General features: G+C 40.1%; 64 protein-coding genes and 1 riboswitch (1 of these 65 only partly in view). Of the genes, 18 read left to right on the top strand and 46 right to left on the bottom strand.

The annotated features are described in order from the left end of the window. Positions 1-108: 108 nt before the first annotated feature. The 7 genes from dapD to ACTHRG_RS00555 form a co-directional block, all read right to left on the bottom strand. Positions 109-819 carry a 2,3,4,5-tetrahydropyridine-2,6-dicarboxylate N-acetyltransferase gene (dapD, locus tag ACTHRG_RS00585; protein ID WP_048010648.1) on the bottom strand — a complete coding sequence of 237 codons (711 nt, stop codon included), beginning with the start codon at positions 817-819 and terminating at the stop codon, positions 109-111. 487 nt (positions 820-1,306) lie between these two features. Beyond that, positions 1,307-2,191, bottom strand: coding sequence for a LysR family transcriptional regulator (locus ACTHRG_RS00580; RefSeq protein ID WP_440230428.1), 885 nt, complete (start codon positions 2,189-2,191; stop codon positions 1,307-1,309). A gap of 150 nt (positions 2,192-2,341) precedes the next feature. Beyond that, the gene (locus ACTHRG_RS00575) at positions 2,342-3,841 is read right to left on the bottom strand and encodes an MDR family MFS transporter (RefSeq protein ID WP_076263220.1); all 1,500 of its coding nucleotides are present in this window, start codon (positions 3,839-3,841) and stop codon (positions 2,342-2,344) included. 125 nt (positions 3,842-3,966) lie between these two features. Further along, the gene (gene cbpB, locus ACTHRG_RS00570; protein ID WP_076263172.1) at positions 3,967-4,413 is read right to left on the bottom strand and encodes a cyclic-di-AMP-binding protein CbpB; all 447 of its coding nucleotides are present in this window, start codon (positions 4,411-4,413) and stop codon (positions 3,967-3,969) included. 71 nt (positions 4,414-4,484) lie between these two features. Next, positions 4,485-4,628 (bottom strand): hypothetical protein, encoded by a 144-nt coding sequence (locus ACTHRG_RS00565; protein WP_175609180.1) that lies wholly within the window; start codon positions 4,626-4,628, stop codon positions 4,485-4,487. A 51-nt stretch (positions 4,629-4,679) separates the two neighbouring features. Continuing rightward, positions 4,680-4,829 carry a hypothetical protein gene (locus ACTHRG_RS00560; RefSeq protein WP_175609181.1) on the bottom strand — a complete coding sequence of 50 codons (150 nt, stop codon included), beginning with the start codon at positions 4,827-4,829 and terminating at the stop codon, positions 4,680-4,682. Positions 4,830-4,908: 79 nt separating this feature from the next. Continuing rightward, the gene (locus tag ACTHRG_RS00555; RefSeq protein ID WP_035328567.1) at positions 4,909-5,145 is read right to left on the bottom strand and encodes a YkuJ family protein; all 237 of its coding nucleotides are present in this window, start codon (positions 5,143-5,145) and stop codon (positions 4,909-4,911) included. A gap of 184 nt (positions 5,146-5,329) precedes the next feature. On the opposite strand from ACTHRG_RS00555, the gene ACTHRG_RS00550 reads away from it, so the two are divergent. Further along, positions 5,330-6,280, top strand: a complete 951-nt coding sequence (locus ACTHRG_RS00550; RefSeq protein WP_076263174.1) for an MBL fold metallo-hydrolase — start codon at positions 5,330-5,332, stop codon at positions 6,278-6,280. A gap of 60 nt (positions 6,281-6,340) precedes the next feature. After that, a complete protein-coding gene (locus ACTHRG_RS00545) occupies positions 6,341-6,577 on the top strand; it encodes a glutaredoxin family protein (protein WP_076263177.1) in 237 nt (78 codons plus the stop codon). Positions 6,578-6,615: 38 nt separating this feature from the next. Here ACTHRG_RS00545 and ACTHRG_RS00540 read toward each other — a convergent pair whose 3' ends face one another. The 3 genes from ACTHRG_RS00540 to ACTHRG_RS00530 form a co-directional block, all read right to left on the bottom strand. Then, on the bottom strand, positions 6,616-7,317 hold the full coding sequence (locus ACTHRG_RS00540; protein ID WP_076263180.1) for a DUF3993 domain-containing protein: 702 nt from the start codon (positions 7,315-7,317) through the stop codon (positions 6,616-6,618). Between the two features lie 255 nt (positions 7,318-7,572). Continuing rightward, on the bottom strand, positions 7,573-7,812 hold the full coding sequence (locus ACTHRG_RS00535; RefSeq protein ID WP_076263182.1) for a hypothetical protein: 240 nt from the start codon (positions 7,810-7,812) through the stop codon (positions 7,573-7,575). A 75-nt stretch (positions 7,813-7,887) separates the two neighbouring features. Continuing rightward, positions 7,888-9,102, bottom strand: a complete 1,215-nt coding sequence (locus ACTHRG_RS00530) for an EAL domain-containing protein (RefSeq protein WP_076263184.1) — start codon at positions 9,100-9,102, stop codon at positions 7,888-7,890. 197 nt (positions 9,103-9,299) lie between these two features. Between ACTHRG_RS00530 and ACTHRG_RS00525 the strand changes: the two genes are divergently transcribed. Beyond that, a complete protein-coding gene (locus tag ACTHRG_RS00525) occupies positions 9,300-10,082 on the top strand; it encodes a C39 family peptidase (protein WP_076263186.1) in 783 nt (260 codons plus the stop codon). Positions 10,083-10,127: 45 nt separating this feature from the next. Here ACTHRG_RS00525 and fadH read toward each other — a convergent pair whose 3' ends face one another. Further along, positions 10,128-10,892 (bottom strand): 2,4-dienoyl-CoA reductase, encoded by a 765-nt coding sequence (fadH, locus tag ACTHRG_RS00520; protein WP_076263188.1) that lies wholly within the window; start codon positions 10,890-10,892, stop codon positions 10,128-10,130. A 248-nt stretch (positions 10,893-11,140) separates the two neighbouring features. Between fadH and ACTHRG_RS00515 the strand changes: the two genes are divergently transcribed. The 5 genes from ACTHRG_RS00515 (at position 11,141) to ACTHRG_RS00495 (ending at position 15,229) form a co-directional block, all read left to right on the top strand. Next, positions 11,141-12,016, top strand: a complete 876-nt coding sequence (locus ACTHRG_RS00515; protein ID WP_076263190.1) for a metallophosphoesterase — start codon at positions 11,141-11,143, stop codon at positions 12,014-12,016. A gap of 125 nt (positions 12,017-12,141) precedes the next feature. Beyond that, a complete protein-coding gene (locus ACTHRG_RS00510) occupies positions 12,142-12,639 on the top strand; it encodes a L,D-transpeptidase family protein (protein ID WP_076263222.1) in 498 nt (165 codons plus the stop codon). Positions 12,640-12,779: 140 nt separating this feature from the next. Then, the gene (locus tag ACTHRG_RS00505; protein WP_440230427.1) at positions 12,780-13,388 is read left to right on the top strand and encodes a helix-turn-helix transcriptional regulator; all 609 of its coding nucleotides are present in this window, start codon (positions 12,780-12,782) and stop codon (positions 13,386-13,388) included. Beyond that, positions 13,385-14,665 (top strand): MFS transporter, encoded by a 1,281-nt coding sequence (locus tag ACTHRG_RS00500; protein WP_440230426.1) that lies wholly within the window; start codon positions 13,385-13,387, stop codon positions 14,663-14,665. The genes ACTHRG_RS00505 and ACTHRG_RS00500 overlap by 4 nt, the downstream gene beginning before the upstream one ends. 78 nt (positions 14,666-14,743) lie before the next feature. Next, entirely contained in the window at positions 14,744-15,229 is a 486-nt protein-coding gene (locus tag ACTHRG_RS00495; protein WP_440230425.1) for a YkyB family protein, read from the top strand. Positions 15,230-15,349: 120 nt separating this feature from the next. Here ACTHRG_RS00495 and ACTHRG_RS00490 read toward each other — a convergent pair whose 3' ends face one another. The 4 genes from ACTHRG_RS00490 to ACTHRG_RS00475 form a co-directional block, all read right to left on the bottom strand. Further along, on the bottom strand, positions 15,350-16,255 hold the full coding sequence (locus ACTHRG_RS00490; RefSeq protein ID WP_076263224.1) for a chemotaxis protein: 906 nt from the start codon (positions 16,253-16,255) through the stop codon (positions 15,350-15,352). 247 nt (positions 16,256-16,502) lie between these two features. Then, positions 16,503-17,822 (bottom strand): MFS transporter, encoded by a 1,320-nt coding sequence (locus ACTHRG_RS00485; protein ID WP_335688294.1) that lies wholly within the window; start codon positions 17,820-17,822, stop codon positions 16,503-16,505. Positions 17,823-17,869: 47 nt separating this feature from the next. Beyond that, positions 17,870-18,334, bottom strand: a complete 465-nt coding sequence (locus ACTHRG_RS00480) for a DinB family protein (protein ID WP_440230424.1) — start codon at positions 18,332-18,334, stop codon at positions 17,870-17,872. Between the two features lie 109 nt (positions 18,335-18,443). Then, a complete protein-coding gene (locus ACTHRG_RS00475) occupies positions 18,444-18,974 on the bottom strand; it encodes an RDD family protein (RefSeq protein WP_076263201.1) in 531 nt (176 codons plus the stop codon). 276 nt (positions 18,975-19,250) lie between these two features. On the opposite strand from ACTHRG_RS00475, the gene ACTHRG_RS00470 reads away from it, so the two are divergent. After that, positions 19,251-19,454, top strand: a complete 204-nt coding sequence (locus ACTHRG_RS00470; RefSeq protein WP_076263203.1) for a hypothetical protein — start codon at positions 19,251-19,253, stop codon at positions 19,452-19,454. 109 nt (positions 19,455-19,563) lie between these two features. Then, positions 19,564-20,718 (top strand): aminotransferase A, encoded by a 1,155-nt coding sequence (locus ACTHRG_RS00465; RefSeq protein ID WP_440230423.1) that lies wholly within the window; start codon positions 19,564-19,566, stop codon positions 20,716-20,718. A 97-nt stretch (positions 20,719-20,815) separates the two neighbouring features. Here ACTHRG_RS00465 and ACTHRG_RS00460 read toward each other — a convergent pair whose 3' ends face one another. From ACTHRG_RS00460 to ACTHRG_RS00410, 11 genes are all read right to left on the bottom strand, one after another. Further along, positions 20,816-20,995, bottom strand: a complete 180-nt coding sequence (locus ACTHRG_RS00460; protein ID WP_048010668.1) for a hypothetical protein — start codon at positions 20,993-20,995, stop codon at positions 20,816-20,818. 74 nt (positions 20,996-21,069) lie between these two features. Further along, on the bottom strand, positions 21,070-21,948 hold the full coding sequence (locus ACTHRG_RS00455) for an NAD(P)-dependent oxidoreductase (RefSeq protein WP_440230422.1): 879 nt from the start codon (positions 21,946-21,948) through the stop codon (positions 21,070-21,072). A 173-nt stretch (positions 21,949-22,121) separates the two neighbouring features. Then, entirely contained in the window at positions 22,122-22,583 is a 462-nt protein-coding gene (locus tag ACTHRG_RS00450) for a hypothetical protein (protein ID WP_440230421.1), read from the bottom strand. Positions 22,584-23,087: 504 nt separating this feature from the next. Next, the gene (gene ptsP / locus ACTHRG_RS00445; protein ID WP_076263213.1) at positions 23,088-24,803 is read right to left on the bottom strand and encodes a phosphoenolpyruvate--protein phosphotransferase; all 1,716 of its coding nucleotides are present in this window, start codon (positions 24,801-24,803) and stop codon (positions 23,088-23,090) included. Further along, positions 24,803-25,069 carry a phosphocarrier protein HPr gene (locus tag ACTHRG_RS00440; protein WP_035328512.1) on the bottom strand — a complete coding sequence of 89 codons (267 nt, stop codon included), beginning with the start codon at positions 25,067-25,069 and terminating at the stop codon, positions 24,803-24,805. The genes ptsP and ACTHRG_RS00440 overlap by 1 nt, the downstream gene beginning before the upstream one ends. Positions 25,070-25,487: 418 nt before the next feature. Continuing rightward, the gene (locus ACTHRG_RS00435; protein ID WP_076263216.1) at positions 25,488-25,805 is read right to left on the bottom strand and encodes a hypothetical protein; all 318 of its coding nucleotides are present in this window, start codon (positions 25,803-25,805) and stop codon (positions 25,488-25,490) included. An 83-nt stretch (positions 25,806-25,888) separates the two neighbouring features. Continuing rightward, the gene (locus tag ACTHRG_RS00430; protein WP_076263218.1) at positions 25,889-26,686 is read right to left on the bottom strand and encodes an ABC transporter permease; all 798 of its coding nucleotides are present in this window, start codon (positions 26,684-26,686) and stop codon (positions 25,889-25,891) included. A gap of 410 nt (positions 26,687-27,096) precedes the next feature. Beyond that, positions 27,097-27,735, bottom strand: a complete 639-nt coding sequence (locus tag ACTHRG_RS00425; RefSeq protein ID WP_076256977.1) for an ABC transporter ATP-binding protein — start codon at positions 27,733-27,735, stop codon at positions 27,097-27,099. A 126-nt stretch (positions 27,736-27,861) separates the two neighbouring features. Then, positions 27,862-28,233 carry a cbb3-type cytochrome c oxidase subunit I gene (locus ACTHRG_RS00420; RefSeq protein ID WP_076256975.1) on the bottom strand — a complete coding sequence of 124 codons (372 nt, stop codon included), beginning with the start codon at positions 28,231-28,233 and terminating at the stop codon, positions 27,862-27,864. 151 nt (positions 28,234-28,384) lie between these two features. Further along, positions 28,385-29,128: an SDR family NAD(P)-dependent oxidoreductase gene (locus ACTHRG_RS00415; RefSeq protein ID WP_076256973.1), complete on the bottom strand. Its 744-nt coding sequence runs from the start codon at positions 29,126-29,128 to the stop codon at positions 28,385-28,387. 147 nt (positions 29,129-29,275) lie between these two features. After that, a complete protein-coding gene (locus tag ACTHRG_RS00410; protein ID WP_076256972.1) occupies positions 29,276-29,470 on the bottom strand; it encodes a hypothetical protein in 195 nt (64 codons plus the stop codon). 273 nt (positions 29,471-29,743) lie between these two features. On the opposite strand from ACTHRG_RS00410, the gene ACTHRG_RS00405 reads away from it, so the two are divergent. Beyond that, positions 29,744-29,932, top strand: a complete 189-nt coding sequence (locus tag ACTHRG_RS00405) for a YkvS family protein (RefSeq protein ID WP_009331029.1) — start codon at positions 29,744-29,746, stop codon at positions 29,930-29,932. A 142-nt stretch (positions 29,933-30,074) separates the two neighbouring features. Here ACTHRG_RS00405 and ACTHRG_RS00400 read toward each other — a convergent pair whose 3' ends face one another. Then, positions 30,075-30,185: a DUF6254 family protein gene (locus ACTHRG_RS00400; protein ID WP_019381647.1), complete on the bottom strand. Its 111-nt coding sequence runs from the start codon at positions 30,183-30,185 to the stop codon at positions 30,075-30,077. Positions 30,186-30,336: 151 nt separating this feature from the next. On the opposite strand from ACTHRG_RS00400, the gene ACTHRG_RS00395 reads away from it, so the two are divergent. Then, a complete protein-coding gene (locus ACTHRG_RS00395) occupies positions 30,337-30,948 on the top strand; it encodes a lysostaphin resistance A-like protein (RefSeq protein ID WP_440230420.1) in 612 nt (203 codons plus the stop codon). Positions 30,949-31,133: 185 nt separating this feature from the next. Next, complete coding sequence (locus ACTHRG_RS00390; RefSeq protein WP_286147867.1) at positions 31,134-31,820, top strand: hypothetical protein; 687 nt, start codon at positions 31,134-31,136, stop codon at positions 31,818-31,820. 44 nt (positions 31,821-31,864) lie between these two features. On the opposite strand, the gene ACTHRG_RS00385 is transcribed toward ACTHRG_RS00390, so the two are convergent. Continuing rightward, complete coding sequence (locus ACTHRG_RS00385; protein ID WP_440230419.1) at positions 31,865-32,923, bottom strand: YkvI family membrane protein; 1,059 nt, start codon at positions 32,921-32,923, stop codon at positions 31,865-31,867. Positions 32,924-33,119: 196 nt separating this feature from the next. On the opposite strand from ACTHRG_RS00385, the gene ACTHRG_RS00380 reads away from it, so the two are divergent. Then, positions 33,120-35,273, top strand: a complete 2,154-nt coding sequence (locus tag ACTHRG_RS00380; RefSeq protein ID WP_440230418.1) for an AAA family ATPase — start codon at positions 33,120-33,122, stop codon at positions 35,271-35,273. Between the two features lie 46 nt (positions 35,274-35,319). On the opposite strand, the gene ACTHRG_RS00375 is transcribed toward ACTHRG_RS00380, so the two are convergent. The 3 genes from ACTHRG_RS00375 to ACTHRG_RS00365 all read right to left on the bottom strand — a co-directional run bounded on the left by ACTHRG_RS00375 (position 35,320) and on the right by ACTHRG_RS00365 (position 39,292). After that, positions 35,320-37,014: a M3 family oligoendopeptidase gene (locus ACTHRG_RS00375; RefSeq protein WP_076256966.1), complete on the bottom strand. Its 1,695-nt coding sequence runs from the start codon at positions 37,012-37,014 to the stop codon at positions 35,320-35,322. Between the two features lie 137 nt (positions 37,015-37,151). Then, a complete protein-coding gene (locus ACTHRG_RS00370; RefSeq protein ID WP_076256964.1) occupies positions 37,152-37,607 on the bottom strand; it encodes a MarR family winged helix-turn-helix transcriptional regulator in 456 nt (151 codons plus the stop codon). Positions 37,608-37,708: 101 nt separating this feature from the next. Then, on the bottom strand, positions 37,709-39,292 hold the full coding sequence (locus ACTHRG_RS00365; RefSeq protein ID WP_440230417.1) for a bifunctional metallophosphatase/5'-nucleotidase: 1,584 nt from the start codon (positions 39,290-39,292) through the stop codon (positions 37,709-37,711). 130 nt (positions 39,293-39,422) lie between these two features. Here ACTHRG_RS00365 and ACTHRG_RS00360 point away from each other — a divergent pair, with 130 nt between their 5' ends. Beyond that, on the top strand, positions 39,423-40,922 hold the full coding sequence (locus tag ACTHRG_RS00360; protein WP_076256959.1) for a PAS domain-containing sensor histidine kinase: 1,500 nt from the start codon (positions 39,423-39,425) through the stop codon (positions 40,920-40,922). Between the two features lie 34 nt (positions 40,923-40,956). Here ACTHRG_RS00360 and ACTHRG_RS00355 read toward each other — a convergent pair whose 3' ends face one another. Next, positions 40,957-41,949 carry a phosphotransferase enzyme family protein gene (locus ACTHRG_RS00355; protein WP_076256957.1) on the bottom strand — a complete coding sequence of 331 codons (993 nt, stop codon included), beginning with the start codon at positions 41,947-41,949 and terminating at the stop codon, positions 40,957-40,959. A 146-nt stretch (positions 41,950-42,095) separates the two neighbouring features. On the opposite strand from ACTHRG_RS00355, the gene ACTHRG_RS00350 reads away from it, so the two are divergent. Then, positions 42,096-43,331: an MFS transporter gene (locus ACTHRG_RS00350; RefSeq protein ID WP_076256955.1), complete on the top strand. Its 1,236-nt coding sequence runs from the start codon at positions 42,096-42,098 to the stop codon at positions 43,329-43,331. A gap of 24 nt (positions 43,332-43,355) precedes the next feature. Here the strand turns inward: ACTHRG_RS00350 and ACTHRG_RS00345 are convergent, their stop codons facing one another. After that, positions 43,356-43,877 carry a hemerythrin domain-containing protein gene (locus tag ACTHRG_RS00345; RefSeq protein ID WP_083675290.1) on the bottom strand — a complete coding sequence of 174 codons (522 nt, stop codon included), beginning with the start codon at positions 43,875-43,877 and terminating at the stop codon, positions 43,356-43,358. 206 nt (positions 43,878-44,083) lie between these two features. Between ACTHRG_RS00345 and ACTHRG_RS00340 the strand changes: the two genes are divergently transcribed. Next, complete coding sequence (locus tag ACTHRG_RS00340) at positions 44,084-44,404, top strand: hypothetical protein (RefSeq protein WP_076256954.1); 321 nt, start codon at positions 44,084-44,086, stop codon at positions 44,402-44,404. 424 nt (positions 44,405-44,828) lie between these two features. On the opposite strand, the gene ACTHRG_RS00335 is transcribed toward ACTHRG_RS00340, so the two are convergent. The 10 genes from ACTHRG_RS00335 to ACTHRG_RS00290 form a co-directional block, all read right to left on the bottom strand. Beyond that, the gene (locus ACTHRG_RS00335; RefSeq protein ID WP_019381639.1) at positions 44,829-45,113 is read right to left on the bottom strand and encodes a ferredoxin family protein; all 285 of its coding nucleotides are present in this window, start codon (positions 45,111-45,113) and stop codon (positions 44,829-44,831) included. After that, complete coding sequence (locus ACTHRG_RS00330; protein ID WP_076256952.1) at positions 45,113-46,408, bottom strand: FAD-dependent oxidoreductase; 1,296 nt, start codon at positions 46,406-46,408, stop codon at positions 45,113-45,115. Before ACTHRG_RS00330 ends, ACTHRG_RS00335 begins: the two co-directional genes overlap by 1 nt. Further along, complete coding sequence (locus ACTHRG_RS00325; RefSeq protein WP_440230416.1) at positions 46,401-47,426, bottom strand: electron transfer flavoprotein subunit alpha/FixB family protein; 1,026 nt, start codon at positions 47,424-47,426, stop codon at positions 46,401-46,403. The genes ACTHRG_RS00330 and ACTHRG_RS00325 overlap by 8 nt, the downstream gene beginning before the upstream one ends. An 11-nt stretch (positions 47,427-47,437) precedes the next feature. Next, a complete protein-coding gene (locus tag ACTHRG_RS00320; RefSeq protein ID WP_440230415.1) occupies positions 47,438-48,265 on the bottom strand; it encodes an electron transfer flavoprotein subunit beta/FixA family protein in 828 nt (275 codons plus the stop codon). A 232-nt stretch (positions 48,266-48,497) separates the two neighbouring features. Next, the gene (locus ACTHRG_RS00315) at positions 48,498-48,731 is read right to left on the bottom strand and encodes an aspartyl-phosphate phosphatase Spo0E family protein (protein ID WP_076256946.1); all 234 of its coding nucleotides are present in this window, start codon (positions 48,729-48,731) and stop codon (positions 48,498-48,500) included. Positions 48,732-49,030: 299 nt separating this feature from the next. Further along, positions 49,031-49,564 carry a 1,2-dihydroxy-3-keto-5-methylthiopentene dioxygenase gene (locus ACTHRG_RS00310; protein WP_076256944.1) on the bottom strand — a complete coding sequence of 178 codons (534 nt, stop codon included), beginning with the start codon at positions 49,562-49,564 and terminating at the stop codon, positions 49,031-49,033. A 54-nt stretch (positions 49,565-49,618) separates the two neighbouring features. Next, positions 49,619-50,254 (bottom strand): methylthioribulose 1-phosphate dehydratase, encoded by a 636-nt coding sequence (locus ACTHRG_RS00305; RefSeq protein ID WP_076256942.1) that lies wholly within the window; start codon positions 50,252-50,254, stop codon positions 49,619-49,621. Next, entirely contained in the window at positions 50,251-50,913 is a 663-nt protein-coding gene (locus ACTHRG_RS00300) for a 2-hydroxy-3-keto-5-methylthiopentenyl-1-phosphate phosphatase (protein WP_076256940.1), read from the bottom strand. The genes ACTHRG_RS00305 and ACTHRG_RS00300 overlap by 4 nt, the downstream gene beginning before the upstream one ends. After that, positions 50,906-52,138: a 2,3-diketo-5-methylthiopentyl-1-phosphate enolase gene (locus ACTHRG_RS00295; protein ID WP_440230414.1), complete on the bottom strand. Its 1,233-nt coding sequence runs from the start codon at positions 52,136-52,138 to the stop codon at positions 50,906-50,908. The genes ACTHRG_RS00300 and ACTHRG_RS00295 overlap by 8 nt, the downstream gene beginning before the upstream one ends. Positions 52,139-52,223: 85 nt before the next feature. Then, positions 52,224-52,327: riboswitch (SAM riboswitch) on the bottom strand. 87 nt (positions 52,328-52,414) lie between these two features. After that, positions 52,415-53,587, bottom strand: a complete 1,173-nt coding sequence (locus ACTHRG_RS00290) for a pyridoxal phosphate-dependent aminotransferase (RefSeq protein WP_076256936.1) — start codon at positions 53,585-53,587, stop codon at positions 52,415-52,417. A gap of 145 nt (positions 53,588-53,732) precedes the next feature. On the opposite strand from ACTHRG_RS00290, the gene ACTHRG_RS00285 reads away from it, so the two are divergent. Next, positions 53,733-54,518, top strand: a complete 786-nt coding sequence (locus tag ACTHRG_RS00285) for a carbon-nitrogen family hydrolase (protein ID WP_076256934.1) — start codon at positions 53,733-53,735, stop codon at positions 54,516-54,518. Positions 54,519-54,556: 38 nt separating this feature from the next. On the opposite strand, the gene ACTHRG_RS00280 is transcribed toward ACTHRG_RS00285, so the two are convergent. The 3 genes from ACTHRG_RS00280 to ACTHRG_RS00270 all read right to left on the bottom strand — a co-directional run. Continuing rightward, positions 54,557-55,138 carry a metalloregulator ArsR/SmtB family transcription factor gene (locus ACTHRG_RS00280; protein ID WP_076256932.1) on the bottom strand — a complete coding sequence of 194 codons (582 nt, stop codon included), beginning with the start codon at positions 55,136-55,138 and terminating at the stop codon, positions 54,557-54,559. 112 nt (positions 55,139-55,250) lie between these two features. After that, positions 55,251-55,751, bottom strand: coding sequence for a methylated-DNA--[protein]-cysteine S-methyltransferase (locus ACTHRG_RS00275; RefSeq protein ID WP_076256930.1), 501 nt, complete (start codon positions 55,749-55,751; stop codon positions 55,251-55,253). Positions 55,752-55,767: 16 nt separating this feature from the next. Next, positions 55,768-56,723, bottom strand: partial view of a PAS domain-containing sensor histidine kinase gene (locus ACTHRG_RS00270; protein ID WP_286147869.1) — the 3' portion only. 859 nt of this gene lie beyond the right edge of the window; only the last 956 of its 1,815 coding nucleotides appear in the window; its start codon lies beyond the right edge, outside the window — the gene reads right to left on this strand; the stop codon is at positions 55,768-55,770.

Genomic DNA, 56,723 nt, shown 5'->3' with positions numbered 1-56,723 from the left:
TAGCTTCCCCCTTGTTAAAAATGCCCCTATATATTTCTTCACACAATAGCAATCATGAATTATCCCTTTAGAAAAAAGCGCGGATCGAGATCCACGCTTTTTAAGCTATTATAATTGGCGAAGTTCCTGCTTAATTTCTGTCTTAGACTTAGTCTTTTCATCAATCTCTTTAATCACACGAGCTGGTGTGCCTGCCACTACTGTATATGGAGGTACATCATCAATGACAATGGCACCAGCAGCGACTACAGCACCCTTGCCAACAGTTACACCTTCGAGAACCACTGCATTTGCTCCGATTACTACATCATCTTCTACAACAACAGGTTTTGCTGAAGGAGGCTCAATAACGCCTGCCAATACAGTTCCTGCTCCAATATGGCAATTCTTGCCGACTGTAGCTCTTCCGCCAAGTACAACATTCATATCGATCATTGTGCCTTCACCGATCACTGATCCGATATTTATAGAGGCACCCATCATGATTACAGCGTTATCGCCGATTTCTACCTGGTCACGGATGATGGCACCCGGCTCAATGCGCGCTTTAATATTTTTCATATCCAGCAATGGAATCGCTGAGTTTCTGCGGTCATTCTCAATTACATAATCTTCAATTTTTGACTGGTTTGCTTCAATCGCCTGGCTAATTTCAGACCATTCACCAAACACTACCCCGGTGCTGCCATTTACAAAGGACTTAGCTGAGGCTCCGAAGTCGATTCCTTCTAAATCACCTTTAATATAAACCTTTACAGGTGTGGATTTTGTGCTGTTTTGGATAAAAGAAATAATCTCATTGGCATCCATCATTTTCATAATAAAAATCCTCCTCTATGTATAACATTGCAACTAGGATTACTTTAACAAACAAAAGCGCTGAAAACAAGAAAAATAAAGTGAAACTTCAATCAGTGGGGGTTTTCCTTATCCCCCACTGATTGTTAGTCGCGTTCTAGTGTCGCTAAGATCTCCGCTAGCGCTTCGATCAATCGACACTACGAACCCGATTGGTTCAACTAAGCCTCTGCCTGCGCGTCGGCAAGTTTCACTGTATCTCACCAATCGGGCCTTTACATTATAAAGCGAGGCGACTTGCCTTGGGGTGACAAGCATAAGACGAGCAGATGGTGGGGAGTGCTTTTCTTCCCATCAGCTGATTGGCTTATGACCTCGAGCCCCTAGGAGCCGCAGCTAGATCGAGCAGTTTGCCCCCCGCTTACCCTCCTTTGATTCCTCTGAATCTTGAAGCGGGGGTCTTACTGCCCGTTAGACTGCGATAAATGAAGGAAGAAAAAATGGGGTTTCACTGTCTTTCTTCTTCAATATGCTCCTTTATCAACTCAACAAATGCCTGCACCTGCTTGAGCTGAAAGGCCGATTCGTATCCCAGAAGCCATGTATCACGCTTAATCGGCAAATTATTCTCGTCAAGCAGCGGGATCTTAAAAATATTTTTCTCTGCACCGTTCAGCGTAATGGCCGGGAGAATGGCGTACCCTATTCCATTGAAAGTCATTTGCTTGCATGTTTCAATTTGGTCAACTACTATTGTCCTTTTTGGAGAAGTTTTGAACTGCCGCAGCCACCAGTCTTGAATTTCCTGATAATAGTTTGAATCACTCTTAAATTGAATGAATGACCGGTCTGTTTCAAGAACCTGCTCCGGCCTTGTAATTTCTGTATCAACCAGATAAAGACTGTCCTTAAATAAAGGGATTTTAATCCCCTTCCAATCCGGAGTCCCTCTGATAATTCCAATATGAACCTGATCATCATAAAGAGATTTTAATATTTCACTGCTCCAGCCTGTAATCAGAGAAATTTTTGCCTGGGGATAGCGGCTGACAAACTTTTTAAGAACCTGCGGCAGCCAATTCTGTCCGACAATTGAAGCAACTGCAATTTTTAACGTTCCATGAACCTCCGAATTAAGGGCAGTAATTGACTCCCTCACTTTTTCTTCTTTGGCCAGAACTTCATTAACAAATTGAATAACAATTTCTCCTGCCGGTGTCAGAGACAATCCCTTTTGGGAGCGGAGGAATAGCTTGTTCCCCCATTCCTTTTCAATATTCACAAGGCGCTGTGAAAGCGCCGGCTGCGATACAAATAAACGCTCAGCCGCTTTCCTCATATTCATTTCCTGTGCCAGCACCGATAAAAGATGAAATTCTGTAAGTGAAGACATAAACATCTTCCCTTCATAACTTTTTCTTATAGTATATCTTAATAAATTTTGAATTTCTTTATCATCAATTTCGATAATGGTTTAGAGATAAAGTTCAAGAAGTGAAACATAAAAAATCTCTGCACGATAAATGCAGAGATTTACATGCGCCTAATCGGCGATTTCCCTTTCATGCTTTGGCAGTGCAAAGACCAATAAGAAGCTTATCACAGCAAATAACAGCACTGCATAATACACCGAATGAAGTGAAACGGTAAGGCCATTCTGCAGAATTTCCTTTATTCCCGCATCCATGCTGTTTCTTGCATCTTCATTCAATAATACATTTGCTGAATCTAACGATAAGCTGGCGTCTATGCCTTCACCATTATTCTGTATATATGATTTGATCTGACTGTTCAAAATTCCGCCCAGCAAGGCTGCTCCAATGGTGTTGCCCAGATTTCTCATAAACATATTGGCAGCAGTGGCGATGCCCCTTTGATTCCATTCCACTGTACTCTGAATGGATACAATGAAAGCTGTAGTAGTCAAGCCCATGCCTGCCCCAACCAGAAAACTCCCAGCTGCTGCCCATACGGGTCCCGCTTCAGGAGTGAGGGTAACAAACATAATACTCCCCGCTATCAAAAACACTCCGCCTATGACAGATGTACTTCTAAAACCAATTTTTAAAAGCAGCTTGCCTGCCGCTGCAGAAGCAATCGGCCATCCAATCGACATCGTGGTAAGTGTAAAGCCGGCTACTATCGGAGATCTTTCCATGACACCCTGTACAAATGCAGGCAGAAAACTGGAAATCCCTATAAGCATGACACCGGTGGTTAAGGAAGCCAAATTGGCAATTAGTATCGGCTTTTCCTTCCATATATTAAAAGGCATCATTGGTTCTGCAGCTTTTTGTTCCTGCAGGATAAATAAAATAAAGGCAATTACACTGACCGCTAAAAGGCTGATGGCTTCAATGGAATTCCATGCCCAATTTGTTCCTCCCTCCACAAGCACAAACATGAGAGATGAAATGGAAACAGTTAATAGCACAGCTCCGGCATAATCGATCTGGTGTTTTTTCCTTTCCACATTTTCATGGAGGAAAAGCCATAAGCCTGCAATAGCCATGATGCCAAGCGGAATGTTAACCCAAAAAACATATCGCCAGCTGACGAATTCAACCAGCAGTCCGCCTATTGCCGGGCCCATGATAGCTGAAATTCCCCAAACGCTTGATAAATAACCCTGCACCTGTGCCCTTTCCTCTTTTGTATAAATATCCCCGACAATGGTTGTTGCAATCGGCATTACAGCTCCGGCACCAAAACCCTGGATTAACCTGAAAATGATCAGTGCAGTCATTGATTCCGCAAAACCGCATAAAATGGAACCAATTAAAAAAATGATAATCCCGAACGTTAAAACGGGCTTCCGCCCAAATAAGTCAGAAAGCTTGCCGTAAATCAAAACAGTCACAGCATTCATTAACAAATATGCTGAAAACACCCAGCTATATAAAGCAAATCCGCCTAAATCCCCAACAATGGCAGGCATCGCGGTTGACACTATGGTTGCCTCAATGGCCCCCATAAACATGGCAAGCATTACTGAAGCCAGCACAAAAGGCTTTTTGGTCACTTTCCTCTTTCCTTGAGGCATTTTTTTATGTAAAGTTTGACTCAAGTATTTCCCCTCCATGAATAAATCCGAAAATAACGGCCATAAACCCGTCTGAATACTCATCATTGAAAATAAAGCAAGCTCCCACTGCGGGGAGCTGATTTTTATTGTTTATTTAATCGTCTGATATGTTTGTTTAGCTGATCCAATACTGTTCTGCGGGTAAGTATTCCCTCAAAATAGCCTTCCTTGTTTTCAACACAAACAAATGGATGGTCAACTAATAGTGCGATCGATTGCTGGATAGAAGATTCATCATCAAGCCTTGGAATATTTGCGTTCATAACCTCTTCAACCCTTTTTTTCTCCAGCTGCTCAAACTCAATCCGCTCGAGACCAAGAATGGAATCCATAATAATGGGTGTGCTAATTAAGCCCTGCAGCTTATATTGAGGGTCCAGTACAGGAATTGCTGTATATCCGCTTTTCGTTAGTACTAAGAGGGCATGCTCCAGGCTATTCCCAACCTGCACATGTGCTACCCGTTCAGAAGGAATCATGAAATCACTAATGTTAAATTCTAAAAATTCCTCGCTATGAAGACTGATCATCACCGAAAACTCCTCAAAAATTAGTTATGCTTCTTAATCATTTTATCACAGTCTTCGGCATTTTGCGCCTATTATCCTTTACTGGTTTGAATGTCTTTAACTTCATAGCCGCAGTCAGGACAATGAAAAATAACATTTTGATTAGATTGTGCAGTTAATACGGCATCAATTTCTTTTTCTGCCCTGCAGCTCGGACATGTTACAGTTGGCATCATTCTGCTTCACCTCAACTTAAAGAATCATATACTGCTTATTGTTCTCCATGCCTAATTTTTCGAGCCTCTATTGTCTTTTAAAATTTCTTTCATTTCTTCAAGAGTTTTCCTGATCCGTATTACTTCTCTTTTTGTATTAATTAAATCTGCAAGCAAAAGCAGAACAGTAAAAAACAGCATAATCGTGAGCAGGTAATACATTTCACACCTCTGGCAATTGGTTTATTATTAAAGCAGAAATAAGAAAAGAGGCCAAAAGGCCCCTTATGTATGTGGTGAATTATTGAATCAAATCGAAAATTTCGATTGTGATCATATCAATGTTGTCGAATTGATATCTTTTTGGCTTTTCTTTATCGTTATATACTTCCAGCTCAAATGTTTCATTTTTCGGATGAAAAGTTACCTGACATTTTCTTTCACCATTCACCTCAAAAAATCTTTGCATTGGCTCTCCGCCTGTTGCTTGTTCCTGTAAGCTCTTTAAGCGTGTTAATATACCTTGAAGCTGTGACATGCTCTCTCTCCTTTCCAAAACAAAACCCATAATTAACATTTAGGTTTCTCTTTTGGCATGTTTCTATCCTTATGAAAATAAATTCAGAATATTCAAGCTGAATGCTTTACATACCAATATTAACAGAATAAAATATTGTCAGGTGTTTGTACAAGCAAAAGCTTTATAAAGGACGTGATTTTTTTTGCCAAAACCTGAAAAATTAGCGGAAAACCTATATTTAATTGATGATTTTGACCTTTCATTGGAAAAACGTACCGGTACATATGTCTTAACAGAACAAAAGCTGACTTTGATTGAAACCTCGGCCAGCCCCTCGATCCCCTACATTTTGGAAGGACTGAATCAGCTTCACTTTACACCGGAGGAAGTTGATTATATCATACTGACACATATTCATCTCGATCATGCGGGCGGCACAGGCTTATTATTAACCCACTGTCCAAACGCAAAGGTAATAGTCCACCCGAAAGGTGCCAGGCACCTAGCAGACCCTTCACGCTTAATTACCGGTGCAAAAGCCGTTTATGGTGATCAATTTGATGGACTGTTTAATCCAATATTGCCTGTTTCAGAGGATAAGATTATCACTAAAGAACATGAAGAAGAGCTTGACATAGGCCCAAATTGCACTCTGAAATTTTATCATTCGCCCGGACACGCCAATCACCACTTCAGTATATTTCACCCTGCTTTAAATGGGATGTTTACGGGAGATACTGCTGGTGTATTTTATCCGCAGTTAAAAGAGCTTGGGATTGAATTGTATCTGCCCTCAACTTCACCAAACCAATTCAGTCCAGTCAAAATGCTCGAATCCATTGACATGTACGAAAAAATGGATCTTGAACTTATTTTCTTTGGCCATTACGGCATGAGTTCAACCCCGAAAGAAGTCTACAGGCAAATAAAGGATTGGCTTAAGATTTTCATGAACGCAGGGGAAATTGCCTTTTCTGGCGGGGGTTCTATTGATCAGCAGTCACAGGCGGCACAAGCTGTTCTCGAAGAGAAAGTTAAAACCTTTCTTAATGGTAAAGGCGTCCCATCTGACCATCCTGTATACGAGATTCTTTCTGTAGACATCGCTGTCTGCTCGATGGGATTGATTGATTACCTGCATAAAGCAAACTGATTGCCTGCTGGATCATCCTGCTTTATGATAGAGTTACAAAAGACAGAGAGGATACAAAAATTGAAAGAGATTGTTTTATATACACAGCCGGATTGTCCGCCCTGTGAAATCACAAAAATGTTTTTGAATGAGAATGGATATGCCTATACAATTAAAGACATAAAAAAAGATGCCGCTGCACATAAAGAGCTGACAAAGCAGTTTAGCTCCTTTTCTACGCCAACTGTGGTTATCGGGGACACCGTCATTAGGGGATTTGACCTGGAAAAACTTAGATCAGCTCTTGGAATGGAATAAAAAAAGAGCTTAAAAGCCCGTTAAGCTTTTAAGCTCTTTTAATTGGCTGCCAGCTGTCCGTCCAGCTCCTGTTGTTCAAACAAAGCTAATATGCCTTGGTTATCTGTTAAGAGCATGCTTCCTGACCGAAACATGACATCAAATGGATTTAACAGAAACCCGAATTGATAGGAAGGCTTCTTTTGCCAAGTTGTTTCAGGGGGTTTAAAAGAGGTTGGTTTTGCCGCTTTTTGCCCACTCTCTGCTTTGTTTATTATTTTCCCGGGAATATTTTCACCCAGGAATTTGGCGACTTTCATTTTCCCTCCTTGCTCCGTCAGCAAAATTCCCTCATAGTGGCTGTCATAACCTACAGGTCCTTCATGGTTTTCCGGAAAATATTCATACACATAAACTTTCCCATTTTCTTCAACAACTTTGGTATTATCCGAATATGTAAAAAACGGAATGTAGTATGCCGCAACATCTCCTCCAAGAGTGAAGTATTTGCCATTTTCAGAAACAAGATTTTCTTTCAGAAATTGATTTTTAGCTTCTTCAGAAAAATACGGCTCAAGCAATTCATCGACTTCATTCATGCTTCTCTCTTCCCCGCTAAGCTCAACCTGTGCTTGAAAGGCATTCTGCAGGAATTCGTATACCTCTTCTTTATTAGTATTTTTCTCGGCATAAGTATGAGAAGGAATCGCTGCGATCATGACTGCAATTGTGATAATAATTCCTGTAATATGCTTGTACATTCCACTCTCCCTTTCTTTATCGATCACTTAGTTTGTACCCTCAATTTTACCAGCAAATAAATTTCCTGATACCTGCTTTCGTTCTCCAAATTCTCTAGTGTTTTGACAGAAAAATTCTTTTCTTGTTAAGAATCTACCCGTATTGACAAAGAATTAACGCAGCAGATGGAAAAGTCCATAATTAATTGGGATGTAAATATTGTAAATTGGTCAATTCCATTTTTTACACAAAAAAAACCCTCCAGTGGAGGGTCTTCACCAAGTCCATGTAAGTGCAAAATAAATAATCATGACAAGAAGGATTCCAAAGCATATGGCATATGTCAAAAATATAGGATTCCTGATATATGCATGCTTTTGAACATTATCCGGCAGTTCTGCATCGATATCGCCCTTTACTGCCTTTCTTTCTTTTCCAATAAACAAAGTGTAAACTAAGGAATATACAAGTATCCCAAGTCCGATCAGTAGTATGATCAATGTGTACATGCTCATGGTTAATCTCTCCTTGAGGAAAGTTCTACACTTACATTCCCTCAAATCAAGATTGTTTATACTTATAATTTAATCTTATAATAACCCATCATGCTCGTATAAAAATTCGTATGATAAATCCACAAATAAGTAATCATTTGTATTAAGCGGGAAGGAAAAGGTCCTAATGGTTTCACCTGTCTCAATATCGGTATATAAATCAGAGAGGATTCCCTTTTTATTTATTCGCATCTTCATTATATTTTCAAGAAAATACGGCCTCCAGCTCCAATTTTTATGAAGATATTCATTTTGGAAAATCCATCCTCCATCCCGTTTGAAGTAATTCGCAGATTTCTGAAATCCGTCTTCATCGCAGATATACAGGCGAAAAGCTGCCCCGTCCAAAAGAAGGGCGATCTGCTCCAAGGTTTCTTCATAAGCAATAATCTTTTTATTTTTATTGACAAAATCAATCAGCTTGTCATTGAACTCAAGTGTAACCTGATACAGCGACTCCAATTTTTTCTTTTCATGCACAATAAACCGGTGGCATTCGTTTCGCAGTTTTTCCTTTAAAATATCTCTGTCCGGAAAATTTTCTGCAGGTTTTTGCAAATAATATCCCTGATAGTAACGCCCTCCATTTTTCCATGCATATTGAAGCTGGTAAACCATTTCAATATTTTCAAAAAGCAAGCTAGCTCCAATTTTCCTGGCAAGCATGGATAAGGAATAAAGGATATCATTAAAATTATAAGCAGATGCATTGGATTTCATGGACTCCAGATCCACCTTTAAAATGTCAGGAGCCAATTGTCCGATTCGATCGAGATGACTGCTTTCATTTCCAAGTTTATCTATTGCTAACTTGATTCCATATGTCCTGTAGTAATTTAAAAGATGGTCCAGATGGTCAATATCGCCCTTGTAATTCCTTTCGGTAATTTCCAGTACAATCCGGTCAAGGCTTATGCCTTTTTTTTCATATTCCTGGAGGGCATTTAAAAATTGTTCCCCATCGTTATACATGAGCATGTCAGCATCTCTATTTATAAAAATCAGAACATCTTTATCAAGATTCTGCGCCTTGCCTAATGCCTTTTTTAATATTTCATAATCAACCTCAATCCGGAATTCTTCAGGAATATTCTCATCCTGGAAGAATGGCCCCAAACTGATAACCCCATCAGAACCTTTATATCGGCCTAATACCTCATACCCAATGACACGGTGCTCATCTGCACTGAATATTGGCTGGAAATAGGGAAATACATTATCCAAATCTGTAAGGATATCCAATGCATCCATGTCCTAGCCTCCCTATGTAAATAAAGTGAAACTGCGATTAATGAGTTATTATACCATATTCGCTTAAAACTTTTACTATTCAAAATATAGCTTCCAGTACTTGATGAAACATGTTTGTTTGGCAAAAGCTTTTCATCATATTGCCGTGTTATACTCCACAAGCTAATATCAGAACATCAAGAGAAAGAGGGTATTTCATGAGGAACTTCCTATTTATATCCCTTCTTATTCCTTTGCTTGGGTGCGGACATTCAGAACCGGCCAGTCCTGTACAAGAGACAGGCATCGATTCAAGAGAGCTGACTGCCCAAATACCTGTCAACGCAAATAAGGACCAGCAGAAAGTAACAGCCCGTAATACGGAGGCCACTACGGCTGTTAAAAAACGATCTGTCATCATTGATGTTCCACTAATCAGACAAAATCCCGAATTGAAGTATGGTTGTGAAGTAACCAGCTTGACAATGGTTCTGCAGCATGCAGGTGTCCAAGTCGGGAAAATGGATTTGTATGATGAAGTAAAAAAAGACCATGATCCGCTGATTCGCTCAAAAGGTGATATTTTAAAATGGGGTAATCCTGAAGAAGGATTTGTGGGAGATATGACAGGAAGAACTGCCGGATACGCAGTTTTCGATAAACCAATTGAAGAATTGGTGAATAAATACCTGCCAGGAAGAGCCGTTAATTTAACCGGCCGGGATTTTGATGCAGTTCTTATGCATGTTTCCAAAGGATATCCTGCTGTCGTCTGGACGACAGGAGATTATAGGCTTCCTGACCGCTGGGAATCCTGGACTCACTCCGGCAAAACCATTAAAACTCCATTAGATCTTCATGCAGTCGTATTGGTGGGGTATAATGACCAGTTTGTTTTTCTAAACGACCCCCTCTCAGGAAAAAAACAGGTGAAGGTTTCAAAAGAACAATTTATTTCATCATGGAAGGCATTGCAGTCGAGAGCTGTAAGCTATCAATAGAATATGCCAGCCGGCTGAAAACAAATCAGCCGGCTTTAATATACATTAAAACGGAAACTGCTTTAGCCACTGGCCGCCATCCATTGTGATGCACTCCCCATTAATATAACCGGCATGTTCTGAGAAAAGGAAGAAGGCCAATTCTGCAATTTCCTCCGGCTTTCCAAGCCTGCCAAGCGGTACACTTTGAAGTGTCCTTTTTGCAGCTTCCTCCGATTCCCACAGCTTGTCAGCCCCCCCTGTCCTTTCAATTGGACCTGGAGCTATCGCATTTACCCTGATTCCAAATTTTCTGCCCCATTCGACAGCCAATGTTCTTGTCATAGATAATACCCCTGCTTTTGCGGCAGCCGAGTGTATGACACCCGCTCCGGCGTCCCATGCATACGTAGCCACCATATTGATAATGCTTCCCTTTATCCCCTTTTCAATCCAGTATTTACCGACTTCGCTTGAACAATAAAAGGTTCCATTCAGGACAATATTAATAACAGAATTCCATCCATTTGCACTCAGCTGCTCTGCAGGGCATATAAAATTTCCTGCTGCATTATTAACGAGGAAATCAACTTGCCCAAATGTACTCAGTGTTTCATTAAGCATATGTTTAACATGTTCAATCTCACGGACATCCATTTGAATGGTTAAAACTTGTCCATTGGTTGTTTCAATTTCAGCTTTTGCTGCCTCCAGGCGTTCCGGGTTTCTTCCTGTTATCACCACATTGGCACCGGCTTCTGCAAACCTCTTTGCCATAAACTTCCCCATGCCGCTTGAACCGCCAGTAACAATGACTGTTTTGTTCTTCATCCTATTTCCCCTCTCAAAAATGAATGATCATTCATTTACATTTTACCATTAATTATAGAATTTTCGAATTATTATTTACAAATAAATAAATTAATTTAAGGAAAATGAAGGATAAAAAACAAGCATAGTTAATTCTTCTTTTTAATAGGATAGTTTGATAGTATTAAAGATACTGTAATGAGAAGGCGATATCTCTATTCTCATGCTGACTCCAGAAAAAATTTTTAAAAGATAGGTTGGTATGCCCAATGCCGGAAAAAGTGTCCAGAAGATCTTTTTTAAAAAGAACTCTCGGCTTTTTTGCTGCTGTGTTTGGAATTAGTGCAGGCGGCTATTATTATGCACGGGATATTGAGCCTCGGCTCCTGGAAATCACAAACTGCAAAATTTCTGACAGCGCAATTCCCCAAGCGTTTAATAATAAAAAAATCATCCAATTCAGCGACACCCATTTAGGATTTCATTATGACCTGAAACAGCTGGAAGAATTGATTGAAAAGATAAACAGCCTGAAGCCTGATATTGTTTTCTTTACAGGTGACCTGATGGATGAACCTAATAAATATCAAAAGGCAGACCAAATAGCACCGCTCCTGAAAAGAATTCAGGCACCTCTCGGCAGGTTTGCTATTTATGGGAATCATGATCACGGGGGCTATGGTTCAGATATCTATAAGTCCATTATGGAAGAATCAGGCTTTATTCTTTTAATGAATGAAAATCGCAAACTCGAATTTTCCGGAAGCAGCATCGGGATTATAGGCATTGACGATGCCATGCTCGGAAGGCCGGACATAAAGCTTGCCAGCGAAAATATGGACGATGGATCATATAATATTTTATTGTCCCACGCACCGGATTTAGCAGATGCAGCCTCTGCCTTCAGCATAAATCTGCAGTTGAGCGGTCATAGTCATGGCGGCCAAATAAAACTGCCGTTCTTTGGAGCCTTAGTTAAACCACCACATGCTGAAAGATACTATGAAGGCTTCTATGAAATTGGCAGTCAAAATCCATTAACTCTTTATGTAAACAGAGGGCTTGGGACAACCCGTCTGCCCTTCCGCTTTTTATCCAGACCTGAACTGACGGTGTTTACCCTGCAATCAGACAGCAGCATCTAAAGGGAAAGTTAATCATTGCAGCTTTCCTTTTTTTGCTGCATTCAGGACAAATTTAAATAATAAGATACAAGATGATTTTTCCATGCATATATTTAAATAAACCTTTTCAGAAAGAGGTGGATGCTATTTACCATATAGTAAAGCCCAGTGAGACAATGTCAGTCATTGCTCAAAATTACCGCCGCCCTTTAAGCGAGCTTTTGGCGGCAAATCCTGCCATTGTAAATCCAAGACTGATTTATCCAGGCCAGCGAATAGTGATACCAGGATTGCCTGAACCTGATTCCATACCATATACCATCATAGTTTCAAGAAGCAAAAAAAACTTAACTCTTTTATCTTACGGTGCCGTACAAAAAGTCTATCCCATTGCGGTCGGAAAAATGCTGTCTCAGACGCCAATTGGAGAGTTTGTAATTGTGAACAGAGAACCTAACCCCGGGGGTCCATATGGGGTTATGTGGCTTTCTCTGTCAAAGTACGGCTACGGAATTCACGGAACCAACAACCCTTCCTCAATTGGCCAATCTGTTTCCAAAGGTTGTATACGAATGTATAACCAGGATGTCCTCCAATTGGCACGCATAGTACCAAATGGCACAAAGGTACTTATACAACCATAGATACGATCGTCCCTTTATAAAACTTTCGCAAAAAAATTGCGAAAGTTTTTTATTTTTGTTGATTTATTTGCCAACACGACATATCATAGTGATATATCATATTGATATATCGTATCGATACATTGAAAGGAGTTTTATTTTTGTCTATAGAACATACCATCCTTGCTGTACTAAGCTTTTGGCCCAGCACAGGATATAATATTAAATCAGAATTTGAACACAAAGCTGCTGGCCTATATTGGGGAATGAGCTATGGAAGCATATACCCGAAATTAAAAAAGCTTGAGGAAGAAGGTTTTATCTATGCAATAGAACAAGAAGATGAAGGAAGAAAGAAAAAAATGTATGAGCTCACTGCTAAAGGCTGGAAAGAGTTTGAGAATTGGCTGAAGACTCCTCCTTCTTTCCCCGTTATTAAAGATGAACTGCTAATGAAAATGTCAACCTGGCATGAAGATATGGATAATGAAATACTAATCAGCCATTTATTAAAAAGAAAAGAAGATGCGTCAGATATTCTTAAATTCGTAAAAGAGTGGCCGAGAAATGGATATTCCTATATCACCAAGCTTGGCACCCTCTCGATTCGATATGCAGAAATGAAACTGGAAACAGAAATTAAGTGGATCGAGGAATCAATTGAAGTGCTGCAAAAAGATAATCTGCCAGATGGCCAGGATCCTTATGGCAATACTGAAAAGCTGCTGAACAGGAGAAGGATGGCCATCGGAAGGGATGATGGGAATTGAAAGCGAAACCAGGTATTTTTAAACCCCTCAAGCTAAAATCCTTTCGCGCTCTTTTTGGCGCCCAGTTATTTTCCGATTTGGGGAACTGGCTGGATTTAATTGCTTTGCAGGTTATTGTCGCTTATCACTGGGGTCTGGATGAAACGGCAATTGCCTCTGTCATTATAGTTCTCGGTCTTCCGTGGGTCATCATAGGGCCATTTGCAAGTGTGTTTGTGGACAGAATGCACAAGAAAGCAGTTATGATTGTTTGCCTCCTTTTAAGAATAGTCTTTGTAGCAGGCTTATTTTACGCTCCTAACTTATACATTCTTCTATTATTTGTGTTTTTAAAAGGAACCGTATCAGCACTTTATGATCCTGCAAGGCAGAGTGCCATCCGGATGATTGTACCTGAAAGCATGCTGCCTGAAGCAGTAACTCTAAGCCAGCTTTCAGTCAACACGATGAAAATTGCGGGGCCCGCATTAGGAGGAGGGATTATAGCTGTTTTTGGACCCAAAAGTCCTTTTCTGTTTGAAGCAGCAGGATTCTTTATAGCTGTTATTATCCTGCTGTTTCTTCCCAGCTTAAAGTCCTTGGAAGAGTCAGATAATAAAATGGCTGGCGGCCACACAGCCAAAGGGGGATTTTGGAAAGACTTTTCCGAAGGCATTAAACATATTTTTCATACTCCCCTTTTAAAGATCTCGATTATTCTTTCTTCTGCAGCGTTTTTCATTATTTTCCTTTATGATGGGTTATTTGTTTTTATTGCAAAGCAGATTGGATTTAATGAGAGGAATTTCGGATTCCTGATAAGTGCAGTGGGAGCAGGAAGTGTCGCAGGTTCACTTTTGCTGGGCCAATGGACAGGGTGGAACCGGAAACCCATCCATTTAATGAGCTCTTCAGCCATATTAAGCGGCGTTTTTATAGCAGCTGTTGGGCTTGGAGGCTTAGGTTTTCTTAATTTACCACAATTGGCCTGGATAATCGGTGCATGTCTTTTAGGCCTCTTAGGGGCTGGAGAATCTGTCCCTTACGGCTATGTTCTTCAATCTGAAACACCGAAGCACATGATGGGCAGAGTTTCTGCTGCCGCCATGTCCCTTCAGACTTTTTCCATGCTTATAGCACCTGCAGCCGGAGCTCTTCTTGCCAAACAGCTGGGTGTCTCTTTTGTTATGATTGGCGCAGGCATGGCAACGACATTATTAGGCTTCACCATGCTCTCAGTTATATGGAAAAAATCAGGATCCTTCCAGTCCATAAGCGGAAAGCAGCTGGATGGATAAGCTTTTCTAATATAAGCCCTATCCTAAGTTGGTTTTATTGACTAAAAGGGGTATAATATTTTTATACCCCTTTAAAATATGAAAGGAGATTGGAAATTGAATTCTGATACGAAACAATATCCCCATCTGCAGCCAACGGTTGAAAACCTCTCTCAAGCCATCTTCACCGTTAACCGCCATGCAAAGACAGCACCTAGTCCTAAATTTTTGTATAAATTAAAGCACGATGCCCTGCACAAGCTGATCAAAGAAGGTAAAGCCCAAAAAGCAGGCCTGCATTATTCCGGCAATCCCAAAAATAGCCAGCAGCAATCAGATGTTCTTGTAAAGTGCGGGAACTATTCTTTCCATCTCCCGCCCTCTAAAGAGGATTTTTCTGAACTTCCCCATTTGGGCAAGCTGGATTCCTTCGTCCGAAATCCTAAGTCCTCCTTATCACTTAACGCAGCGAAAAAATTGCTAATGTCATATACAGGACTAAAAGAGCTTAATAGCCCGCCGAATGAAAAAAAACAGCGCTATCAAAAGCCTGTATTTAAGAAATTAGGAGAAAGTTACTTTTAATTAAGAAAAGCGGAAGCGCCTGTTCACCCCCGACACCTCAAGGGGGTAGGCCCTGGAGCTAGACATTTAGCAAAGTACCAAAAAGCTGGAATGAAAAACTCCAGCTTTTCTTGTTGTGCCTTATAACGCATGCTGATCAATTAATAGCACTAATTCAGCAATTTCCGGCTTGCTCACCTGTGCATCTGCCCCAACCATTTGTCCTTTATGGCGAAGATCTTCGGTAATCAATGAAGAAAAAATAATTACCGGGATTTCTGCAAGCAACGGGTGATCTTTCACTTTCTTTGTGAGGTGGTGCCCGTCCATTTGCGGCATTTCGATATCCGTGATCATGAGCTGTACTTCATCAGTGACATTCCGTCCGGATTCTGCTAAAGAATGCAGATATTCATAAGCCTCATTGCCGTTCTCAAAAAATTCAATCCGGGAAAAACCCGCTTCATTTAATGTATCGTTCAAAAGCTTTCTTAATAATGGAGAATCCTCTGCAATAATCAGCTTCTTATCAGATCTTTCACGCTTTCCAAGTTTTTGCACCTTCTGGATGCTGATCCCTGAATCAGGATTAATTTCAGTGACCATTTTTTCAAAATCAAGCAGCAGGACCATTTCTTCACCAAGCTTTATGATTCCGATAATCTGGCTTTCCTGTCCCTGGTACATTTCAGATGGTTTTTCAATTTGGTTCCAGGAAATACGGTGAATCTTCGAAACATTATGAACATGAAAAACAATTTTCTGCTGATTAAACTCTGTAACAATAAACTTATCCTGCTGGGGGGTTTCCGATGGAGCCATATTCAGCGAAGAAGCTACATCCACTACAGGAAGCACCTCACCCCTCAGTTCAATGATTCCTTCTATATTTCTATGAGAATGAGGGACAGGAGTAACCTGTACAGGGTTTATAATTTCCTTCACTTTAATCACATTTATGCCGAATTTATTCCTTCCTATGGAAAATTCAACAATCTCGAGTTCATTCGTTCCGCTTTCAAGTAAGATGCCTTTTTTCTGATCCACTTTTAATCGCCCTTCCTTTTTCATCTGCCTATATCTATATTCGGTGCTGCAAATTATGTCTTCTATAGCAGAGCACTTGCCATTTGATTCTATTTCTCTATTAATATACCATGAATGGGTAAAATTTCTTATTAAAATTTAATATTTTAAATCATAAGTCCCCGTTATGCAGCGCAGCTGTAATGCTAAAACAATAAAAAGCAAGCCTGGAGCGGCCTGCTTCTGGAATGCTATACAAGATGTACGGTTATTCTGGAATGCTGTCGTCTTTTATTTTTGAATGAACGAGCAGTCCGATTATAGTCAAAATCATTAATGAGCCTAAAGCCAGTCTGCTCGCCATGTTTCCATAGCTTGCGAAGATCAGGGTAATGCTTCCGTAAATGAGCGGACCAATAATGGATGATACTTTTCCTGAAAATGCAAACAAACCAAAAAACTGTCCTCTTTTGTTTTCAGGGGTTAATTCCACAATATACGTTCTTGTGGTTACCCACATGGAACCGAGGGCAACGCCAAACATGCTGCCTGCAATCCAGAACATTGCTTCATTGACAGCGCCAACCGCAATTGCCAATGCAACAAGAAGAAGGATTCCAACATACTTAACCGCTTTATTTGCCCCTTTCGCCTTGGTTATATAGCCAAATACAAAAGAACCAATTATACTGGACACCGTGGAAACCAGATATAACAAAATGAATTTGCCAGTGGTAAAGCCGACAATTGTTTTTGCATAAACGGCCATCATCGCAATCGTGGTGGCAATTGCATCATTTAAGAAAAAATAAGCAATCATGAAAGTGAAAATTGATTTATAATGTTTCATTTCTTTAAAGGTCTGCCAAACTTCCTTATAGCCGGATAAAAATGTTTGTTTTTCTTTTGGCTGATAAGGCTTATCTTTTACAAAGAAAAACAGCGGCAATGAAAACACCAGAAATAAAATAGCCGTTGGTATAAAAGATTCGTGAAAACCGTCATCACCCACAAATAAATAAACAGTCAGGCCAACAAGGGTTCCAATATAGCCGACTGCTACTCCAAAGCCCGAAATCAGCGGAATATCCTGCTTTGTTCCCAAGTCTGAAATCATTGCATCGTAAAACACCAGACTGGAATGGAAAAAAAACTTTGCAATTATAAAACAAATAATAACAAGTGCAAGGTAAACAGGCAGCCCAAATATTTTCCCGCTAATCTGGCTGGATGCAAAAACACCCATCAATATCGTTGCCATGACAGTAATAAGCGTGAAGATCACTATATATTTCTTTTTTCTTCCTGTCCTGTCTATCATAACTCCGAACAAGGGTGAAAACAGGACAAGAAAAAAGCTTGCCAATGCATTCGAATAAGATATAAACGTACTTGCGATCTGATTTAAAACTTCATTCTCCCCTATTACTTCCTGCAGGTAAAATGGAAAGAATATCGTATTAATATTGGATGAAAAGATGGTATTAGCAAAATCATATAGTGCCCATGATACGATCGGCAGGGTCATATACAGGCGCAGGGAATTGAATTTCCCCGGCTTCTTGAGCTCCGTTTTTTCTATTTCCATGCCATCAGCTCCTTCATGTAAAAAAACAGTGAGACTGTCACTGCATATTAAACCCTGATGCCGGCAGCCTGGATAATTTGCTTTTTATGGTGAATGTCATGTTCAATAAAATCAGCAAAATAATCACGCATAGTTAAGGCAGTACTGCCTATTGTAAAGGCTGTATCCATTTTTTCTTCAGTCATTCCTTCAAGTATATGAAGGAATTTTATTCTGACTGATAATAGTTCTTCAATTATTTCCAGTTTTGTATGCTTTTGAGCATATTCTGCTGCAGCATCATTCACATACTGAAAGTCAGGATAGCTCTCAAGCTCTGCGCCCTCTTTAAAAAATGGGAAACGCTTCTCAAGGGAATATCTATCCCAAAATAACAGATGGGCAACTACTGCGGCAACCGGCCATTTTCCGGCTTTTACAGGCTTTAGCCAAGTTTCCTGGTCAAGCTCTTTAATAGACTCTAGCCACACTGAAAAAGATTCATAGTGAGTAATAATATCCTTCTTTTGCATTTTCATCCTCCCTTTCTAAAAATATATTCTGCATGCAAGCAATAAATCCTTTTTAGTGCTGTCCCTCAAAAAGCTGTATAGCAGCTAGGCCATACAGCTTTTTTTTGAGTTATTTTTTTACTACAACTGTGCCTGCGATTAAATCGTGCAGTGCCTGTTTTTTCTCTGTAAAGGCCGCAATGATGTAGCCGATAAGGAAAATTCCAGACAAGATGGCCATGGCCAAATATCTCCCAAGCGCTCTCCAGAAGGAAATGCGATTACCATTTAAGTCAGTCACTTTTAATCCCAGCAGCTTTTTCCCTACAGTCCCCTGCCATGCGGATGCATGCAGGCCTGCAAAATAGGCAACAGCAATGACAAGATTGACAATAAAAGTTACTCCAAGTGCACCAAAATATGACCCCATGAATGCAAGAGCTTCCGCATCGGTCATTTCTGCTTCCATATAAGAAGGGTCACTTATCATCGTGTTAAAAACGTCAGAAGTGCCAAAGAAGATCATAAAAATAACGATGCTTAGAATGGCAAGCGGGATTCCAACAATAATAGAATCAATTAAATAGGCCGCAAATCTGAGCCAGAATCCGCCATATTCCCTTGTGCTTTCATAAGGCTGCTTCTCTAAAGATGTCTCCACTTAAAAACCTCCTTAAATTAATTAAACAGGAAACTTATAAACTAAAAGTATAGTTTCCACTATCTACTAATGTTAATCTCTAAATGAATTATATTCAACTATTTGTAAAATCTTACACAGAATTATTTTTTCAAGTATTTTTTTAAACGTTTTCATCTTGACTATTCTGTGAACACTCTTCTAACACTGTAGACACCCTCTTACGCAAGGCATAAAATAAGTCTGTAAAGCAGAAAGTAAGGTTTTACATAAATAAAAAAAGAGGTGCAATCAGGCATGAAAGGTACAGCAATCCTTTACCATGATGAAAACAAGGTTACGATTCTGGAAAATGTGGAACATTCAGTGTTTGAGGAAATGAAAGATCAATGCGGCGATAAACATTGCCAGTGTCATATAGAAAATAAAGTAATCGACTTTGGTGCTGTATCCCCGGTTTTATGGCATGAAGATGAAGTTGATTGGGATTACGGATACTAATTATATTTTTGCAGGCTCTGAATAGTACTCAGGGCCTGTTTTATTTTTTACTGTTTGCCGCTGTGCCAAAGTGTTAGAATAAACAGTATGATGATACGAGGTGAATACATTGGAACATTTAATCAACCAAAGAGTGAAGGACATAGAAATTTCCGGAATCAGAAGGTTTTTCAATATGGTTGCCGGCACCAAAGATATGATTTCTCTTACAATTGGACAGCCTGACTTCCCTACGCCGCTGCATGTTAAAGAAGCAGCAAAACAGGCAATCGACGAAAACTTTACCTCCTACACACACAATGCGGGCGATATTCGATTGCGTGAAGCTGCAGCTTCCTTTGTAAAAACAAAATATAACCTTACATATAACCCTGAATCTGAAGTCATTGTGACATCTGGAGCGAGTGAAGCAATTGATATTGCCTTCCGGACAATTTTGGACGAAGGATCGGAAGTTATCCTGCCTGGTCCTGTTTATCCCGGATATGAGCCAATCATAAAACTTTGCGGTGCAGTTCCGGTACATAGTGATATTTCGAAAAACAAGTTCCGATTTACTGCAGATTTAATCGCGGAACAAATGAGTGAAAAAACAAGATGCATTGTTCTTCCATACCCATCGAATCCGACAGGTGTCAGCCTAACGCTGGAGGAACTTGAGCAAATTGCAGCTCTTGTTAAGGGCAAAGATATCTTTATCCTTGCTGATGAAATTTACAGCGAACTGATCTATGATCAACCCCACCACTCAATCGCTTCCCTTTTACGGGATCAAACAGTCGTCATTAATGGTTTATCCAAATCCCATTCCATGACAGGCTGGCGCATTGGGCTATTATTCGCACCGGAAAATCTGGCCAAGCATATCTTGAAGGTTCATCAGTATAATGTGACTTGTGCAGCATCTGTCTCCCAAATGGCTGCCCTTGAAGCGCTGACAGCAGGGATCGACGACGCCCTGCCAATGAGACAGGAATATGCCAAGCGCCGTGACTATGTTTATGAGCGATTAGTACAAATGAATCTGGATGTAGTCAAACCTGATGGCGCTTTTTATTTTTTTATAAAAATTCCTGATGGTTCCATGAACTCCTTTGAATTTGCCCTTTCACTTGTTGAAGAGGCAGGAGTTGCAGTAGTTCCCGGCAGTGCATTTTCCTCATATGGGGAAGGCTATTTCCGAATATCTTTTGCCTATTCCATGGACACATTATTGGAAGGGCTTAACCGGATCGAAAAGTATCTGGAATGCATTAAAATATAAATATCTAAGCGCCAATCCCTGTTTAAAGAGATGGCGCTTTTTTTCGTATATTCCATTAAAAAAGCAAAAAGGCAAGCTCCAGCCTGCCTTTTTGCAACTATTGCCCCTGATATTCCCCATTGTTTTTTGAAGCTTTTTCCTTTTTAGCTTTATCCTTCTGAATTTTATTTGTATCAGCACTTCCAAATTCATGAGAGAATTCAGAATCAATAGCAGCAGAATCGAAACCTTTTTTGTTCTTCTGCTGAGGATCATTTTTTTTGTTTCTTTTAGCCACCTGTCTAACCCCCTTTTCACTTTCTTTATTAGTTTGAAGTGAAAAAAGAGGGTTTATTCATAAAATGGGGCTTATTACTTTTCCCAATATTTATATAATGCCTGTGTACCGCTGTTTTCTTCTCCGTTTTCAGCAAGCTCAGCATACATTTTCCTTGCGAGCGAGAGTCCCGGAGTCATCATCCCCATTGCTTCAGCTTCATTTAAGGCAATATTCATGTCTTTTATGAAATGTTTAATATAAAAGCCCGGTTCAAAGTTCCCCTCAATCATTCTGGGTGCCAGATTGGATAAGGACCAGCTGCCTGCTGCTCCAGATGTTATGCTTTGAAGAACTGTTTTTGGGTCCAAACCTGCTTTTTCAGCATAAACAACCGCTTCACACACCCCGATCATATTGGATGCTATCGCAATTTGATTGCACATTTTCGCATGCTGTCCGGCTCCCGCATTCCCTTGATAAACGATATTCGTTCCGAGGAGATTGAAAATCGGTTCTACAGCCAGAAATGCGTCCCTGTCTCCTCCTGCCATTATTGAAAGCTTTGCATCTCTTGCGCCGATATCTCCACCTGAAACAGGGGCATCTATTGCATATATGCGGTTTTTGCGTGCTTCTTCATATATCCTTTTGGCTAATGTTGGTGTCGAAGTTGTCATGTCAATTACATATGTATTGTCTCTGCCATTTGTGATAATGCCATTTTCCCCGAGATACACTTCCTCTACATCTGCGGGATAACCAACAATGGTAATAATAACATTTGCTTTCTTTGCAACTGCTGAAGGAGTCTCAGCCCACTCTGCCCCATGCTCTATCAGTTCAGAGGCTTTCTCTTTGGTTCGTGTATACACGACTAACGGATAGCCGGCTTTCAACAGGTGACCCGCCATGCTCTTGCCCATAACCCCTGTTCCTACAAACCCGATAACTGTATTTTCAGGTGAAATCATGGTACCCACTCCCTTGAAATTTCTGAATTTTTTATATTAATACTACCATTATTTTTGTTTGAATAAAAATATTAAGATCACCAAACGACAAAAGACCAGGCAAATACCTGGTCCATCCCCAATTTTATGCGCGTAATTTATAATACCCAAATAAAGTTAAAATAAAACACCCTTTAAAGCTGGGATGAAAAGTTGTTTAAGAATGCTCTCGCTACCACTTCATCCTCATTTATAATTTCGACGGAAACTGCATCTTCATTCACAATCATTTTTTCTATTTCGAAAACGTGCAGATCCTGTATAAGAGGAATGGGATTCATAAAAATATAGTTCCCCTTTTCATTATTGATTTCTATATATTCCCCATCAATAATAGTGTCCTCCCCATAAACAAACTCATTCGTCCCCAAGGCAGCAGCCAGCTTTTCATTATGTATGGAAACTTTTACTTTGTATAATTCTTCTTCTGATAGAATTTTTTCATTAATTTTAAACCGGAACTGCAGCTCATTATTTTTAGTCAGCAGGGCTTCAGCATGACTATTGACGATTGAATCCTTTGTACCCTGCATGCAGCCTGACAGAAGCAATGCCAATATGGCGGTGAAAATCAGGCTAATGATTTTTTTATTCATGAAGAATTCCTCCTTTTTCATTACCTTTTCCTATACGGCCTGACAATAAACCCCAATTATAAAACTTAATTATAATCCTTGGAAATAACAGAAATGAGCACATGAAATAAAAGAAGCCCTTCTCAGGCTTCTTCAGTGCAGTACGCGGCTTAAAAATGCGCTTTGTTTCTCATATAAGTCGTTCTGCTGTTTTTCTTTAATACATCTATATCGATCATAAAAGAGAAAGCTGATTATTATGGTAACCATTTTCCATCTCTCCTTTTTGTTTTTGTAGCTTAATTATAGGAGAGTTTTTTATTTCGGATAACAACCATAAGATGTGATTTCAGTCATCCTTAAGACTGAGAACCGCGCTAAAAGCAAAAAATAAACCGGCCATTATAGGCCGGTTTAAAAAGGGGGGAAAATGAGAATGATCAGCTTTATTAAGTCTGACCTAAGTGCTTACTTCTAATTTACCCGGGAGATTATATTTAAAACTCACAAAATATTACAGTTTGATTACAGCTTAGCTATTTCTTTTACAGCTTGGACTACTTCTTCGGCTGTATTCATATGAAGCGCTTTTGCAGCCAGTGCTTCCATGTCCTTTTTGTTCAGGCGGCTGATTTGAGAACGGGCTTTAAGGATTGATGTAGCGCTCATCGAGAACTCGTCAAGTCCTAAACCCAGCAGCAATGGAATTGCCGTTTCGTCCCCAGCCATTTCACCGCACATGCCAGCCCATTTTCCTTCTTTGTGCGCTGCGTCAATTACCATTTTAACTAAACGCAGGATCGCAGGATTATATGGCTGGTAAAGGTAAGAAACACGCTCATTCATGCGGTCTGCAGCCATAGTGTACTGAATTAGATCATTTGTGCCTACACTGAAGAAATCGACTTCTTTAGCGAATTGCTCAGCCATAACAGCAGTTGATGGAATTTCAACCATAATTCCTATTTCAATGTTATCGGCAACTTGTGTGCCTTCGCTAACAAGCTTCTGTTTTTCTTCTTCAAGGATTGCTTTTCCCTGACGGAATTCATCAAGAGTGGCAATCATAGGGAACATGATTTTCAGGTTTCCAAAAGTACTTGCTCTTAATAAAGCCCTTAATTGCGTCCTGAACATATCCTGTTCTTCCAGACATAGGCGAATAGCACGGAAGCCAAGGAATGGGTTCATTTCCTTTGGAAGATTAAGATAAGGAAGCTCCTTATCCCCGCCGATATCCAGTGTGCGGACTACAACCGGTTTCCCGCTCATTCCTTCGAGTACAGCTTTATAGGATTCAAACTGCTCCTCTTCTGTTGGAAGCTGATCTCTACCCATATATAAAAATTCCGTACGGTAAAGGCCAACGCCTTCTCCGCCATTTTCAACTACACCCTTCAAGTCTTTAGGAGTACCAATATTGGCAGCCAATTCAACATGATGGCCATCTGCTGTCACTGATTTCTCATTGACAAGCTTGGCCCACTCAGCTTTTTGCTCCTCGAATTTTCGGTGCTCTTCTTTGTATTCAGCAATAGCCTCCGGGGTCGGATTAATATGTACTAAACCTTTTAATCCATCCACGATAACCATGTCGCCATTATTTATTTGCTTTGTAGAATCCTTTGTTCCAACTACTGCTGGAATTTCCATGGAACGGGCCATAATGGCAGAGTGAGATGTTCTTCCGCCAATGTCAGTTGTAAATCCTTTAACGAACTGGCGATTTAACTGAGCAGTATCGGATGGTGTCAAGTCTTCAGCTATAATGATAACTTCTTCTGCAATCATGCTGGGATTCACTACTTGTACTCCGAGCAAATGTGAAAGTACACGTTTCGTTACGTCACGGATATCCGCTGCACGCTCTTTCATGTATTCATTGTCCATTTGTTCAAACATAGTAATGAACATATCCGCAGTCTCTTTTAAAGCAGATTCAGCATTTACATTTTCTGTTTTGATTTTATCTTCAATTGGCGAAATTAATTCCGGATCACTCAATACTAGAAGATGAGCATCAAAAATAGCTGCTTTATCTGCACCCAGCTCTTTATGGGCATTATCACGGATAACTTCCAATTCACCTTTAGATTCAGCTAAAGCTGATTGAAAGCGTTCAACTTCCTGTTCAGCATTTTTGACTGTCACTTTATCAAAAGAGAGATCCGGCTCAACCAAACGGTAAGCCTTGGCAATAGCAATACCGCTTGACGCCGCAATACCATTTAAAAAGCTCATTATTCAGCCAATCCTTCTTTTTTCAATGTTTCTTCAAGGCTGTTAAGAGCATCCTGTTCATCGCTGCCTTCAGCAATAATTGTAATATCGGCACCTTGTCCAACACCTAAAGACATAACGCCCATGATTGATTTTAGGTTTACTTTCTTTTCTTTATATTCAAGGTGAATTTCTGAGTCAAATTTGCTTGCAGCTTGTACAAGCATTGTAGCTGGACGAGCGTGAATTCCTGTTTCTGCAGTTACTTTAAATTGTTTTTGTACCATATGGGATCAATCTCCTTCGTATTATTGAATATAAATTAAGATGTGCAAGGCGTTGCCTCACGAACTTAATAACGGGAACTGGAATGTTTCAGCAAAACCAGCAGCAGGATGAAACCGTTATATTCCGTCCTATATGCTGTTTTATTTTTTCCAATGCCGAATTATTCATGTATATAGTTGTTCAAAAAGGATGAGAAAAATTAGTGCAATCATTTCTTCTCGAAGCTCCTCTGCTTTTCGAACACTTCCATAGAATCAGGTAAGATTACCGGGCTGTAATTAAGTCATCGGACAACTTACATCTCAGACAAAAGAATAGCATTTCACATTCATTTAGACAATGAAAAACCCTTAATTTTTAACGTTTGTTCACATTTTTTTGAATAAAACGCTTTCATTTGCCAAGGATTTCTACTTATCATTTCAGTTCTATTTTTTTAAAAATCACTGGCGTTTGTTGATACTTATCTTGTTTTCTAACCAGCTTCGATGTTTCTTTGTATTGAAGTACATTATAGCCTATTCTCATTTTTGAAATAGTCCCCTTAAGAGCGGTTTCATGATCGCCTTCCCGTTCCGTATAGAGTGTAACAAGATCTGAGACTGATCGGGCCAGCATTTCTATTACATGTTTCAAGTCTTCATGAGAATAAGTTGTGTTGTCTTCCATTAGGTGCTCGAGGATATCCTGAGATAAGCTTTTCACTCTGTATGCTTTTTCTTTTTCAAGGTTCATCTGTTTATCCCGCCTTTTTGATTAATTTCTCAATTATATGCGGGCAAGAAGGGTGAAATGCTGTGAGCTTGGCTAAGAAAATACTAGTTTTTTCCTTCAGGAAAAAATTGGGCATCATGATTGAAAAAGTTCTTATAAGATAGAAGGATAAATAAAATTACGGATAAACCTACGCTGCCCAAAATCCCCAGCAGGATGACAATCTGATATTCAATCGCAAGCAACGGACTTACTCCCGATAATATCTGCCCGGTCATCATACCAGGCAAAAAAATGATGCCCATTCCAAGCATATTGTTTATAGTCGGCAGAACAGCGGAATCAAAAGAATGATTAACATATGGCTTAACTGCAGTTTTGGGTTCAGCACCAAGCATCAGGGCACCCTCGATCATATCTCTTTGGGAGGTAAAGGAATTCAGAAGCTCCTTTACACTCAGCGTGATGCCTGTCATGGAGTTGCCAATTATCATGCCTGCAATTGGAATAAAGTAGCGGGGATCATACCAGGGCTCAAAATGAATAACAACAAAATTAAAATATATTAAACAAAATGCTGTACCTGTTATCATGGAAATCGCAATGGTTTTTTTTAGAGTTACTGACAGTCTGGTTCCAGCCTGTTTATAGATTGTGTAAATTGCAAAACCTTCCATAATACAGATCACACCTAACGTTAAGAACGGATTGGAAAGTTCAAATAGATAGGTTAATACATAGCCTGCAATCACAAGCTGAAGTGTCATTCTGAAAGCAGCCATTGCCAGCATTTTTTGACGAGCGATGCCTCTCACCTTGAAGATTAAGATTAGAAGCAGTACAAATAGGTAAGCTGATATTAGTCTCCAAAGTTCAATATCAATAATTGAGCTATTTTCCATCAGACTCCTCCATAGGTGTTTTCTCCATCTCTTCCGCAGACCGGGATAAAGTGAAACTTCAATCAGCAGGGGCTTTCCTTATCCCCCACTGATTGTTAGTCGCGTTCTAGTGTCGCTAAGATCTCCGCTAGCGCTTCGATCAATGGATACTACGAACCCGATTGGTTCAACTAAGCCTCTGCCTGCGCGTCGGCAAGTTTCACTGTATCTCACCAATCGGGCCTTTACATTATAAAGCGAGGCGACTTGCCTTGGGGTGACAAGCATAAGACGAGCAGATGGCGGGGAGTGCTTTTCTTCCCATCAGCTGATTGGCTTATGACCTTGAGACCCTAGGAGCCGCAGCTAGATCGGGCAGTTTGGGCCCCCCTTATCCTCCTTTGATTCCTCTGAGTCTTGAAGTGGGGGTCTTACTGCCCGTTAGACTGCGATAAATATATTCTTTCTTCTGCGAATTGTTCATTGACTGTATTGGAGTGGGTTATCATGAGTAATGAAGCTTGTTTCTTTTTGATTTCACGTATAAAGTACTCCAAAATCATCATCTCAGTGTCTTCGTCAAGTGCAGAAGTCGGCTCATCCAGCAGATAAACTTCTGCTTTAAGGAGCAGGATTCTTGCCAATGCCAGACGCTGTTTTTCCCCGCCTGAAAGAGTTCCTGCATCTTCATGAAGCTCCTTAGTCATCTGCATATTATGTATAGCCTGTACAAGTATTTCATCATCACAAGGTTTCTTTCCGTTAAGCTTATAACCCATAATCAGGTTATCTTTTATTGTGCCCGGAAAAATCAATGGAACCTGCGATAGCATGATTACTTTTCTCCTGTGCTGGACAGAGTCGATTTCTTTCAGCGAAGTGCCTTTATAAAAAATTTCACCTGAATCAGGGGTAATTATTTTGTTCAGGGTCTTCAAAAGAGTTGATTTTCCAGCACCGCTCTCTCCGGTGATACAGGTTACTTTATCTTTTTTTATGTCAAGATGATTCACATTTATAATGTTATTAACTCTTAATTCTCTAATGGCGAACAGCAAGTCTGTTGTCATATGCAGCTCCTTTTTCCGTTTCCGTATACCCTCTAGCTTATCCCCTTAACCACAAAAGTTTGCCGTGTTTTAAAAATATTAAAATAAATACGCACAGATTAAAAATCCATGCGTTAAATATAGTTGCTATTGTGCCTTTAAATTTTTCAGAATGTTCCATACGAAAATTAAAATGCCGGCAGCCGTTATCGTGGCTCCAACAGCAGTACCAGGAAGAAAGGCATTATTTTCTGTAACCAGGACTAGGGACAGTGACAGCATCATGATTGGCAGGCCGATATTATGAAGCCAAAAATGCCATTTCCCGGCTTTCCCTTCTGCAAGAGCAGGAAACAAGTAGTATAGAATTCCTGCCAAAGTCAAGGACGTCCATCCGAGTAAATTAATATGGACATGAACAGGACCTAATAGGTAAGAATGAGTACTCGACATATAATACCCCAGAAGAATCCCCACAGCAAAGTATACGGATGAAATCTTAATCATAGTAATACCCATTGAACCCCTCCCATAAATCGTTCTAAAGCATTAATAAAATATGAGCCTATAGAACCATTTAGAACAAGGGATTTGTTCCTCTTTCTAACTTTTTCACCATCTTTATAGTTAATTTACAAAGGGTTTTTATTTAAAGGAGAATAGAAACTTATTATTCTTCATAAATCATTTTCCTTGTCATGCCTCCATCCACTGTAATATTTTCACCTGTTATAAAATCATTCTCCGGATGGGCTAAAAATAGGCAAGTCCTTGCAATGTCGCCGGGTTTTCCAACTCTGTTGGAAAAATGCTGTTTATGGTCAACCTCTCTGAGACTTTCATAATCGCCTGTTTCAATCCAGCCGGGGCTTATGCAATTAACCCTGATCCCCTTTTCAGCAAGGCTACTGGCCATCGCGTGGGTAATTGCCGCAATTCCTCCTTTTGAAGCTGAGTATGCTTCTGTTCCGTTTTCTGACATTACCGCTCTCGTAGATGAAAGATTGATAATACAGGAACCTTGTTTCATCAATTTGGCAGCCTCCCTGCTGCACAGGAACACACTCCGAAGATTCGTATTGATTACTTCCTCCCACATTTCCACAGTCAAATCGAAGAACGAATGAAACTTTGATATGCCTGCATTATTTATCAGGATATCTATAGCACCAAACGCCTCAAATGATTTTGTAATTAGTTCCTTAATTTCAGTTTCATTCTTAACATCTGTTTTAATGAACAGGCTGTTCATGCGCGTTTGGTTCAAATGTTCTTCTAATTTTTTTCCCTTCAATTCATCAATGTCGGCGATAACAACATTGGCCTCTTTCTTTGCGAATGACTCGGCAATACTCTTGCCTATTCCGCTGGCTCCTCCCGTAACAATGACTGTTTTTCCTTTAAAATCATTCATGCTTGCACATCCCTTCGAAGTGATCTATTGCTTTTATACCCAGTTTTCTTTGCTTTCTATTCACTTACATTGCATAGACATAGCAAAGACACCTGATGTAATCAAGTGTCTTTGCTATGTGCTATCTATTTCAGCTTCATACCTTTATCAGCTTCGGGGTGAATCTAAATATTGATAAATAACATGTCCGCCTCTCTGTGCGATTCCGCGAAAATGCTTAAAGTCCTCCCTTTTTACGATGACACTGCGAAAAGGAAGAAAATCTTCTTTAGACACATGATATTCAGAGATGATTCCATTTTTTAATTGTTCGAGCACTTCCTGAATTTGTTCATGATTCATTATCCAGAACTCCTTTTATTTCATTCTTTCTTAATCATAAATAAAGTGCTGCTAATTTTGAAGCATCAAATAGTATATTTGCATATCGATGTTTTTTTCTGAATATTAAATATTTTAATGTAAATAAGAATTTTATCTGGTATAATATTACCAACCTAAAGAATGTAACATTTTACCTTAGCAACACCGAATTGCAAAATTCTTTACGCATTTCAAAATATAGTGCAAACTGTTACTACCAGCGAAAGAAATGGACAAAAGGAGAGATGCTTTTTGAAGAAAGCAGAAGTTGGCAATATTATTGAATTCCGTGATGGACTACAGGGTATTGTAGAAAAAGTAAATGAGAATTCTGTTATTGTAGATTTAACGTACATGGATAACTACCGGGATCTTGAATTAGATCAGAGAACAGTTGTCAATCATAAAAATTATAAGGTTGTCAGAGAATCAGCAGTATAAAAAAAGAAAAAATGAAAGCGTATTCTTACGTCCCTTTAAAAAGCAGCTCTTTTGCTGCTTTTTGTTTTGCCTTTTGTGTGATCCGAACCATCGGCCATTTACGGCTCCACAGTTATGGCCTCCTGTTTAGGAGGCCGTAATTTTATTCTTTCTCCCCTGACAGCTCTTTTAAGGATTTCACTTTTCCATGTGGATGCTGATCCTGCTTTCTAACTGTCCAGGCACGCTCTTTTTCTCTTTTTGATTTCGTCATTATACATACCTCCCTTCATATGGGCTTATGATTAGCATTTCTGCATTATTTTATCTTAGCGTTACCAAAGAAATCTTTTCCTTACTTTTTATGTTTGTTTTTTGTTAGAATAGTGTTTGGTTATTTTTTTGCTTGAAAGGAGTTAAATCAATTGAAAAATATTGTTGCAGATGTCCGTTTTATTGGCGGGCTGGTATTCGCACATCTGCTTATGTATTTTACATTTCAGGATAAATCAATTTTTTGGTATATCTTTTCTGCCTCTTTACTGCTGCTAATCAGTTACTCCATCATAATGGAGGAAGTGGAAGACAAGGCTTCTTTTGGAACATACATTACCTATGGAACTCTTTCAGGTTTTCTTTTATACGGACTATTCTGGACGGGATACAGTTTATTTGATTTGCTCAGCCTCCCCTTAGTTAATCAGGTTGAACAATTATACGGCCGATTTTCACCTTCGTTTATTTGGCACTATATTGTGCTTATATTAATCATAGTTCCAGGAGAAGAGGTGTTTTGGAGAGGGTTTGTTCAGAAAAGATTAATGAAACATACGACAGTTAAGGTAAGCATCATTATATCTTCTCTCCTCTATACTTCTGTCCATTTTTATTCAGGATACTGGATGCTCGCTTTTGCAGCATTAATTGCAGGTCTCTTTTGGGGATGGCTATATGCCTGGAAAAGAAGCATTCCCTTAGTAATCGTCTCCCATCTTATTTTTGACTTGTTATTATTCGTTCTGCTCCCATTTAATTAGATTTCCACAGACGCAGAGATGAACAGACAATTCTTCATGAATTGTCTTTTTTTAATTCTTGTTAAGTGTTGTCGATGATTTACATAAATGGTAATGTACAAGTAAATAGGAATTTATATGTAACTCTTTTATTTCAAATACGTCTAATTATGCAAAGGCGCTGACAGACAACGGGAGGATGGAACATGATGAAAATTATGGCGAAATTTATGTTAATGCTGGGTGTTATAGGTGCTATCCTGGCAGGGTGCGGAACAGCTCAGAATGATTCCGGCAATGGAGCAGGACCTGGGCAAAATGAAGAAGATAGAGGTTCGGAAGAACAGGATGGACAAGAACAAAGTGAAGAAGAAGAATCATCAGAAGATGGCACAGATGGAGAAGGTAATAGTGTAATAAGGATCCTTGAGCAGAATATGACTTATTCAGTTGAGGGTGAGACGAAGGATGACACAGCCTTCCTGAAGCATAGTGATAATCAAAATTATTCGATGTATGTTCTGCCGGCATATGAGCTAACTGCCGAGGAACCAAATAAAGATGTACTCTACCTCTCGGAAAATGATCAGATATTCATGCGAATTGAACTCCTTCCGAACGATGCAGATTGGGATATGATCGAAGAAAACACTAAAGCACAGCTTGAAGCTGTCAGCGAAAACGTACAAACATCCAAAGCTCCTTCAGATGATTTTTACAAAAATGCTTCTGTAATGAAAGCAGAAGGAAACGGTGAGAAGGTTTCTGCCTATCTTGTGAAAAATGACGATCTTTCACTGAAGCTCACTATATTCAATAAAGAAGACGCTGACCATGAAGATGCTTTCCTGCAGATGGCGAAAACCATTATGAAAGAGAAGCCGCAAGAGTAATATAAGCGAAAGAGATCCATGTAAAAGGATCTCTTTTCTTTTTTTTAGGCTTTTTTCCCCTTACTTCCATCATCAAACGGCTTCATCCAAAGAAGAATAATAAAGGTCAGACTTACATATCCAAAAATCGGATATAAGTAGGATAGCAATGTCCCATAATTGATTAAACTGATAAAGTAACAAACGACAAAGATAAAGCCCACAATAATAATACTTGGTACGGAAAAGTGTTTTTTTACCTGTCTCTCAATGCCAAACACATTCCCGATAACAGATGTGAAAATCTCCCCATAGATGACAAACACAAAAATCCAATAGAACGATGATGCCAATGTCTTTACAATGGCGGCCATCGGGATATCATATGCCTCCAGATTCGGCAGCATCATCAGTGATAAATGGCTGGAAAGCAGGATGAGTGTCAATGCGGCTCCCCCAAGATATCCTCCCCATTTAATTGTCCGGTCATCATTTATTTCAGAAGCCACAGGCACCAGGACTGCCTGCGCCAATGTTAAATTTAGGGCAGTATAGGAAAACGGAGCCACTACCGCCTTCCAACCATCTTCGGCATATGGGATAAACAGAACCTGATCTGCAAAATCAGGAAGCTTCATGCTTACAAACAATAAAATAAAGCTAAATGCAATCATCATCGGAACAACAAATGTATTAACAGCAAATAATCCGCGAATACCCACTATCATTGTAATAATCGTTAACCCTATCGTTACGAGCAATCCTGCAGTCTTGCTGATGCCAATCTGTTCCTCAAACACGGCTCCTGCACCTGACAGCATAACTGCGCAAACGCCAAGGAGCATAAACAGCATCAATATATTAATGGCAGACCCAAAAAATCTTCCAAATAAATATTCATTTAGTTCCTGATAGGATGCTGCCTTTATACGTGCAGAGATTCTCATTAATTTGGAGCCGAGAAAAATAAAGATATAACCGCTCATCAGTATCCCAATTAAACCGATAAAACCAAATCGGGAAAAAAACTCTACAATCTCCCTGCCAGTGGCAAAGCCCGCTCCCACCACGGTTCCCACATAAACGGCAGCGATCTGGAAAGCTGCCCCCCAATTCGTCTTCACTTAATCTCCTCCTTCCTTTCCAATATATGTAGGGTGGTACAAACAAAGACGAGCTTTTTGCATTAAAGATAAACTGCATATTGGATATAAATCCCAAAACAAACTACTTGAAAGTCAAAGAAGGTCAAATTATAATGCTGGTATAAGGTCAAATATAGTCAAAGTCAGACCAAATTTATTAATGGAGGTATGCAGAATGCTTTGTCAAAAATGTCAATTAAAAAAAGCAAACGTACAATTAAGATTGAAAGTGAATGGAAATGAACGAAACCTTAACCTTTGCCAAAGCTGTTATCAAACTGAAAAGCAAAAAAGCCTTACTTCCTTTGGGCCTGCTTTGAGCGGCTTTTCAGGTTTTGGCCAAGTGCCTTTAGAAGATTTCTTTAAAAAGATGGCATCCTCTCAAGGAAATGAAAACTACCAGCCTCTAAAAGAAGCGCCGGGACACTATCAGGGCAACGGCGGATTTATCGATCAATTCGGACGAAATCTTACACAGCTTGCAAAAGCTGGTTTAATTGACCCGGTCATCGGACGGGACGAAGAAATAAATCGTGTGACTGAAATATTAAATAGAAGAAGCAAAAATAATCCTGTCTTAATAGGTGAACCGGGAGTGGGTAAAACTGCTATTGCCGAAGGGCTGGCCATTAATATTGCCGAGGGGAGAGCCCCAAAGAAACTACAAAATAAAGAAGTCTATTTGCTTGATGTGGCATCCCTGGTTGCAAATACCGGCATTCGCGGCCAATTCGAAGAACGCATGAAGCAGCTGATTTCAGAGCTTCAGACTAGGAAGAATATTATTCTATTTATAGATGAAATCCATTTGCTTGTCGGAGCAGGGTCAGCAGAAGGGTCGATGGATGCCGGCAATATATTAAAGCCTGCCCTTGCACGGGGAGAGCTGCAAGTAGTCGGAGCCACCACATTGAAAGAATACCGCCAGATTGAAAAGGATCCGGCGCTTGAGCGCAGATTCCAGCCTGTACAAGTAAATGAGCCGACTGCTGATGAGGCAGTTGACATCTTATTGGGGCTGAAACAAAAATATGAAGACTATCACGAAGTTTCTTTTACAGAAGATGCCATAAGAGCGTGTGTGCAGCTGTCAAGCCGCTATATTCAGGACAGGTTCCTTCCTGACAAAGCTATTGATCTAATGGATGAAGCAGGTTCAAAAATGAATCTTCAGTCAGGATATATACCGGCAGAAGATATTGAAAAACAGCTGAAAGAAATCAGCAGGCAGAAAGAAATTGTCTTAAAGGAAGAAAAATATGAAGAGGCTGCAAAACTCCGTGAAGAGGAATTAAAACTCCAGCACGCATTAAATGGAGAAAACAAGGCTGAAAGGCCAGTTATCGAAACAAGCCTTATTCAGGAGATTATTGAGAAGAAAACAGGGATTCCCGTCGGCAAATTAGCTGAAAATGAACAGGAGAAGATGCAAAACCTAGAGGAAAATCTTGCACAAAAAGTAATTGGACAGCGCGAAGCCGTACAAAAAGTTGCAAAAGCCATCCGCAGAAGCCGTGCAGGACTTAAATCCAAGCACCGTCCAATTGGGTCTTTCCTATTTGTCGGGCCAACAGGTGTCGGGAAGACTGAATTAACCAAAACACTTGCGGAGGAGCTGTTCGGGTCAAAAGACAGCATGATCAGGCTTGATATGAGTGAATATATGGAAAAGCATAGCGTGTCTAAAATTATCGGTTCCCCTCCTGGATATGTAGGTCATGAAGAAGCAGGGCAGCTGACCGAGAAGGTACGCAGAAATCCTTACAGCATTATTCTGCTTGATGAGATAGAAAAAGCACATCCAGATGTACAGCACATGTTCCTTCAAATACTGGAAGATGGACGCCTGACAGATAGCCAGGGCCGCATTGTCAGCTTTAAGGATACAGTCATTATCATGACAAGCAACGCAGGAGTTGGACAAAAAGAAGTCCATGTTGGATTTGGTGCAGCAGATGCCGTCAAAGAATCCAATATTCTGGACTCGCTCGGCAGCTTCTTTAAGCCGGAATTTCTGAACCGATTAGATAGCATTATTGAATTTAAAGCTCTGGAAAAAGAGCATTTACTAAAAATTGTTGACTTAATGCTCAATGAGCTGCAGGAAACATTAAATGAACAGGAACTTGAATTGACTATTAGCCAGGAAGTTAAGGAAAAATTAGCAGAAGACGGATACCACCCTGCTTTTGGGGCAAGGCCATTAAGAAGAATCATCCAGGATGAGCTGGAAGATAAAATTGCAGATTTCATCATCGGCAATGGAGGGAATAGCCATTTACAGGCTGAGCTGGAAAGCGGCTTAATTGTCATTAAACCATTGCGCTAATAGGATGGAAAAGAGCCGGAGTTCATAACCGGCTCTCTTTTTTATTTTATAAACCTTTATCATTCACTGATTTTAGCCAATTCTCAATTTCCCCGATAACAGACTGGACACAACCCTCTTCAAAAGGAGAAATCAATCCAGCTTCTTTAACAAGTCCAGTGAAAGGCTTGCTGCCGCCAAGCTGGCATAGTTTTAAATAATCCTTCCAAGCCTCTTCCTGATTCTCCCTGGATCTTTTCCAAAACTGGAATGCACAGATTTGGGCCAATGTATAATCAATATAATAGAATGGTGAATTGTAGATATGACCCTGACGCTGCCAGAATCCTCCGTTCTCTAAATACTCGTTGCCATCATAATCTTTATGCGGCAAGTATTTCTTCTCAATTTCTCTCCAAGCCTGTTTTCTTTCCTGCGGTGCTGCTTCCGGATTTTCATACACCCAATGCTGAAATTCATCAACTGATACGCCATAAGGCAGGAAAAGAAGTCCCCCGCTCAAGTGTGAAAACTTGTATTTTTCCGTATCCTCCTTAAAGAAGCCTTCCATCCAGGGCCATGTAAAAAATTCCATGCTCATGGAATGAATTTCAGCTGCTTCATAGGTTGGCCAGTTATATTCAGGTATTTCAAAATGACTGCTTGAATAGACCTGGAATGCATGTCCTGCTTCATGGGTAAGAACATCAATATCTCCTGAAGTCCCATTAAAATTAGAGAAAATGAATGGGGACTTATAGTTTTCAATGTAAGTGCAATAGCCGCCCCCTGCTTTTCCCTTTTTGGCTACCAGGTCCATAAGATTATTTTCTCTCATGTATGAGAAAAATTCACTTGTTTCACCGGATAACTCATCATACATTTTTTGTCCGTTTTCAATAATCCAGTCAGGATCGCCTTTCGGTACGGCATTACCCGTTTTAAATTCAAATCCTTCATCGTAAAATTTAAGCTTATCAACGCCAATGCGCTCTCTTTGCCTTTCCTTAAGCTTCGTGGCGATTGGAACGATGAAATCCTTCACCTGCTTACGGAAGTTTGCAACCATTTCCGCGTTATAATCTGTCCGGTACATGCGGAAGTAAGCCAGTTCAACGAAATTCTTGTATCCAAGCTTATGGGCGATCTCTGTTCTAACCCTGACAAGCTCATCATATATACGGTCAAGTTCATCTTCATTTTCAGCCAGAAAACCAAAGCGGGCCTCACTTGCTTTTTTACGCATTTCACGATCTGTAGATTGTGTAAATGGCTCCAATTGGGCAAGTGTGCGTTCTTCACCTTCAAAATCAATCTTGGCTGAAGCAATTAATTTCGTATATTCTGAAGAAAGCTTATTTTCTTTTTGCAAAAGCGGTACAATCTCTGGCGAGAACACCTTCAATTGGGCTTCTGCAAGTGCAAACAGCTGATTTCCCCAGCGATCTTCAAGCTCTGCCCTGAACCTGGAATTAACCAAAGCCTGATAATACTTTGTAACAAACCCTTCTACTTCAGGCTGAATTTCATCCATATAATCCTGTTCTGCTTTGTAAAATTCATCATTCGTATCTACTGAATGCCGGATATAGCATAGGTTGAACATGGTACCGACATCATTGCGAATATCATTAATTTCTTTCATAGCCTGATTTTGCTGTTCTGCAGAAGCTGCAACTTCGAACTTTTCAAGCGCTGCTTCAAATCGCCCCTTTATTTTCTCAAGATTCGGACGATCATATGTATAGTCTTCAAATCTCACATTACTGCCCCCTCGTGTATATGTATATCGATTTATAAACAAACCACTAAACTATTTCGACAATATTTGGATTATTCCTTCCCTAAACATATCTTATCTGCCACAAAATAAAAAACAGCCCGTCAAGGCTGTTTAAATTAATTTCCCACATTTTTGTCATGGGAGATTGATAGTCCAAGCTTCTTTAATACCTCAATGGCTGCAGCTTTTTCTTCTGAAGTCAGCTCGTTCATAAGTGAATGTATATGTTTTTCATGGTCAGGAAAAATATTTTCAATAAATGCTTTTCCCTCATCTGTAATTTGCGCAAAGGTAACTCTTCTGTCCGTCGGGCATGCTACCCTTTTTAACAGGCCTTTCTGCTCAAGCTTGTCCACTACATATGTGATGCTCCCGCTGGCCAATAGTATTTTCCCGCCGATCTGCTGCAGAGGCTGGTCCCCTTTATGATAAAGAAGCTCCAAAACTGCAAATTCAGTTGGATTTACTCCGTAAGTTTGTATTCGTTTATTTACATTTTCATTAATAGCCCGGTATGCCCTGGACAGGACGATAAATAATTTCAACGATTGGTCAATTTGTTCAGACCCCATTTTATCCAATCCCTTTACCTTTTATTGAGTAGCGTTTACATCAATCAATTCTCAATCATTATAGAAAACAGTAAGAAAGCTGTCAATTTAACAAATCAGGATCATTTGCCGGCTGAAACCTCCCAATTGCAGTTCAGTGTCGGGATTACCTTTCCCTTTTCAGAAAAATAGCCGGCAAGCAATTCAGTCATATCGGTTAATATTTCTTTCACCACGGGTTTGTCCTTGAACATATAATATCCTCCGCCTCCTGCAGCCCGGTAATTGTTCATTACTGCATGGTACTCGCCATCCTCCCTGATAGGATGTCCCTTATAAAGAAGCTCGGTGATCCGGCTGCCCCTTGGGCGGGAAACATCTATTTTATATTCAATTCCTTCCCACATGTCGTAATTATAATGCTGTGGCTTCGGATATGAAAATTCAGGATTCACTATAATTTCCCCATCACTGTTCAATTCAAAATAAGATGCTGACCGCTCTAAAGCATCCTTAATGTCCTTTCCGGAAATTCTTAGGACGCATAGAGAATTGGGATATATATAATTAGAAACAATTTCTCTCATCGTTACTTTAGATTTGAAACCTGGTGCTCCCTCATGAAACAGCGCCGTACAGGAAATATCAGCACCAGCAGCTTCCATTTGCACTTTATTTATGAATTCAATCAGCGGATGCTCATTAAGGCGCGCTTTGAAAATATCTTTAATCACCATGTCTCCTTCAATTTCACCTATCACTGTATCAAGCCAATTCTGGGTTTTGGATTCATAATAACCGGCAAGCTGAAGGACCTCATGATCAGGCATAATTCCATTGGGATAAATCAGGGCAGAGTTTTTTTCATCAATCAGCCAATCATTGTGTCTTTTTCTGAATTTTACTGTAACCTTTGCAAGCGCCTGGCCGTTAAATCCCGGCTGAACAATAGATACACCATTCACTTGCTCCCCTTCAATAAAACGGTGCTGATGCCCGGTAATCAGAACATCAATACCTGGGACATCTGTACAGATTCTGTAGGCTTCATTTTCTCCTGTTTGTTCTTCTGTCAGTTCACCTGTTTTTATATCCTTTTCAAAGCCCCCATGGTATGAGACGATAATCAAGTCCGGCTTTTCTTCCTCCTGGATATAGGAAACCCACCTTTTCAAGCTGACCACCGCAGATTCAAATGAAAGCTGCTCAATATGCTGCCTTTTCTCCCAATTTGGAATATACTGGGTCGTGACACCTATTACCGCAGTTTTCAAACCATTTGCAAAGGTTTTTATTTTATAAGGAAGCCCGAAATAAGTTTCTTTTGTTGAATTGAATAAGATATTAGCTGAAAGCCAAGGAAAATTGGACTCACTGACCGCTCTTGCAAGGGTGTTCTTTCCATAGTTAAATTCGTGATTTCCGATAACAGCTGCATCATATTCAAGTTTATTTAAGATCTGTATCATAGGATTTTTTTGATTTTTCAGGTACCTGGAATAATAATAAGTCAGAGGAGTTCCCTGGATCAAATCACCATTATCAATTAGTATGGAAATCTCAGATTGTTCCTTTTCTCTCTTTATTAACGCTGCAAGCTTGCCCAGACCGTGCTCAGCGTTTTCATCCGTTCCATAATAATATGGATAAACATGTCCGTGGACATCACTTGTAGCTAAAATGGTGAGTAAAGCTTCCGATTTCATCAAACCCCTCCTTACATATAAAATAACATTCCTTTGAAAGAATTAAACCTCTTTTAACACATAATGGTATAATATTGTTAATGTCAGTTAGCTAAGGACAAATTAACCTAATTAATCTGGAGTTACCCTCATGAATAATCGAAACAGAAATTTCCTGCTTTATTTATTCGCAGTAATTATTCCCACTTTAGCCGGCAGCATCTTTTTGTTTATGGATTCTGTTAAACAAAATGATATGGAAAGACTCGAAGAAGCAAAATGGATTGGCTCGATACACCAAAGAAGCTGGGACCAGTTTATTTCCGAGACCGTGACCACACTTGAGATGCTTTCGCTGACTGCCGGAAGTGCTGACACACCTTCTGAAAAGCTTGAACCTCTGCTCCAAAAAGCCAATCAAATGGATCCTCGTTATGGAGGAATTTACCTTCTTGATCGCAGCGGAATGGTTCTTACAGGATCAAATCAATTCTTAGCAAACTCAGATTTATCTGAGAAGAAATATCTTAAAGAGGTATTGGTAACGAAAGATATTGTTATTTCCAATACTCCTGAAACACTAACAAATGGGCAAACAGTCGTTGGGATAGGAAAGCCGGTATTGAATGACGATGGAGATGTAATCTCTATTATTGTGGCACATATGAGAGTGGATTACGTACAAAATATTATGAGGCTCCTCACTCCTGATGCCCGGCTTTCAGTTCTTAATTCTAAAAGGGAAACAATTATGGACATCAATATGAATGGAGACTCTTCATTTTCCAGTCAAAATAGCATTACAATTCCGATTGACAGGCTGCCTTGGAGTGTAAAAGTGGAATTTCCGCCAAGAGACATGCTGAAAATTATTAAGGACGCTTTCCTGGCAATACTTGTATTAACCATTTTAATTCATATTTTATTTCTCTTCATAAAATATTTAAGGCTGAAAAAACAGGCTGAAAAAGAAAAAAAGGAAAATGAACTGCAAAAACTTGAACTGGTAGGTACTCTGGCTGCCAGCACAGCCCATGAAATCAGGAACCCTTTAACAGGAATAAAAGGCCTTATACAGCTATTGAGTGAAAAATATACGAATACACATGACCAGTATTATTTTTCTGTCATCAATGATGAGATAAGCAGAATCAATGAGATTGTCAGTGAATTTTTAATTCTCGGTAAACCCACTGCTCAAAAAATGGATGCTATGGATTTGAGAAGTGTTATAAAGGAATTAGAACCTTTAATACTTTCTGAAGCTAATTTACACAATGTCACTTTTGAATCTGTTTTTTCAGATGAACCCGTCATAGTCGATTGCACGAAAGATCAGATGAAACAGGTGATCCTGAATTTGACGAAAAACGCTTTTGAATCAATGCAGGACGGCGGAAAACTAACGATAAAGCTGAATAAAATGCAATCCAGATGTCAGCTTAAGATCGCGGACACAGGCTCCGGTATTCCAGAAGACAAAATAGAAAAAATATTTCATCCATTTTATACTTCAAAGGAAATGGGTACAGGTCTTGGGCTTGTGGTCTGCAGGCGCATTGTGCATTCTTTTGGCGGTGAAATATTTATTACAAGCGAAGTAAAAAAGGGTACTCATGTAGATATTTTTCTGCCTATCAAAAACCCATAAAAGGGAAGGTGCATGATCCCAGGCACCTTCCCTTTTAGCTAAAATATATTGGAGAGTTTCTCTCAATTCGATCCTTTATCAACTTCATCATTACTAATAGCTGAGGATTCCTGTCCTCAGGTGCGATTTTTTTATGGAGAACGGAATACAGTGTGATATCCCTTAGCCGCAGGAATAAAGGCAGGTGTTTTTCCAGGTCACCGGGAATTTCATTCTCCAGCTGATATCCGTCCAAAAAGGATTCCAGGAACATCCTGCCAAAGATATTCACTTCTTCCGGGTCCGCCTCTTTAAACTTATATAAAATTGAATAATACAGAGGAATGGCGATATCAGTCGCAAACCAATGATAACAGCAATCATCAAAATCAAACACTTGTATATCTTTTCCGTCATAAAAAAAGTTTCCGGAATGAATATCCGTATGAATAAGACCATAGTTGTTTATATGCTTTGGCAATGTGTGAAGCAGATTCAATAAATCCTTCGTATTCTTAATAATTAATTGATCTTCTTTGGGTATATATTTTTCAACGGTCAGCAGTTCTTCTTCATCCCATTGAATACGCTGTACAATGCCAGGAGAAGGAACATATGATTTTGTGGCTGCATGCATTTTCCCCACTGCTCTTCCCCATGCATGATATAACTCCTGATTGAATTCCGTTGAACGAACATCGATTGGTTTTCCCTCTGCTTTTGAAAACACGCTTGCATAAAAGACAGAGCCATCACCAGCTTCCAGGGCTTCAACCATATTCCCATTTTGTGAAGTCATTACCTTTGGAACCTTCAAACCTTCTGATCTTAAATAACTCATCCAGTCAACTTCAGATAAAAGCTCCTCCAGCTTGCGATGTGTCGAATGGGTAATTCTCAATATTAGCTCTTCCCCATCTTTTGAAGCTTGAAAGACATAGTTTTCAAAATCACCCAGCTTTTTATAATTCACGGTATTCAAAGAATAGATACTTAAGAAATGATGGAGGAAGTTGTCCGTCATTAAAGCATCAACTGCTTTTTCCATTAGCTCCCCTGCTCTCGTCCTTATTCTGAATAATGTAAATTATATAATATTTAACGGATTTTCAAAATAGCTATTTTGATAGACTCGTGAATAAGGTACACTATATTTAGTTTTACGAAATGTTCAGAAAGAAGGAGACTTACATTATGAGTGCTACCGCTGCTAAAATCTATCCAAATTCTGATCCGCAGCAGAAAACAGCCTATCGGATATTATTCATCATTGGCCTTTGCCACCTATTGAATGATTCCATCCAATCCGTTATCCCAGCTATGTTTCCGATCTTGGAAAAGTCTATGGGGCTTACCTACTCACAGCTGGGAATGATTGCTTTTTCGTTAAATATGGTTTCTTCCATCATGCAGCCTGTCATTGGGATGGCCACTGATAAAAAACCGTTCCCTTTTGCCTTGCCAATCGGCCTCACATCAACTTTATTTGGTGTATTAGGCCTGGCTTTTGCTCCAGATTATAAATGGATCATTCTTTCAGTTCTATTCATTGGTTTGGGTTCGGCTGTGTTCCATCCTGAAGGTTCAAGGGTAGCATATATGGCAGCAGGCCAGCGCAGGGGTCTTGCTCAATCAATTTATCAAGTTGGCGGTAACACCGGACAGGCACTTGCTCCCATCATTACAGCCCTCATACTTGTTCCACTGGGACAAATAGGGGCTGCCTGGTTTACCGCAGTTGCGGCAATTGCAGTTGGACTGCTGATTTATATTGCATTCTGGTATACAGGACGTCTTCAGCAGGAACTGACCGCCACTAAACCGCGGAAAGATTCAGGTGCACGCCAAAACAAAAGAATTCCCAGAAAGGTGTGGGGAGCCCTCCTCCTGGTTCTTTTTTTGATTTTTGCCCGTTCATGGTATATCTCAGGGATGACAAATTTCTATGCTTTTTATGCCATTGAGAAATATTCTTTCTCTATAAGTCAGGCACAGCTCTTCTTATTTGCATTTTTAGTATCAGGTGCGCTGGGTACGTTTTTTGGCGGACCGCTCGCAGATCGGTTTGGAAAGAAACAGATTATTTTTCTTTCAATGATCCTCACTGTTCCCCTTTCCCTCCTGATTCCTTTCGTGCCTTCAGCTATTGCATTTGTCATGCTTGTGGCGGGCGGATTTATACTTATGTCAAGCTTTTCTGTGACTGTTGTATACGCACAGGAACTCGTTCCCGGAAAAATCGGCACAATGGCTGGATTGACAGTAGGGCTGGCATTTGGTATGGGGGCGATAGGCTCCGTTGCTTTGGGCTATCTGGCCGACACTCTTGGACTGGCCAATATGATAATATTTACAGGGTTTCTTCCCGTTTTGGGATTGCTGACTTTATTGCTTCCCCCGGATGAAAGGGTTTCAGAATGGAATAATTAAAAAAGAGGAGGTGCTCCCTCCTCTTTAAATTTGCTGAATTTTAATATATAGCTCTTCTTTCTCGTCTTCAGTAAGAAGATTTTCTGCCATAGGAAATAGGACGTTTTCTTCTTTAGAAAAGTGCTGTGTCAGAGTATAGTATGCCTTTTTAATCAGCCCGGAGTGTTCGGCCATTTCTTCTGCAGTCAAATGCTCTTTTCCTTCCCCTGCTCCTAAAAAAGCTTTAATACAGCTTTTAGCCTGATCATGCTCATACTCCATAACAGCGATAGGGCCTGTTCCTTTACCCAGGTATTGTTCCATCATGCGGAAAAGCACACCTTCCTCCCTTTCTGAGTGCGGATCAAGCTTACTGCAGAAATTCTGTACATGTTCAGTTAACTCTTCAAAAAGAGCTTTGTCTGGAGATTCCTCCATTTTAATTGTGATCTGAAGAAGCTCTTCAAGCATTGCCAAAAGAGGAGGGTGCTCCTCTTTCAGCTGTTTCAGCCCTTTGCTAAGATTTATTGGACCATTTCCCATCATGGAGCTCATACAGCCTTCCATCCCTAAACCCCTCCTATCTAATATAGGTTCAGTATAAGAAATGGCAGGAAGAATTGTTGTGATGCCCGTCACTTTGTGCATTTCTGAAAAATTTTCTAAAAATTTAAATAATTTTGTGCAATCTTCTCGTTTTTTGCCATATAATAAAGGTAAGTTATCTTTATATCGCTGCAGCTGAACCCTTTAAATTGTTAGGAGGGATTAAAATGCATCCGCCAACTTTCTACGAATTTTATCAAAAGTGCCTTATTCCGGCCAATTCAGAAGACTCATACCTTTCCACTGGGCAAACCCATTGGCTTATCGCTCTGGAAGGACAGCTGAAAGAACAGGAAAAAGAGTTTTATTGCTGGAAAGTAACCATTTATCCATCAGATTCAGAAGGAAGCTTTTCATGGAATGAAGTACTATATTCTTCATCTCTTCATGAATGCGTCCACAAAGCATTTGAACATGCCAGAGAAATTGAAGCCAATGTCAAAGATTCACAGTTCAGTTTTTTAAATAGACAAGAAAAAATCAGCTAGCCTCAAAAATTATTTCTCCTTCGCTCCATCTTTTTTTACCCTCGCATGTGAAATAACATACATATAGGTAAATTCTACTTCTAAACATAATCCAATAATAAAGCATTCTTAATGCAATAAAAAAAAGAGCCTAGACGAACTAAGCTCTCCAGATTATAGGGGGTCAACTATAATAGTTCGACCACATTTAGTTTAACAAATTCTGCCTTGAAAATTAAGTTACTAAAGCACTATTACTAAAATGCATTAACGCGTCAAATTAGAAAACCCTTTTAGATTTCATAGTTTATATATACCTTGTTAACAGTTTCTTAATATTTTAAATTTATAATGTACATGTACCAAAAGATAAAGCCTTTTTCATACCCCCTTTTCAAAACCGGCCAAATCGATGGCCGGTTTTTGTATGATCCTGAGGGCTGATTTATGCAAGCCTGAATACTATTCCATGGCCGCCTTTCGGATATTCCCATTTAATATTCTGATATGGGCATCCTATCCTGCAGCTGCCGCACTCATGACATCCTTCGTAACCGACCTGCATTCTTAATCCTTCCCACTTGTAGACCTCAGCCGGGCAGAAAATGGTGCATATTTTATCGGGGCACTTTGTCATACAGATATCATGATCCAATACGGTAAGATGTGATTTTGTATCTGCCTTGAAACGAACTAAATATTGCTTTTCTTCGATCGTTTTCGTTGACATTATTTCACCGCCTTCCATGCCCTGTACATATCTTGAAGCACACGAATTGTCCCGCGTTCACTGGTGAAGCTCTTCATAATTTCTTTTTGTTTTTCTTTCTTTGGAGTTCCATCAACTGTAAAGAATTTGTTCGCTGCCCTATTCAGCATCGGAACATACTCCTTAAAATACTGCGGGTAGTGTTCAAAAGTGTGAGCTGCATCTTTATATTTTTCCAGATCTTTAATTATAAAGCTTTGATACAGTTTTTCCCTGTATTGATTCAAGCTGGCTTCGCTAAAATCCCCCCGTTCCTTGGCGGCAATGATGGTCTCTGCAGCCATCGTTCCGGATGCCATGGCCATATTGGAGCCTTCGCGGTGAATGGCATTAACAAGCTGCGCCGCATCACCTGCAAGGAGAACACCATTACCGGCCACTTTCGGCACCGAATGGTACCCGCCTTCAGGAATCAAATGGGCCAGATATTCAGCGGACTCTCCCCCTTCTATTAAAGGTCTTACCATAGGGTGTGTTTTTAAATAATCCAGCAGGTCATAAGGTTTAAGCTTTGCCTTGATCATGCTTGAGAGCGTCGTTCCTACACCAATATTGATACTATCTTTATTAGTGTAAATGAAAGCGGTACCGAGATTGCCTTTCGTTGAGTCCCCGAAAATTTCAATCGTACATCCCTGGTTGTCTTCCAGGTTGAAACGGTCATTAATTTTGTCTTTAGAAAGATTAATGACTTCCATTACTGTCAGGGCAACTTCATCAGGACGGAATTCTTTATGGTAGCCAAGCTGCTTTGCAAGCAGTGAATTCACACCATCTGCCAAAACCACTACATCTGCATATATATCTCCATCCGGACGGTCTGTTCTTACCCCAACCACTTTTCCATTCTCAGTCAGACACTCAAGTACGACCGTCTCATTTATTAATAGAACGCCCTGCTCAACCCCTTTCTTTGCAAACCATTGGTCAAAAGGTGCGCGGAGCACTGTGAAATTATTATATGGCTCCTTCCCCCACTCAAGACCTTTATAGCCAAAACTCACTGCCGATTCTTTATCCATCATCCAGAATCTCTGCTCTATGACAGGCCGTTCGAGTGGGGCTTCTTTCCAAAACTCCGGAATGATTTCCTCCATTTGCTTACGGTATAACACTCCGCCCATTACATTTTTGCTGCCTGGATATTCTCCTCTTTCAATTTGCAGGACTTTTAGGCCGTTTTTAGCACAGGTGTAAGCACAGGAAGTTCCTGCAGGCCCTGCACCAACCACAATGACATCAAACTTTTCAGACATAGCTCATTTCACCCCCTCTTTCTCTTGCTTCCTTGAACTCTTTAATCAGCTTCGGAACAATTTCAAGTGCATCACCTACGATACCGCAGGTTGCTACATCGAATATAGGGGCTTGTGGATCCTTGTTAATCGCAATAATAAACTCTGAATTTTTCATGCCCACAACATGCTGAATTGCCCCTGAAATCCCAATAGCAAAATAGATCTTTGGTGTAATGGTTTCTCCTGTCTGCCCCACCTGCTGTTCATGCGGAAGCCATCCTGCCTCCACTACATCCCTTGTCCCCCCTACGGTCGCTCCAATGGTGTCAGCCAGCTCATGGATCAGCTGGAAGTTTTGAAAATCACCCATTCCTTTTCCGCCTGCAACGACAACATGGGCTTCAGCTAAGTTCACTTTTTTTGTGACATCTTTCACAATTTTTATCACCTTTGTGCGCATGTCATCTTCTTTTAAGGTAATCGGTTCTTCTATAACCTCACCATGCCTATCAGGATCCGGCTCCATTGCTTTCATAACTTTAGGGCGGACAGTAGCCATCTGAGGCCGGTGTTTTTTGCAAAGGATGGTTGCCATTATATTTCCGCCAAAAGCCGGGCGGCTTGCTTCAAGCAGCCTCTTTTCCACTTCGACATCCAGCATGGTTGTATCCGCTGTCAATCCAGTACTGAGATCTGTGGCAACTGCGCTGGCTAAATCTTTACCATTGGAGGTAGCCCCATAGAGAAAAATTTCAGGTTTATATTTTTCGGCAAGATTGATAACTGCCTTCATATAAGATTCAGTCCGGTAATCCTTCATTACTTCGTGGTCAATTACATAAACTTGATCAGCACCATAGACGATGACCTCACGGCTTAAAGACTTAATTTCATACCCAAGCAGCACACCGGAAAGAGGCACCTCAAGTTTATCAGCCAGCTTTCTGCCGGCACCGAGCAATTCAAGGGAAACCCCCTCAATTTTCCCATCATTTTGTTCTATGAATACCCATACTCCCCGGTACTCATCCATCATGTAAATCCCCCCTATTTATTACTGTTTGGCTGCAAAAGCTCTTTTTTATCATTAAGAAGCTCCATCAGCTGCTGAATCTGTTCGTCTGCATTCCCTTCCAGCCTTTTTCCGCCTTCCGGCTTTGGAGGGGTAAACATTTTACCCACTATCGTAGGAGATCCCTTCAACCCCAGCTGTGTCCGATCCACATTTTCAAGATCATTAACAGACCAGATTACCGGTTCATATCTGGCAGCTTTTATCATATTAGGCATAGGGGAATATTCTATGCTATTAATCTCTTTTTCAACGGTCAGCAGGCAAGGGATTTGAGCTTGAATTAATTCATATCCGTTCGTGATTTTCCTTTTGATCAGAATCGTTTTTTCACTTTCATTAACTTCAGCTACTTCGATCACATTGGTGACAGGCGGAATATCCAGACGCCTTGCTATACCTGGTCCAACCTGGCCGGTATCTCCATCAATGGCATGCTTTCCGCATAGAATTAAATCCACAGGCATATCTTTTGAAATACGTTCTAAAGCTTTAGACAGAGCATAGCTTGTTGCCAGTGTGTCTGCACCGGCAAATGCACGGTCGGAAATTAAAAATCCGCGGTCCGCCCCAATTTCGATACTTTTCTTAATAACTGCCACGGCCTGTGGAGGTCCCATGGATAAGACTGATATGGTGCCTTTTCCCAGGGCCTTTGTAATTTTCACAGCCTCCTGCACTGCATGAGCATCATAAGGGTTCAAAATGGCAGGAGCACTGCGCCGGTCAAGGGTATTGGTTTTGGGATTGATTTTAATGATTTTTGTATCAGGCACTTGCTTGACACACACAACTATGTGCATTTTTTACTTTCCCTCCTCTTAACTTAAAGCTTGTATGAGTATTGAGTACTTTAAGTAATAAAAAAAGCTTTGTATTACGATATATGATTCTCTAAAGAGGCATAGTACTTCTTTAATGAATTAATATGTTTATTACTAGAATTGCAGCAGACTGCAAAAAAAAAGAACCCTTCACGGATCCTTTTTGACTTCCTTTTTATATTCGCTCAATAAATATACTCAGTTATTTTAATTATACAACTGCTTTCTTCCATGATAGAATCATTTGCCTGAATGAAACTCTCATCCTTTTCTTTTGTTCCTTCTCCCGTTTAATGAAGCATTGATATTCAAAAATCAATTGATCGAGTTCCTGGCTGCAGCGAACCGTTTCCTGGCTCGCCATTCCGTTTCTCCTTGCCGTTTCTATCATTTTTTCCCTTTTTTGCTGGATTTCAATCAGCAGCTGTATTCTTTTATTGCGCAACTTTCTTCCTCCTAATCCTATCCCTTTTATCCGATATAAATGTGTCTACTTGATGCATTATTACAAGAATTTCTATAAATGTAAATAGATTCGCAATATTAGACAATCTTTTTCCCAATTAATTTTAATCGACAATAATCTCACATCAGCCCCATTGGTTTTCGACACCTTCTGCTTATCAAAACTGCTTAAACCAACAGTTTTTGATAAAAAATTTGCATGATCAATGGATGTAAAAAAAAACCATTAATTATAGCGGGAAAATAAAAAACCCAATGCCTGAGCAATGGGTCAACAGATTATTGATGAACTTCCTTTTCTTCATAAATTGGCACCCATCCTTCTGCAGATACAAAGATCCGGATGGCTACTACCTTTCTGTCATCCTGCAGAGTAAAATAATGACGAATGTTTTCAGGTACTGATATTAAATCGCCGGGATTCAGGAATACCTCAAAGAATTCCCCATCTTTTCCTTGTATAATAAAAACCCCGTGGCCGCTGACAATAAACCTCACCTCATCGTCTGTATGGTGGTGTTCCCGCTGGAAATTTTGAAGAAGCTGTTCCAAATTCGGCGTATTCTCTGAAAGGGAAATGACATCCTGTGCCCTGTATCCTCTTCTTTCTGAAATATCCTTAATTTCTGCAGCAAACGTATCCAGGATTTCTTGTTTCTCATCATCGGAAAGCAAATATTTTTCCTGGAGGCTTTCAGGCAATTTATCTATTGCCCATTGCTCATAAATAACCTCCTGTTTTTCCAGAAAAGAAGCAATTTCTTCCTGATTCCTGATTTCTTTTTTTGAATTTTGAAATACGATATATGCCAAACTGATCTATCCTCTCTATTTAAATTTTTTTCTGCATTATTTTGAGCTTTTGGACTACACTACTTTGGATAACTGTTTGGCTCTATGTTCCAGAAGCTTTAGCTGATATCGGAACAGGAATTCTGAAGCCTCCAGGATCTTTTTAGCCTCAAAAGAGGTTTTGCCCCATACTGTAATTCCGTGGTTTCTAATTAAAATTGCACCTGAGTCTTCATGTACATGGGAAGCAAAACACTTTGCCAGCGCAGGAATATGCGCATAATTAGGAATAATCGGAATCCTGAGGACAGCATCCTCTTCCCATTTATCAAATGCTTTAATGAGCTCTTGTCCTTTAAAGGTTACTGCCTCCTGGTCGCCATAAATTTCTGAGATGACGTTATTATCAATTGTATGTACATGGAGACTGCATCCAGCTTTTGTTCTTCTGTATATTTCCGTATGCAGAAGTGTTTCAGCGGATGGCTTTAAATGGGTTTCGCCCACCGGCCGGCCAAATTCATCCACCAGTAGAAAGTCTTCTGCAGTCCGTTTCCGCTTATCCTTACCGCTTGCAGTTACGAGGAATTGAAGCGGGCTTGAGCTGACCTTAATGGCCAGATTTCCGCTCGTTCCCATAAACCAGTCCCTTTCCGCGAGCTCGGCTTTAATATCTGCAAGCTCATTCCATTTTTCCTCAAGTCTGCTCATACTCTCACCTCATTTAAATTTTTTAAGACCTCAATGCAATCATAGAATGTTTCAAAAGCATTATGTTTAAGGTTCATTTCCTTGCTTTTCTCAAGCAGCAAGTCTCTTGCTATGACAAAGTCCGCCTGTTTTGCAGCCTCAAGGTCAGTTACTGAATCTCCGATTACCACTTTAAATGTGTCCTCATCCTCTAATTTCCGCATAATGGAAGGCTTGCAGCAGCCGCAATCATTTTCGCATTTTTCATCACAGCTATGGGGCCATAAGATTTTTATTGTGTCTCCGCTAAAATCTGAACCATTGCAGAACACTGCTTCAAAGGGTCCATACTTATCCAAAACGGGAGCTACAAAAAAGTCTATTCCTCCGCTTACTATATAAAGCGGTATATCTTTTTCTGCCAGATAATCGACAAACGGCTGAAAACCCTCTCTTATCTTTGCATTTTTTAAAATGAAATCAGTAAGATCACTTTTCAGTTTGCTTGGGAGAAGGGAAAACATCTTTCCTACTCCCTCTTTAATAGAAACTTCCTGCTGCAGGACTTGATTTTTTATCCCCTCCCACCCAGAAGGAGCAAAATGTTTCATAATATTGATGATGTTATCTTTTTCGGTAATAGTTCCATCAAAGTCGCAAAATACCGCTATTTTAGCCATTCTTTAAAGCCGCCTTTTTGTATCCCCATAAATCAATCGCTCTTTTTAATTCTGGGAAGTCTGATGGAGCATCGGCTAAAGAGGCTCCCTTTAAAGTTAAATCAATCGCCTGGCGGAATGCCAAACCGCCTCCTCTTGCCCCATCAGGGTGCCCGTGTACGCCGCCTCCGGCATTGATGACACTGTCTATTCCGAAGTCTTCGAATAGCAATGGCACTAAACCCGGATGGATGCCGGCTGAGGGTACCGGAAAAGTTCTTTTGCAAAAATCATTCACAGTCAGGCTATCCGCAATTGATAATGCCTGGGTTTTCTCAAGGGCTACTGACCCATAAGGTGAAGGGAAAAGAGACAAGTCTGCCCCTGCATACCTGAGCAGTTTACCTAAAAGCAAAGGATAGGAGATCCCATAAACACTTGAAGCTGAAAGGGCTCCGCTGACTGCAGGATGTGCCATGATAGACAGTTCAATCTCATCATCTTCCCTCAAAGACTGCAATACATCGAGCCCATAAGAGAATACATTGAAAAGAAGAAGATCAGCTCCAAGACTGGATGCCTTTCTTGCCTTATCTCTTAATTCAAACGACCTGCCTGTTAAATTTACGGCATATAAGGTCCGATGGCCCGTTTCTTCATAAACCTGTCTCAACACCTTTTTTCCTTCCTTTATCCGCGCTTCTAACGGTGTAAGGCTGTTTTCAAATAGTATTTCATCGTCTTTTACAAGGTCTATGCCGCCCATGGCCTGTTCCCGCAGCTGAGAAGTCAAAAAATCCATATCTTTGCCGAGCACTCCTTTGAAGATGCTCATCAGAAGAGGCCTGTCATATACATTCAATTTTTCCCTCAGCCCTTCAATCCCAAAGCGAGGTCCGGGGAAAAAATTTTTCAATTCATTGGAAAACTGCAAATCCAAAAGTTTAATCTTTCCGTCCAGTGACAGTTTCCCAAAGACTGTTGTTAATATTGCCGGTAAATCCGGACTAAAATTTACAGCAGGATAGGCAATCTTGATAATTGCTGCTGTTTCCTTACTTTCTGCATCTTTTGTAAAGGTTTCAACAGAAACGACCCTGCCTTTATGCTTCTTTAGCTGCTGCTTTTCAAGCTCCGGCAGATGGGTCCATGATCCAACTGTTAAACCTAAAGCAATCTCCTCCGCTTTTTTCTCCGGATTATGTTTTTCATCATGTATTAGGTACGCTGCAATAATTTCGCTCATGAATCTTCTTCCTTTCAATATCAAAGAATGAGAAAAATAAAAAACCTCTTCAAATAAGAAGAGGTTAGCATAGCAATCTAACATCTTCTTATCTTTCAGCTATAAGCTGCAAGATTTAGCACCGTGCTTAAGTTTAAGTCGGTTGCCGGGCTTCATAGGGCTAGTCCCTCCGCCTGCTCTTGATAAGAAAACGAAATCTATTATTCAGTTAATTTAGAAATTTAATTAGAATTATGACAGTGCTTAATACTTTTGTCAATTTAATTTTTGAAAAAATTAAAATAGATCTAATTTTTGTATTCGCCTTACCGCTTCTTTAAGTCTTTCTTCAGATGTCAGCAAACCGGCTCTCACAAATCCTTCTCCAAATTGGCCGAACCCATTGCCTGGTGCAACTGCAATATGCGCTTTTTCCAGGAGATACTCAGAAAACTCTTCAGATGTATATGATTCCGGGACCTTAAGCCATGCAAAAAAGGAGCCTTGAGGCGCTTGTACATCCCACCCGATTTCCCTGAGACCGGAAATAAATGCATTTCGTCTGGATTCGTAGATTGAATTCAACTCTTTTACACAATCCTGTGAGCCTGACAGAGCAGATGCCGCAGCTTCCTGAACAGCTCCAAACAAGCTGACGTAAAGATGATCCTGCATCAGGTTCAGTGCTGCAATAACGCTTGCATTTCCAGCCGCAAACCCTACTCTCCAGCCAGCCATATTAAAGGTCTTTGAAAGAGTATAAATTTCAATTCCGACCTCTTTTGCCCCATCTGCCTGAAGAAAACTTACTGGTTTTTTTCCATCAAATCCAATTCCGCCATATGCAAAGTCATGAACGGTGCAAATACCATGCTTTCGGCTCAATTCGACTGTTTCCTGAAAAAAATCAATGTTTGCCACTGCTCCAGTAGGATTATTTGGATAATTAAGAAACATTAATTTGGCTGAATCAAGCTTCTCAGCTGGAAATTCACTGTAAACAGGCAAGAAGTTATTTTCCTCTCTCAGAGGCATTGTTACCATTTTTGCTTTAGCAAGCGCAACTCCTGACCAATAATCAGGATATCCCGGGTCCGGAACCAATACGCTGTCCCCGGGATTTAAAAGGCATTGAGGAATTTCAACAAGCCCTGCTTTGCCTCCAAAAAGGATCGCTATTTCAGTATCTGGGTCCAAATCCACATCATATTCCCTTTTATAAAAGTCAGCTGCTGCCTTTTTTAAATACGGGTAACCCTGAAAAGGAGAATACTTATGGTTTTGAGGGTTTTCGGCTGCACTATGAAGACGCTTGACAATATGCTCCGGGGTAGGCAGATCAGGATTTCCCTGTCCCAGGTTGATGACATCATGACCCTGTTCAAGCTTTTTCCCCACCTTAGCTGTCAAAGAGGCAAAAAACTGTTTTGGCAGACTTTTTAATAGTTCTGATTGCGGATAATTAATCAAATTGTTCACCTGCTTTTAAAAAAATGATTGAAAATATAGTCACAAATGATATAACGTAAATGATAAGTTGTAAAGTAAAATTTAGAAAATTTATATCTATCGGACTAATCATAACATAAGGAAAAGATGATTGCGGGGGAGTTAAATGAAATTAAAGGTTGCCTGTTTACAAATGGATATCGCCTTTGGAAAACCTGAGAAGAATTTTATAGCGGCTGAAGCCATGTTTAATAAAGCGCTTAAGTCCAATCCGGACATTTTGGTTCTTCCGGAGCTTTGGACCACAGGCTATGATTTGACCAGATTGGATGAAATTGCGGACCAGGATGCAGCCTTTGCACTGGCTTTTTTGAAAGAGACAGCACAAAAAAATAAGGTTCATCTGATTGGCGGGTCTGTTGCAAAGAAAACATCCGATGGTATATTTAACACGCTGCTGATTGTAGATAACAATGGAGACTTTATACATGAATACAGCAAGCTGCACTTATTTAAGCTTATGAATGAGCATCTCTATTTGAAAGGAGGGTCAGCCAGAGGAGAATTTTCTCTGGACAATAGGAGATTTGCAGGAATGATCTGTTATGATATCCGTTTTCCTGAGTGGGTGCGGAGCCATACAGCAGGGGGTGCAGAAGCTTTATTTGTAGTAGCCCAATGGCCATTGGCCCGGCTTGCACATTGGCGTGCGCTCTTGATTGCACGTGCCATTGAAAATCAATGCTATGTCATTGCCTGCAACCGTTCCGGCTCAGATCCTGCTAATGTCTTTGCTGGCCATTCGATGATTATAGATCCCTGGGGTGATGTGCTTTCTGAAGGCTCTGAAACTGAAGAAATCCTTCATGGTGAAATTGACCTGGATAAAGTGAAGGAAGTCCGCAGCTTGATTCCGATTTTTGATGACCGCAAACCGGATTATTACCGCTGAGGACTTTGTTTGCAGGGGGCCCTGTCAGGACCCCCTGCTTACCCTTCTATTTTTGCCCACATTTCAGGAGGGTTTAACTCGTAAATTCCATTTTCACGGTACATATAATGGTTGATTATAAATTCTCTGCGTATAGTAGCATAGTCTTCATGATACTGTTTGATATATTCGTTAAGCTCTTTTTCTTCATATTTTTTGCCCATTTTCAAGCCTTTAATTAAGTGCTCAAAAACCATAAGTTTCTTCTTTCTCTGGGCGGGAATATTCTTCAGCTTTCCATCCCGTGTAAAGAAATTTTCAATAACCTTCTGGTTTTCTGAATTTAATTCCTCCATTTTTTTAACCTCCTCTTTGTCTGCCAATTTTGCAAGAACACCTGACTGTTGTTTCAGTACAGATTCATTCAGGTAAAAATAAACAGTATTTTTATCTCTCCTTTGATAAACAAGGTTTATTTCCCGCAGTTTATTTAGGTGATGCGTAATAGTAGGCGGGGTTAAGCCAAGCTTTCCGGCTATCGCCTGGCCATGCAGCGGCCCTTTGGCAAGGAGAAAAACAATCCGGATTCTGGTGGGGTCTCCCATAGTCTTATAAAAAGCCACTAAACGATTTAATTGCATAATACAGAGCCTCATTTCGATTATCATCTAATTAGATATTAGTCGAACATGTTATCTCTCGTCAACAAAATTTAAGAAACAAAAAAATCACCCTAAGAGGTGATTTTGACAACTATTTAGCATAATTAGCCCCTTCAAGGGATAATAATATTTCTTTAATTTCTGTCCTGCTTCCTGCATACCCGGTTAGTGATTTATTTTTGCCGATAACACGATGGCAAGGAATAATGATTGGAAGGCGATTGGCCTTATTTGCCTGTCCAATGGCCCGCACAGCTTTGTCTTTCCCTATTTTAACAGCAATGTCATGATAGCTTCTTGTCTCCCCAAATGGGATGAGGCAAAGCTCTTTCCATACTGCTATTTGGAATTCAGTTCCATTAGGGTCAATTGGGAGATCAAAGGCCTTCCTATGTCCGTCAAAGTATTCCTCAAGCTGGAGAGCACACTTTTTTAACAAAGAGTCAGAGGGATTAAATTGCAATGATGAGACCTCTTCCCCTTCCAGAAAATCAGCTTCCCCCATGTATAAAGCCAAAAGGATTCCATTTTCTGCTACGATGTAAATGTCTCCAGCCGGTGTCATTTTCTTAGAATAAACTCTGCCTGTCATTTCATTCCCGCCTTTATTATGTGGGCAAATAGATGTGGAAAACAGTTCCTTCACCCAATTTGCTTTCCACTTCAATTGTTCCCTTGTGTTCTTCTACAATTTTATATGTAACCATTAAGCCAAGTCCAGTACCTCTTTCCTTTGTAGTATAGAAAGGCTCACCAAGCTTTTTTATTTTATGTGCAGGAATTCCAGTTCCTTCATCCCCTATGGATATGTGAACTTTTTGGTCCGATTCTTTTTGAATGGATACTGTAATATATCCACCCTTTGGCATGACTTCAATTGCATTTTTTATTATATTAATAAAAACCTTTTTCATTTGATTGGATTCACAGAAAACCCTGGGCAAGTTCTGTTCATAATAAGTTCTGAATTGAACATTGTGCAGAACGGCCTGGGCACTAAGAAGATCGACTGTTTCTTTCATGATTTGTGAAATGTCTTTTTCTACAAATTTGACAGCTTGAGGCTTAGCAAGAATAAGAAATTCATTAATAATTGAATCTATCCTGCTGAGCTCAGTGGTGATCACATTGAAATACATCGTATGATCTTCTTTAACACTGCCCTCCAAAAGCTGTATAAACCCTTTAAGGGCCGTCATAGGATTTCTGATCTCATGTGCAATCCCTGCTGCCAATTCTCCAATGACATTTAAGGTATCTGATTTACGAAGCTGCTCCTCCATTTCCAGCTTCTCAGTTATATCTTTAAACGTCGTCATACTGATATTAGAAAAAATATTCAGCTTGTTGGAAAACTCAAAAAATTTCTTTCTGCCTGATTTTAAAGTAATGGAAAGATTCCCGTCTGATTGCCCCTCTGAGTGTATGCTTCTTATCTGATCTTTTAACTCATCATCAGTTATATTGCAGTCATTCAAAATACTATGCAGTGATATCCCTACAAGATCCTCTTTTGACATCTGCAGCATTCTCTGGCCTGATTGATTAATATCGACTATTTGAA

It is taken from the genome of Cytobacillus sp. SAFR-174 (genome assembly GCF_051964675.1).
Taxonomy (GTDB): Bacteria; Bacillota; Bacilli; order Bacillales; family Cytobacillaceae; genus Cytobacillus.
Note: the sequence above shows the minus strand (reverse complement) of the source record. Positions and strands in the feature narration are given on the sequence as shown.

Bases quoted from the DNA above. Each gene is read 5' to 3' on its own strand.
- dapD (WP_048010648.1), bottom strand. From the start codon at position 819: ATGAAAATGATGGATGCCAATGAGATTATTTCTTTTATCCAAAACAGC.
- ACTHRG_RS00580 (WP_440230428.1), bottom strand. From the start codon at position 2,191: ATGTCTTCACTTACAGAATTTCATCTTTTATCGGTGCTGGCACAGGAA.
- ACTHRG_RS00575 (WP_076263220.1), bottom strand. From the start codon at position 3,841: ATGCCTCAAGGAAAGAGGAAAGTGACCAAAAAGCCTTTTGTGCTGGCT.
- cbpB (WP_076263172.1), bottom strand. From the start codon at position 4,413: ATGATCAGTCTTCATAGCGAGGAATTTTTAGAATTTAACATTAGTGAT.
- ACTHRG_RS00565 (WP_175609180.1), bottom strand. From the start codon at position 4,628: ATGATGCCAACTGTAACATGTCCGAGCTGCAGGGCAGAAAAAGAAATT.
- ACTHRG_RS00560 (WP_175609181.1), bottom strand. From the start codon at position 4,829: ATGTATTACCTGCTCACGATTATGCTGTTTTTTACTGTTCTGCTTTTG.
- ACTHRG_RS00555 (WP_035328567.1), bottom strand. From the start codon at position 5,145: ATGTCACAGCTTCAAGGTATATTAACACGCTTAAAGAGCTTACAGGAA.
- ACTHRG_RS00540 (WP_076263180.1), bottom strand. From the start codon at position 7,317: ATGTACAAGCATATTACAGGAATTATTATCACAATTGCAGTCATGATC.
- ACTHRG_RS00535 (WP_076263182.1), bottom strand. From the start codon at position 7,812: ATGAGCATGTACACATTGATCATACTACTGATCGGACTTGGGATACTT.
- ACTHRG_RS00530 (WP_076263184.1), bottom strand. From the start codon at position 9,102: ATGGATGCATTGGATATCCTTACAGATTTGGATAATGTATTTCCCTAT.
- ACTHRG_RS00525 (WP_076263186.1), top strand. From the start codon at position 9,300: ATGAGGAACTTCCTATTTATATCCCTTCTTATTCCTTTGCTTGGGTGC.
- fadH (WP_076263188.1), bottom strand. From the start codon at position 10,892: ATGAAGAACAAAACAGTCATTGTTACTGGCGGTTCAAGCGGCATGGGG.
- ACTHRG_RS00515 (WP_076263190.1), top strand. From the start codon at position 11,141: ATGCCGGAAAAAGTGTCCAGAAGATCTTTTTTAAAAAGAACTCTCGGC.
- ACTHRG_RS00495 (WP_440230425.1), top strand. From the start codon at position 14,744: ATGAAAGGAGATTGGAAATTGAATTCTGATACGAAACAATATCCCCAT.
- ACTHRG_RS00485 (WP_335688294.1), bottom strand. From the start codon at position 17,822: ATGGAAATAGAAAAAACGGAGCTCAAGAAGCCGGGGAAATTCAATTCC.
- ACTHRG_RS00480 (WP_440230424.1), bottom strand. From the start codon at position 18,334: ATGCAAAAGAAGGATATTATTACTCACTATGAATCTTTTTCAGTGTGG.
- ACTHRG_RS00470 (WP_076263203.1), top strand. From the start codon at position 19,251: ATGAAAGGTACAGCAATCCTTTACCATGATGAAAACAAGGTTACGATT.
- ACTHRG_RS00455 (WP_440230422.1), bottom strand. From the start codon at position 21,948: ATGATTTCACCTGAAAATACAGTTATCGGGTTTGTAGGAACAGGGGTT.
- ACTHRG_RS00450 (WP_440230421.1), bottom strand. From the start codon at position 22,583: ATGAATAAAAAAATCATTAGCCTGATTTTCACCGCCATATTGGCATTG.
- ptsP (WP_076263213.1), bottom strand. From the start codon at position 24,803: ATGAGCTTTTTAAATGGTATTGCGGCGTCAAGCGGTATTGCTATTGCC.
- ACTHRG_RS00440 (WP_035328512.1), bottom strand. From the start codon at position 25,069: ATGGTACAAAAACAATTTAAAGTAACTGCAGAAACAGGAATTCACGCT.
- ACTHRG_RS00435 (WP_076263216.1), bottom strand. From the start codon at position 25,805: ATGAACCTTGAAAAAGAAAAAGCATACAGAGTGAAAAGCTTATCTCAG.
- ACTHRG_RS00430 (WP_076263218.1), bottom strand. From the start codon at position 26,686: ATGGAAAATAGCTCAATTATTGATATTGAACTTTGGAGACTAATATCA.
- ACTHRG_RS00425 (WP_076256977.1), bottom strand. From the start codon at position 27,735: ATGACAACAGACTTGCTGTTCGCCATTAGAGAATTAAGAGTTAATAAC.
- ACTHRG_RS00420 (WP_076256975.1), bottom strand. From the start codon at position 28,233: ATGGGTATTACTATGATTAAGATTTCATCCGTATACTTTGCTGTGGGG.
- ACTHRG_RS00415 (WP_076256973.1), bottom strand. From the start codon at position 29,128: ATGAATGATTTTAAAGGAAAAACAGTCATTGTTACGGGAGGAGCCAGC.
- ACTHRG_RS00410 (WP_076256972.1), bottom strand. From the start codon at position 29,470: ATGAATCATGAACAAATTCAGGAAGTGCTCGAACAATTAAAAAATGGA.
- ACTHRG_RS00400 (WP_019381647.1), bottom strand. From the start codon at position 30,185: ATGACGAAATCAAAAAGAGAAAAAGAGCGTGCCTGGACAGTTAGAAAG.
- ACTHRG_RS00390 (WP_286147867.1), top strand. From the start codon at position 31,134: ATGATGAAAATTATGGCGAAATTTATGTTAATGCTGGGTGTTATAGGT.
- ACTHRG_RS00380 (WP_440230418.1), top strand. From the start codon at position 33,120: ATGCTTTGTCAAAAATGTCAATTAAAAAAAGCAAACGTACAATTAAGA.
- ACTHRG_RS00370 (WP_076256964.1), bottom strand. From the start codon at position 37,607: ATGGGGTCTGAACAAATTGACCAATCGTTGAAATTATTTATCGTCCTG.
- ACTHRG_RS00365 (WP_440230417.1), bottom strand. From the start codon at position 39,292: ATGAAATCGGAAGCTTTACTCACCATTTTAGCTACAAGTGATGTCCAC.
- ACTHRG_RS00360 (WP_076256959.1), top strand. From the start codon at position 39,423: ATGAATAATCGAAACAGAAATTTCCTGCTTTATTTATTCGCAGTAATT.
- ACTHRG_RS00355 (WP_076256957.1), bottom strand. From the start codon at position 41,949: ATGGAAAAAGCAGTTGATGCTTTAATGACGGACAACTTCCTCCATCAT.
- ACTHRG_RS00350 (WP_076256955.1), top strand. From the start codon at position 42,096: ATGAGTGCTACCGCTGCTAAAATCTATCCAAATTCTGATCCGCAGCAG.
- ACTHRG_RS00345 (WP_083675290.1), bottom strand. From the start codon at position 43,877: ATGGAAGGCTGTATGAGCTCCATGATGGGAAATGGTCCAATAAATCTT.
- ACTHRG_RS00340 (WP_076256954.1), top strand. From the start codon at position 44,084: ATGCATCCGCCAACTTTCTACGAATTTTATCAAAAGTGCCTTATTCCG.
- ACTHRG_RS00335 (WP_019381639.1), bottom strand. From the start codon at position 45,113: ATGTCAACGAAAACGATCGAAGAAAAGCAATATTTAGTTCGTTTCAAG.
- ACTHRG_RS00330 (WP_076256952.1), bottom strand. From the start codon at position 46,408: ATGTCTGAAAAGTTTGATGTCATTGTGGTTGGTGCAGGGCCTGCAGGA.
- ACTHRG_RS00325 (WP_440230416.1), bottom strand. From the start codon at position 47,426: ATGATGGATGAGTACCGGGGAGTATGGGTATTCATAGAACAAAATGAT.
- ACTHRG_RS00320 (WP_440230415.1), bottom strand. From the start codon at position 48,265: ATGCACATAGTTGTGTGTGTCAAGCAAGTGCCTGATACAAAAATCATT.
- ACTHRG_RS00305 (WP_076256942.1), bottom strand. From the start codon at position 50,254: ATGAGCAGACTTGAGGAAAAATGGAATGAGCTTGCAGATATTAAAGCC.
- ACTHRG_RS00300 (WP_076256940.1), bottom strand. From the start codon at position 50,913: ATGGCTAAAATAGCGGTATTTTGCGACTTTGATGGAACTATTACCGAA.
- ACTHRG_RS00295 (WP_440230414.1), bottom strand. From the start codon at position 52,138: ATGAGCGAAATTATTGCAGCGTACCTAATACATGATGAAAAACATAAT.
- ACTHRG_RS00285 (WP_076256934.1), top strand. From the start codon at position 53,733: ATGAAATTAAAGGTTGCCTGTTTACAAATGGATATCGCCTTTGGAAAA.
- ACTHRG_RS00280 (WP_076256932.1), bottom strand. From the start codon at position 55,138: ATGCAATTAAATCGTTTAGTGGCTTTTTATAAGACTATGGGAGACCCC.
- ACTHRG_RS00275 (WP_076256930.1), bottom strand. From the start codon at position 55,751: ATGACAGGCAGAGTTTATTCTAAGAAAATGACACCGGCTGGAGACATT.